This is a genomic window from Mesorhizobium sp. M8A.F.Ca.ET.165.01.1.1, assembly GCF_004792065.1.
GTDB lineage: Bacteria > Pseudomonadota > Alphaproteobacteria > Rhizobiales > Rhizobiaceae > Mesorhizobium.
Map to the genome: position 1 here is coordinate 280,547 of NZ_SRTH01000005.1, position 54,674 is coordinate 335,220.

Annotated in this window: 58 protein-coding genes (2 of these 58 running past the window's edge); 31 read left to right on the forward strand and 27 right to left on the reverse strand. The window is 65.0% G+C overall.

Translation table 11 applies throughout. The features are described 5' to 3' along the window. A protein-coding gene (locus EN808_RS17235) for a helix-turn-helix transcriptional regulator (protein ID WP_167531332.1) crosses the window boundary here: on the reverse strand, positions 1 to 306 show its beginning. It extends 390 nt beyond the left edge of the window; only the first 306 of its 696 coding nucleotides appear in the window; the start codon lies at positions 304 to 306; its stop codon lies beyond the left edge, outside the window. Positions 307 to 880: 574 nt separating this feature from the next. On the opposite strand from EN808_RS17235, the gene EN808_RS17245 reads away from it, so the two are divergent. Then, on the forward strand, positions 881 to 1,507 hold the full coding sequence (locus EN808_RS17245) for a GcrA family cell cycle regulator (RefSeq protein WP_135865900.1): 627 nt from the start codon (positions 881 to 883) through the stop codon (positions 1,505 to 1,507). Between the two features lie 218 nt (positions 1,508 to 1,725). Here the strand turns inward: EN808_RS17245 and EN808_RS17250 are convergent, their stop codons facing one another. Then, on the reverse strand, positions 1,726 to 2,088 hold the full coding sequence (locus EN808_RS17250) for a DUF982 domain-containing protein (protein ID WP_127280334.1): 363 nt from the start codon (positions 2,086 to 2,088) through the stop codon (positions 1,726 to 1,728). 36 nt (positions 2,089 to 2,124) lie between these two features. After that, positions 2,125 to 2,406 (reverse strand): DUF982 domain-containing protein, encoded by a 282-nt coding sequence (locus EN808_RS17255; RefSeq protein ID WP_135865905.1) that lies wholly within the window; start codon positions 2,404 to 2,406, stop codon positions 2,125 to 2,127. Positions 2,407 to 2,498: 92 nt separating this feature from the next. On the opposite strand from EN808_RS17255, the gene EN808_RS17260 reads away from it, so the two are divergent. From EN808_RS17260 to EN808_RS17275, 3 genes are all read left to right on the forward strand, one after another. Beyond that, positions 2,499 to 3,161: a DUF1376 domain-containing protein gene (locus tag EN808_RS17260; protein ID WP_135916473.1), complete on the forward strand. Its 663-nt coding sequence runs from the start codon at positions 2,499 to 2,501 to the stop codon at positions 3,159 to 3,161. Then, positions 3,082 to 3,387 (forward strand): hypothetical protein, encoded by a 306-nt coding sequence (locus tag EN808_RS17265; RefSeq protein ID WP_135916474.1) that lies wholly within the window; start codon positions 3,082 to 3,084, stop codon positions 3,385 to 3,387. Before EN808_RS17260 ends, EN808_RS17265 begins: the two co-directional genes overlap by 80 nt. 241 nt (positions 3,388 to 3,628) lie before the next feature. Beyond that, entirely contained in the window at positions 3,629 to 4,222 is a 594-nt protein-coding gene (locus EN808_RS17275; RefSeq protein WP_135865909.1) for a DUF6456 domain-containing protein, read from the forward strand. Between the two features lie 82 nt (positions 4,223 to 4,304). On the opposite strand, the gene EN808_RS17280 is transcribed toward EN808_RS17275, so the two are convergent. Next, positions 4,305 to 4,625: a hypothetical protein gene (locus EN808_RS17280; RefSeq protein WP_127280328.1), complete on the reverse strand. Its 321-nt coding sequence runs from the start codon at positions 4,623 to 4,625 to the stop codon at positions 4,305 to 4,307. 213 nt (positions 4,626 to 4,838) lie between these two features. Here EN808_RS17280 and EN808_RS17285 point away from each other — a divergent pair, with 213 nt between their 5' ends. Continuing rightward, on the forward strand, positions 4,839 to 5,699 hold the full coding sequence (locus tag EN808_RS17285) for an NmrA family NAD(P)-binding protein (RefSeq protein WP_135882599.1): 861 nt from the start codon (positions 4,839 to 4,841) through the stop codon (positions 5,697 to 5,699). Between the two features lie 90 nt (positions 5,700 to 5,789). Here the strand turns inward: EN808_RS17285 and EN808_RS17290 are convergent, their stop codons facing one another. The 4 genes from EN808_RS17290 to EN808_RS17305 all read right to left on the reverse strand — a co-directional run bounded on the left by EN808_RS17290 (position 5,790) and on the right by EN808_RS17305 (position 9,562). Further along, positions 5,790 to 7,817 carry an acyltransferase family protein gene (locus EN808_RS17290; RefSeq protein ID WP_135916475.1) on the reverse strand — a complete coding sequence of 676 codons (2,028 nt, stop codon included), beginning with the start codon at positions 7,815 to 7,817 and terminating at the stop codon, positions 5,790 to 5,792. 342 nt (positions 7,818 to 8,159) lie between these two features. Then, on the reverse strand, positions 8,160 to 8,462 hold the full coding sequence (locus EN808_RS17295) for a hypothetical protein (protein WP_135916476.1): 303 nt from the start codon (positions 8,460 to 8,462) through the stop codon (positions 8,160 to 8,162). An 85-nt stretch (positions 8,463 to 8,547) separates the two neighbouring features. After that, positions 8,548 to 8,913, reverse strand: coding sequence for a hypothetical protein (locus EN808_RS17300; protein ID WP_135916477.1), 366 nt, complete (start codon positions 8,911 to 8,913; stop codon positions 8,548 to 8,550). Between the two features lie 61 nt (positions 8,914 to 8,974). Next, entirely contained in the window at positions 8,975 to 9,562 is a 588-nt protein-coding gene (locus EN808_RS17305; RefSeq protein WP_135916478.1) for a TetR/AcrR family transcriptional regulator, read from the reverse strand. 152 nt (positions 9,563 to 9,714) lie between these two features. On the opposite strand from EN808_RS17305, the gene EN808_RS17310 reads away from it, so the two are divergent. Further along, complete coding sequence (locus EN808_RS17310; RefSeq protein WP_135916479.1) at positions 9,715 to 10,716, forward strand: NADP-dependent oxidoreductase; 1,002 nt, start codon at positions 9,715 to 9,717, stop codon at positions 10,714 to 10,716. A gap of 46 nt (positions 10,717 to 10,762) precedes the next feature. Here the strand turns inward: EN808_RS17310 and EN808_RS17315 are convergent, their stop codons facing one another. The 8 genes from EN808_RS17315 to EN808_RS17345 all read right to left on the reverse strand — a co-directional run bounded on the left by EN808_RS17315 (position 10,763) and on the right by EN808_RS17345 (position 17,934). Continuing rightward, a complete protein-coding gene (locus tag EN808_RS17315; RefSeq protein WP_135916480.1) occupies positions 10,763 to 11,428 on the reverse strand; it encodes a GntR family transcriptional regulator in 666 nt (221 codons plus the stop codon). Between the two features lie 48 nt (positions 11,429 to 11,476). After that, complete coding sequence (locus EN808_RS17320) at positions 11,477 to 12,220, reverse strand: helix-turn-helix transcriptional regulator (RefSeq protein ID WP_135916481.1); 744 nt, start codon at positions 12,218 to 12,220, stop codon at positions 11,477 to 11,479. Between the two features lie 371 nt (positions 12,221 to 12,591). Continuing rightward, a complete protein-coding gene (locus EN808_RS36345) occupies positions 12,592 to 12,681 on the reverse strand; it encodes a putative RiPP precursor (RefSeq protein ID WP_189343711.1) in 90 nt (29 codons plus the stop codon). Positions 12,682 to 12,998: 317 nt separating this feature from the next. Continuing rightward, complete coding sequence (locus EN808_RS17325; protein ID WP_135916482.1) at positions 12,999 to 14,030, reverse strand: hydroxyacid dehydrogenase; 1,032 nt, start codon at positions 14,028 to 14,030, stop codon at positions 12,999 to 13,001. 389 nt (positions 14,031 to 14,419) lie between these two features. After that, on the reverse strand, positions 14,420 to 14,614 hold the full coding sequence (locus tag EN808_RS17330; RefSeq protein ID WP_127870228.1) for a hypothetical protein: 195 nt from the start codon (positions 14,612 to 14,614) through the stop codon (positions 14,420 to 14,422). 66 nt (positions 14,615 to 14,680) lie between these two features. After that, entirely contained in the window at positions 14,681 to 14,884 is a 204-nt protein-coding gene (locus EN808_RS17335) for a hypothetical protein (RefSeq protein ID WP_127870229.1), read from the reverse strand. A 218-nt stretch (positions 14,885 to 15,102) separates the two neighbouring features. Further along, positions 15,103 to 16,311, reverse strand: coding sequence for an NAD(P)/FAD-dependent oxidoreductase (locus tag EN808_RS17340; protein WP_189343712.1), 1,209 nt, complete (start codon positions 16,309 to 16,311; stop codon positions 15,103 to 15,105). Between the two features lie 99 nt (positions 16,312 to 16,410). Continuing rightward, positions 16,411 to 17,934: a formyl transferase gene (locus EN808_RS17345; RefSeq protein WP_135916483.1), complete on the reverse strand. Its 1,524-nt coding sequence runs from the start codon at positions 17,932 to 17,934 to the stop codon at positions 16,411 to 16,413. A gap of 333 nt (positions 17,935 to 18,267) precedes the next feature. Here EN808_RS17345 and EN808_RS17350 point away from each other — a divergent pair, with 333 nt between their 5' ends. Next, a complete protein-coding gene (locus EN808_RS17350) occupies positions 18,268 to 20,352 on the forward strand; it encodes a Wzz/FepE/Etk N-terminal domain-containing protein (protein ID WP_189524130.1) in 2,085 nt (694 codons plus the stop codon). Position 20,353: 1 nt separating this feature from the next. Then, positions 20,354 to 21,694 carry a VpsF family polysaccharide biosynthesis protein gene (locus EN808_RS17355; protein WP_135916485.1) on the forward strand — a complete coding sequence of 447 codons (1,341 nt, stop codon included), beginning with the start codon at positions 20,354 to 20,356 and terminating at the stop codon, positions 21,692 to 21,694. Positions 21,695 to 21,897: 203 nt separating this feature from the next. Here the strand turns inward: EN808_RS17355 and EN808_RS17365 are convergent, their stop codons facing one another. Both EN808_RS17365 and EN808_RS17370 read right to left on the reverse strand, forming a co-directional pair. Further along, entirely contained in the window at positions 21,898 to 23,166 is a 1,269-nt protein-coding gene (locus EN808_RS17365; protein ID WP_135916486.1) for a cellulase family glycosylhydrolase, read from the reverse strand. Next, positions 23,163 to 24,332 carry a DUF1972 domain-containing protein gene (locus tag EN808_RS17370; protein ID WP_135916487.1) on the reverse strand — a complete coding sequence of 390 codons (1,170 nt, stop codon included), beginning with the start codon at positions 24,330 to 24,332 and terminating at the stop codon, positions 23,163 to 23,165. The genes EN808_RS17365 and EN808_RS17370 overlap by 4 nt, the downstream gene beginning before the upstream one ends. A gap of 430 nt (positions 24,333 to 24,762) precedes the next feature. On the opposite strand from EN808_RS17370, the gene EN808_RS17375 reads away from it, so the two are divergent. The 12 genes from EN808_RS17375 (at position 24,763) to EN808_RS17435 (ending at position 38,678) form a co-directional block, all read left to right on the forward strand. Further along, positions 24,763 to 25,932 (forward strand): glycosyltransferase family 4 protein, encoded by a 1,170-nt coding sequence (locus EN808_RS17375; protein ID WP_135916538.1) that lies wholly within the window; start codon positions 24,763 to 24,765, stop codon positions 25,930 to 25,932. After that, a complete protein-coding gene (locus tag EN808_RS17380) occupies positions 25,929 to 27,230 on the forward strand; it encodes a hypothetical protein (protein WP_189524131.1) in 1,302 nt (433 codons plus the stop codon). Before EN808_RS17375 ends, EN808_RS17380 begins: the two co-directional genes overlap by 4 nt. Before the next feature lie 9 nt (positions 27,231 to 27,239). Next, the gene (locus tag EN808_RS17385) at positions 27,240 to 28,460 is read left to right on the forward strand and encodes a GNAT family N-acetyltransferase (protein ID WP_127870235.1); all 1,221 of its coding nucleotides are present in this window, start codon (positions 27,240 to 27,242) and stop codon (positions 28,458 to 28,460) included. Between the two features lie 34 nt (positions 28,461 to 28,494). Continuing rightward, on the forward strand, positions 28,495 to 29,718 hold the full coding sequence (locus EN808_RS17390; protein WP_135916488.1) for a GNAT family N-acetyltransferase: 1,224 nt from the start codon (positions 28,495 to 28,497) through the stop codon (positions 29,716 to 29,718). 109 nt (positions 29,719 to 29,827) lie between these two features. After that, positions 29,828 to 30,052: a hypothetical protein gene (locus EN808_RS17395; RefSeq protein WP_127278490.1), complete on the forward strand. Its 225-nt coding sequence runs from the start codon at positions 29,828 to 29,830 to the stop codon at positions 30,050 to 30,052. A 41-nt stretch (positions 30,053 to 30,093) separates the two neighbouring features. Beyond that, the gene (gene ligD / locus EN808_RS17400) at positions 30,094 to 32,592 is read left to right on the forward strand and encodes a DNA ligase D (RefSeq protein ID WP_135916489.1); all 2,499 of its coding nucleotides are present in this window, start codon (positions 30,094 to 30,096) and stop codon (positions 32,590 to 32,592) included. Between the two features lie 157 nt (positions 32,593 to 32,749). Beyond that, a complete protein-coding gene (locus tag EN808_RS17405; protein ID WP_135882624.1) occupies positions 32,750 to 33,037 on the forward strand; it encodes a GIY-YIG nuclease family protein in 288 nt (95 codons plus the stop codon). A 354-nt stretch (positions 33,038 to 33,391) separates the two neighbouring features. After that, a complete protein-coding gene (locus EN808_RS17410) occupies positions 33,392 to 34,300 on the forward strand; it encodes a Ku protein (protein ID WP_135916490.1) in 909 nt (302 codons plus the stop codon). Beyond that, positions 34,297 to 35,415, forward strand: a complete 1,119-nt coding sequence (locus EN808_RS17415; protein ID WP_135916491.1) for a tetratricopeptide repeat protein — start codon at positions 34,297 to 34,299, stop codon at positions 35,413 to 35,415. The genes EN808_RS17410 and EN808_RS17415 overlap by 4 nt, the downstream gene beginning before the upstream one ends. Positions 35,416 to 35,738: 323 nt before the next feature. Further along, positions 35,739 to 36,392: an alpha/beta family hydrolase gene (locus EN808_RS17425; RefSeq protein ID WP_135916539.1), complete on the forward strand. Its 654-nt coding sequence runs from the start codon at positions 35,739 to 35,741 to the stop codon at positions 36,390 to 36,392. A 173-nt stretch (positions 36,393 to 36,565) separates the two neighbouring features. Further along, on the forward strand, positions 36,566 to 37,336 hold the full coding sequence (locus EN808_RS17430; protein ID WP_135916493.1) for an exodeoxyribonuclease III: 771 nt from the start codon (positions 36,566 to 36,568) through the stop codon (positions 37,334 to 37,336). Positions 37,337 to 37,484: 148 nt separating this feature from the next. After that, positions 37,485 to 38,678: a hypothetical protein gene (locus tag EN808_RS17435; protein ID WP_135916494.1), complete on the forward strand. Its 1,194-nt coding sequence runs from the start codon at positions 37,485 to 37,487 to the stop codon at positions 38,676 to 38,678. On the opposite strand, the gene EN808_RS36350 is transcribed toward EN808_RS17435, so the two are convergent. Further along, on the reverse strand, positions 38,679 to 38,780 hold the full coding sequence (locus EN808_RS36350) for a putative RiPP precursor (protein ID WP_189521988.1): 102 nt from the start codon (positions 38,778 to 38,780) through the stop codon (positions 38,679 to 38,681). 318 nt (positions 38,781 to 39,098) lie between these two features. On the opposite strand from EN808_RS36350, the gene EN808_RS17440 reads away from it, so the two are divergent. After that, complete coding sequence (locus EN808_RS17440; protein WP_135916495.1) at positions 39,099 to 40,616, forward strand: WD40 repeat domain-containing protein; 1,518 nt, start codon at positions 39,099 to 39,101, stop codon at positions 40,614 to 40,616. Positions 40,617 to 41,321: 705 nt separating this feature from the next. Here the strand turns inward: EN808_RS17440 and EN808_RS17445 are convergent. Continuing rightward, complete coding sequence (locus tag EN808_RS17445; RefSeq protein WP_127279486.1) at positions 41,322 to 42,062, reverse strand: sulfotransferase family protein; 741 nt, start codon at positions 42,060 to 42,062, stop codon at positions 41,322 to 41,324. A 212-nt stretch (positions 42,063 to 42,274) separates the two neighbouring features. On the opposite strand from EN808_RS17445, the gene EN808_RS17450 reads away from it, so the two are divergent. Continuing rightward, complete coding sequence (locus tag EN808_RS17450; RefSeq protein ID WP_135916496.1) at positions 42,275 to 42,520, forward strand: exopolysaccharide production repressor protein; 246 nt, start codon at positions 42,275 to 42,277, stop codon at positions 42,518 to 42,520. A gap of 553 nt (positions 42,521 to 43,073) precedes the next feature. Beyond that, positions 43,074 to 43,373, forward strand: coding sequence for a DUF1236 domain-containing protein (locus tag EN808_RS17455; protein ID WP_135916497.1), 300 nt, complete (start codon positions 43,074 to 43,076; stop codon positions 43,371 to 43,373). Between the two features lie 76 nt (positions 43,374 to 43,449). Here the strand turns inward: EN808_RS17455 and yghU are convergent, their stop codons facing one another. Beyond that, positions 43,450 to 44,316, reverse strand: a complete 867-nt coding sequence (yghU, locus tag EN808_RS17460) for a glutathione-dependent disulfide-bond oxidoreductase (protein ID WP_127870246.1) — start codon at positions 44,314 to 44,316, stop codon at positions 43,450 to 43,452. A gap of 344 nt (positions 44,317 to 44,660) precedes the next feature. Between yghU and EN808_RS17465 the strand changes: the two genes are divergently transcribed. Beyond that, positions 44,661 to 45,566 (forward strand): S1C family serine protease, encoded by a 906-nt coding sequence (locus EN808_RS17465; RefSeq protein ID WP_135916498.1) that lies wholly within the window; start codon positions 44,661 to 44,663, stop codon positions 45,564 to 45,566. A gap of 22 nt (positions 45,567 to 45,588) precedes the next feature. Next, a complete protein-coding gene (locus tag EN808_RS17470; RefSeq protein ID WP_135916499.1) occupies positions 45,589 to 46,557 on the forward strand; it encodes a LysR family transcriptional regulator in 969 nt (322 codons plus the stop codon). Positions 46,558 to 46,574: 17 nt separating this feature from the next. On the opposite strand, the gene EN808_RS17475 is transcribed toward EN808_RS17470, so the two are convergent. Together EN808_RS17475 and EN808_RS17480 are read right to left on the reverse strand one after the other, a co-directional pair. Further along, positions 46,575 to 47,303, reverse strand: coding sequence for an SDR family oxidoreductase (locus EN808_RS17475; RefSeq protein WP_127870248.1), 729 nt, complete (start codon positions 47,301 to 47,303; stop codon positions 46,575 to 46,577). 131 nt (positions 47,304 to 47,434) lie between these two features. Then, the gene (locus tag EN808_RS17480; protein WP_127870249.1) at positions 47,435 to 47,890 is read right to left on the reverse strand and encodes a MarR family winged helix-turn-helix transcriptional regulator; all 456 of its coding nucleotides are present in this window, start codon (positions 47,888 to 47,890) and stop codon (positions 47,435 to 47,437) included. 65 nt (positions 47,891 to 47,955) lie between these two features. Here EN808_RS17480 and EN808_RS17485 point away from each other — a divergent pair, with 65 nt between their 5' ends. After that, on the forward strand, positions 47,956 to 48,429 hold the full coding sequence (locus EN808_RS17485) for a cupin domain-containing protein (RefSeq protein WP_127870250.1): 474 nt from the start codon (positions 47,956 to 47,958) through the stop codon (positions 48,427 to 48,429). Between the two features lie 33 nt (positions 48,430 to 48,462). On the opposite strand, the gene EN808_RS17490 is transcribed toward EN808_RS17485, so the two are convergent. After that, the gene (locus tag EN808_RS17490) at positions 48,463 to 48,807 is read right to left on the reverse strand and encodes a VOC family protein (RefSeq protein WP_127277675.1); all 345 of its coding nucleotides are present in this window, start codon (positions 48,805 to 48,807) and stop codon (positions 48,463 to 48,465) included. Between the two features lie 196 nt (positions 48,808 to 49,003). Between EN808_RS17490 and EN808_RS17495 the strand changes: the two genes are divergently transcribed. Further along, on the forward strand, positions 49,004 to 49,603 hold the full coding sequence (locus EN808_RS17495; RefSeq protein ID WP_135865969.1) for a YdeI family protein: 600 nt from the start codon (positions 49,004 to 49,006) through the stop codon (positions 49,601 to 49,603). On the opposite strand, the gene EN808_RS17500 is transcribed toward EN808_RS17495, so the two are convergent. Then, on the reverse strand, positions 49,582 to 50,553 hold the full coding sequence (locus EN808_RS17500; RefSeq protein WP_135916500.1) for a LysR family transcriptional regulator: 972 nt from the start codon (positions 50,551 to 50,553) through the stop codon (positions 49,582 to 49,584). The genes EN808_RS17495 and EN808_RS17500 overlap by 22 nt on opposite strands. Before the next feature lie 127 nt (positions 50,554 to 50,680). Here EN808_RS17500 and EN808_RS17505 point away from each other — a divergent pair, with 127 nt between their 5' ends. From EN808_RS17505 to EN808_RS17520, 4 genes are all read left to right on the forward strand, one after another. Then, on the forward strand, positions 50,681 to 51,160 hold the full coding sequence (locus EN808_RS17505; protein ID WP_127277672.1) for a carboxymuconolactone decarboxylase family protein: 480 nt from the start codon (positions 50,681 to 50,683) through the stop codon (positions 51,158 to 51,160). A 66-nt stretch (positions 51,161 to 51,226) separates the two neighbouring features. Continuing rightward, entirely contained in the window at positions 51,227 to 52,003 is a 777-nt protein-coding gene (locus EN808_RS17510) for an SDR family oxidoreductase (RefSeq protein WP_135916501.1), read from the forward strand. Between the two features lie 37 nt (positions 52,004 to 52,040). Next, positions 52,041 to 52,469, forward strand: a complete 429-nt coding sequence (locus EN808_RS17515; protein ID WP_127277671.1) for a cupin domain-containing protein — start codon at positions 52,041 to 52,043, stop codon at positions 52,467 to 52,469. 68 nt (positions 52,470 to 52,537) lie between these two features. Then, on the forward strand, positions 52,538 to 53,539 hold the full coding sequence (locus EN808_RS17520; protein ID WP_135916502.1) for a mechanosensitive ion channel family protein: 1,002 nt from the start codon (positions 52,538 to 52,540) through the stop codon (positions 53,537 to 53,539). 3 nt (positions 53,540 to 53,542) lie between these two features. Here the strand turns inward: EN808_RS17520 and EN808_RS17525 are convergent, their stop codons facing one another. Both EN808_RS17525 and EN808_RS17530 read right to left on the reverse strand, forming a co-directional pair. Further along, positions 53,543 to 54,031 carry an Rrf2 family transcriptional regulator gene (locus EN808_RS17525; protein ID WP_127870255.1) on the reverse strand — a complete coding sequence of 163 codons (489 nt, stop codon included), beginning with the start codon at positions 54,029 to 54,031 and terminating at the stop codon, positions 53,543 to 53,545. Positions 54,032 to 54,204: 173 nt separating this feature from the next. After that, positions 54,205 to 54,674, reverse strand: the 3' portion of a protein-coding gene (locus EN808_RS17530; protein WP_135916503.1) for a glutathione S-transferase family protein. It continues 160 nt past the right edge of the window; only the last 470 of its 630 coding nucleotides appear in the window; its start codon lies beyond the right edge, outside the window; the stop codon is at positions 54,205 to 54,207.

Sequence of the window (54,674 nt, forward strand, 5' to 3'; positions counted from 1 at the left end):
CGGAATATCCATCGCTCCGGCCGGCAGGGGGCCGGCATCGGTGACGATCTCGGCGTCCGCCACCGGGCCGGCATCGTCGAGGAAGACGACCTGCCCTTGGCCCAGCGCCACGGGGTCGACACGCAGGAAGGCGGCGGTCTTCAACAGGTTCTCGGTCTTGGGCAGGTTGCGCCCGGTTTCCCAGTTGCCGACGGCGGCGACATCGGTGTCGTTGTGCTCGGCGATGTGGCGCATGACCAGGCCGCGCTGCTTGCGTGCCTGGCGGATCGCGGCTCCGACCCTGATCGACAATTGCGTTTTCACCATGGCCTCATGTGACCGACAAGTCCTGCTTTCGTCCATGAAAGAATGGCTTGCATCGATTTTTGAGTTATGCTTATATCGCCTCATGCAAAAACTCAACCCCCTCAGAGTCGACAGCGCCTCCAGCCCGGCCTTGCCGGGCTGCCCTTTCCCTTCCGACCCGGCCTCCTCCTCCCCGGCCGGGTCGAAGCGCGAAGCCGATTGCCTTGACGCATCGGCCTCGCGTCCGGTCCGCCCGTCAGCGGCGGCCGGAACGGCCGGAGCCGCCGCTCCCCGCGGCTCCGGCCCCCCATTCGACGCGGCCGCCGGGTGTTTCCTGATCCGCACGCAGGACCGCACCGTCATCGCCGACGAGCCGACGACGGGCAGGGCGGTTTCCGCCCCCGACAGGGACACTGCGCGTCCGCGGCTTGACGCGCCCGTCGACCGGCCGGGCTGAAAGCAGCCCTTCCACAAGCAATCCCCGCGGCCGACAGGCCGGACCACGGCCGGCAGTCCCATCGCGGCTGTGGGCAAACCCGACGCTTGCCTGACGGCGCCGTTCGCGGCGGCCGCTGGCCGCGCAATGGAGACCGACATGGCAAGCTATAGCGACAGCGAATTGCAGGCGATTGCCGGCTGGCTGAGGGACGGGCTTTCGGCCTCGAGGATTGCGGCGGCGTTCAGCGTACAGCGCGGCGCGCGCGTATCGCGCAACGCCATTATCGGCATCGTCCACCGCAACGCCATGCTTGGCGCGATCGGCTTTGCTAATGGCAAGGGCCTGGCGGCGCGCACGGCGATGGCCAAGGCGGCGAGCCGCGCCGCCAAGGCGGAAACCAGCCGTGCCGGTGCCACCCCGCAGCCGGCCAAACCCGCCATGCGGCCGAAGCGGGCTCCTTCGCCCGTCCGGCCGAGGCTTTTCCAGCGCGAGGCGGGCGTGCTGATCGCCGATGGGCAAACCTACCGTTTCAAGGTACCCGCGCCGCCACGCGGTGCCATCGGCCGGCAGCCGCATGGCGTGGCCATGCGCTTCATCGACTGCCTGTTCAACCGCTGCCGCGCGCCGCTCGACCTGACGCTGGAGGACGATCCTCGAAATGATGCGCCCGGCGGGCGGCCTGGCCAGGAGATGCTGTGCTGCGGCATGCGCACCAGGGCGATGAAAAGCTACTGCACCTACCATCAGGCACGCTTCCAGCGTCGTGTTTGCGAGGCCGGCTGAAGGGTTGATCCCTTCTCCCCGGTCACGGGGAGAAGGTGCGAGCAGGCGGATGAGGGCAGCGGCGACATAACGCAATTTGGAGCTTCAGCGGACGCCAAACTGTGGAAACGCTGGCTCTGCCCGTCATTGCCCTACAGGGCATGCTCCCCGTTCATGGGGAGAAGGACGCTCCGCGAAATATTGGGAGAATTGCCTTGAACAACTATCGCGCGGCACCGCTATTTCGGCACCTGGCGGCCCTGTTTGGGCTGGCGGCTCTGTACGGTGCGCGGCTCCAGCACCATCCCTGGGCCGCCTCCGGCAACCAGTATGCCGGTAACGCGGGCAAAGCCGGTGAACACTTTGATCGCGTCGGATTGCGAGATCTGCGCCGCGATGGCCGCGCTGCAGGCGTTGAGCGCGCTGCGGTAGACATGGCCCCGCCGCTCGATCGGCCAGCGCTGCAGGAAATCGGCGGCGTCGCTGACGGTCTCGATCTCCTCGACATGTCCGTCCAGGGACACTTTGAGCGGCACTCCGGTTTTCATCGTACCCACGGCGTTCACCTTCGGTCCAGGCGCGGCTTTCAAGCCGACGCTCATAAACGCACAAGGCTGGCAGGCGGTTGCATCGCCGTCTCAGGGGCTCGCAGCGGCGTCGAGCCATTCATGCGCGCGGCTTCTTGGCTTGGCCACCAATATGCCCTGTTGCCTGGCCGCCTCGCGGAAGGCTTCGAAGGCGGGGCGCGGACAGCAAGTGCCCTCGACAGCGAGCCTGACAAGCCGTGCCGCCTCGAGATAGGCCGGCGCGGTCTTGTCGGGCCATTGGTGACGAAGCGCGGTCGCCGCGTCGGCCACCGAGCCGACCAGCATGGTCTTGTTGTCGCAGAAACGCAGGGTCACCGGCATGAAGGCCGTCATCGGCAGTCCTCTCCTTGGTTTGGACGCGTCACAACGTCCGGACCGGGGGCTGGTTCCATTAGCGCGGCTGGAAGCACGGCATGGAGCGCGGCATGAGCGAACGGCCTTTCATGCAGCTCTACGTCTCCGATTTCGTCGGCGACACGTTGCAGCTCTCGACCGAGCAGATCGGCGCCTACATGCTGCTTCTCATGGCAATGTGGAATGCCGGCGGGAGCTTGCCCGACGATGACGCCAGGCTGGCGCGCGTGGCGCGCCTGCCTTTGAAACGATGGCGGGCGATCAGCGCCGAGCTGCTGGCCTTCTTCGAGCGCGAGGGTGGGGAGATCGGCCACGGGAGGCTGACGAAGGAGCTGCGCAAGGCGCGGCTGAAGAGCGAGGCGAGGGCGGCCGCCGGCGCGCGCGGCGGAGCCGCCACCGCCTTGAAAACAAAGGCGCATGCCAGGGCAAATGCCGATGTTTTGGCGCGGCATTCTCCAGAGTCCAGAAACCAGATGGAAAAAGCTTCCGCTTTTTCAGCGCGCGGGGCGCGCGAAGGACCGGAGATTTCGATTGGGGGCCGTGAGGCGGCTTCGGGATCGCGCGGCCCGGGCCAGCGCAAAAAACCGCGGGGCTGGATCAGGCCGAAAACCCACAGCGACGCCGCCAATGCCATCATCGAGGAGATCCGCGGATATGACCACGGCCGAACTGCAACAGGCGACGAAGGCGCTGGCGGCACTGTTCTCCTGCTTCCCGCAATCCGCCCTGACTGACGTCGAGATGCAGCTGCGCGGCTATCTCGGCGCCGTCAGGGATGCCGAGCTGGGCGACCTGCAGGCCGCCATCCAGCGCTTCGTGCGCGGCGAGGTGAGGAGCGGCAACGCGCAGTTCTGTCCTTCGAGCGCGCAGCTCTGCATCGAAGTGCGCGAGCGCAAGGTGATGCGGGAGCTGCTGGCGCGGCGGGGTGGGCAAGCGCCGGCAAAACAGTTGACGGGATGATCATATCCGACAGGTCCGAGGGACAGCGCCCCCCGCTGGCCCGCCGGCCATCTCCCCCTCTTGGGGGAGATCGGATGTCGCTACTGCTTTCGCCGATCTCCGGCGTAGCAGGAAAAGCGGTACCGACGACGCAGCCAATCTCCCCCCAAGAGGGGGAGATGCCCGGCAGGGCAGAGGGGGGCGCGAAGGATCGCGACCTCTCTTGGAAAACACACCCCGACCCCCAAAAAGGAGCCACCGCATGCCGAAGAAAACCAAAGCCGCCAAACCGCAGGCGCCGAAGCTGCCGAAGGGCGAGGCCGAGCAGGTGCGCATCCGCCGCGAGGTCGGTCATGATTTCGCGCTAAGGGACGATGCCTTCGGTCGCAAGCGGCTGACGTCAGGCACGGCGGAGGCGCGTCGCGTCTACGAGGTGTCGAATGACGGCCACACGTCCACCGGCGGCATCGTGCGGGTGCGCAATGTCGATCCGCTTCTCGGCATCACCTCGCTGTCGCGCCAGCAGCGCGAGGCCGGCCTGCGCTACCGCGAGCATTTCCGGTGCAGCCAGCAGGCCGATATCAAGCCGATGCGCTGGACGGAGCGCGTTGACGGCGGCCGCGCTGGCGGCGGCATCGCCGACAGCGTGCTCAACGCCGGCCGCGCGCACGCCGCCGCGACACGGGCGCTCGGCCATTGGGACGTGGCGGCAATCGTGCAAAAGGTCGTGTGCCTGGAACAGCCGGTGAAGACCGTGGCCGAGCAGGATGGCGACGGACGCGATGTGGTGACGAAGCTCTTGAAGGTGGGGCTGGATCTGCTGGCCGTGCACTATGGAATGATGATGGGGCGCTAGCACCGCCCGGCCAGCGATGCGTACCGGCAAATTCGCAATGTTTATCCGGCCGGTCAGATGCCGGCCGGATCAGTTTGAACGGTCAATAGCGGCAGACGCGCACTCGCTCGATCACGCGGTGGTGATGCCGCCAATGCTTCACCAACTCGGTTTGGCAACGATGATGGTACATGCCGTAGTAGCGCGGCCGATAGCCGTCGTTATACATGCTGTAACGGTAGTGGTTGCGGCCGTAATACGGGCCATAGTCGGAGTAGTCGCGATAGTAGCGATGTCTGGGAACGTAGTAATCGTCATCATAGCCGTTCCCGATGCCGAGCGTGATGCTGGAGGCATTGGCGGGAGCGATTACCGCCACCGCCGAAGCGACTGCTATCACCGATGCAAGCAAGAGTTTTTTCATGACAACCTCCTCTGTAAGGTGTGTCTAATAAACGCCGGGGACGCGACCCTGTTCCCATAAATCGGTGGATCGATGGGTTCGCACCCTATGTCGTGGCGGCGGAAGCACCTCTCGCGGAGCTTGGCCGCACCTGTCAGCATGGTGAGGCACATTTTGAACCTCGGCCGCCACTATCCATTTCCCCTATATGCAACCAGGAAGGGAGATTGGACCATGAATATCATTCTTGGCGGTACCGGGCGTGTCGGCTCGGCGACGGCAGCGACGCTCCTGCGGCTGGGCGAACCGGTCACGGTGGTGACGCGCGACGAGGCCAAGGCGGCGGCTTTGGCCGCGCAAGGCGCCGAGGTGGCAGTGGCCGACGTGCTTGATGTCGAGGCGCTGCGTGGCGTGTTCAGGCGCGGCACAAGGGCATTCCTGCTCAATCCGCCTGCCGATCCTTCGACCGACACGGATGCCCAGGAGCGCAGGACGGTGGCGGCGATCGCCGCGGCGCTGGAAGGTTCGGGGCTGGAGAAGGTCGTGGCGGAATCGACCTATGGCGCACGGGCCGGCGAACGCACCGGCGACCTGACCATCCTGCATGGGCTGGAAGAAAAGCTGCATCGTCAGCCCATCGCGGCCAGCATTATCCGCGCCGCCTATTACATGAGCAACTGGGATGCCTCGCTGGAGACCGCCAGGCGTGACGGCGTGGTCAACACGCTTCTCCCGGCGGATTTCGAACTGCCGATGGTGGCGCCACGCGACCTCGGCGAAGCGGCGGCGCGCTTGTTGATGGAGCCGCTGGAAAAAAACGGCCTACATCATGTCGAAGGACCGTCGCGTTACACGGCCAAGGATGTCGCCGCGGCCTTTGGCGAGGCGCTCGGCAGGCAGGTCAGCGTGGTCTCGGCGCCACGCGAGCGTTGGGTGGACGCGTTCGAGGACATGGGGTTTTCGCCTGAAGCCGCGCAGTCCTATGCGCGCATGACGGAGGTAACGGTCGACGACACCTATGATCCGCCGACCAGGCCGGAGCGCGGGAAGGTGACGCTGGAGCGATATGTGGCTGATTTGGTGGGGGCTGGCTGATTTGGCACGGGCCGGTTGAATGAGCAAAGGACAAACGCCGCGCCTGCCGGCACCTCCTCCCCGTGAACGGGGAGAAGGGAGCCAAGTCCATCAAAACAGCGCCTTTTCCAGCGGTCCTTCCAGCGTTTCGGCAAACGCCGTCGCCAGATGATGGCGGTCGCGGAAGGCGAGCTTGCCGCCGATGAACACGTGGCATTCGGTCGGGCCGCAGAAGCGGTCGGTCAGGTCGACATAGAGCGTGTCTGGCACGCTTTTCACCACGGCCCGCTCGGCGGCCGCGACGTCGTCATTGGCGGCCTGCGCCCTCGGCGTGTCGCACAGCGACGGCGCCTCGCGCCACCACAGCGCGCGGGCAACGCAGGCGTCCGCGAAGCTGCCGCCGATCGGCGTGTCGCGGATGACGGCGGTTTCGACACCAGCCTTGCTGAAGGCCTGCAGCGTGGAGCGCAGGCCGGCCTGCCAGCGCGCGGTCTCGGCCTTGCGGCTGGCGGCGGACATGTCGCGCGTCAGATTGCCGATCGAGAATTCCGAGATCACCACCAGGCGCGGCTTGCGGCGGATGATGGCCGCTATCGCCTGTTCGCGCCAGGCGTCGCATTCGGTGTAGTCGCGCTTGAGCACGGCGTTGAAGGTCGACAGCCGCGAGGCGCGGCACGAGGATTTGAGGTAGGTGACCACTTTGGTGTCGTTGCGTTTTGCCGCCGCGACCAGCGGCGTCGACCAGTGGTCGGCATGCGAATCGCCGAACAGCACGATGGTGTGGGCGGCGTCGGCCGAGCCGAAGGTGCAAGGTTTCGGTTTCACCGTGTGGAAGTCGAGCAGGCAGTTCTTGTCGACGGCGCGCGCGATGGAAGGCTGTTCGGCCGCCTCCTCGATGCCGCGCTGGGTGGGGTCGATGTTGCGCGTCGCCAGATGCGCGTTGGCGTAGGCCGCCGCCACGCCGGCGGCGGTCAGCACAAGGGCCGGGGCGAGGGCAAGCCCTGGAAAAAGCCGAAGCGGTTTTGCGCCCGCGCCGGCGTTGAACCGAAAGGCGCGTGCGGCGGCCGCCAGCCAGTCGCCGCGCCGCGCCGGGTTCTCGATCAGCCGGTAGGTAGCCGCCGACAGCGCCAGCGCCAGCACGGCGCAGCCGAGGCGCTGCGCCACGCCGAGGTCCGGCTCCAGCATGCCGGCATAGACGATGATGGGCCAGTGCCAGAGATAGAGCGAATAGGAGAGTGTGCCGACCCATTGCAGGGGCGCCAGCGAGAGCATGGCGGCGGGCGCCAGGGCCTGCCAGCGGGTGACGCCCGGAGCGTCGCCCTGCTCGCCGGCACCGCTCAGGAGCACCAGCACGGTGCCGGCCACCGGCAGCAGCGCGTACCAGCCGGGGAAGGGCAGGTCTTCGCTCAAGGCGAGATAGGCGACGGCGATCAGTGCCAGGCCCAGCCACCCCTGTGCCGCCCGCAGCCAGGACTGATGCCGCCACAAAGCGGGTGAGGCGAACGTCGCCAGGCCGCCGGCGGCGAATTCCCAGGCGCGCAGCGGCGAGAAGTAGAAGGCCCAGGCCGGCGAGAGGCTGGTGAGCCACAGGCAGGTCGCGAAGGAGCCGAGGCCGACGATGCCGATCACGGCCACCACCATGCGCCGGCCCGGATGCAGCCAGGCGGCAAAGACAAGCAGTGCCGGCCAGACGAGGTAGAACTGCTCCTCCACCGACAGCGACCAGAAGTGGATGAAGGGGTTGCTCAAGGCATCGGCGGCGAAATAGTCGAACGACCAGCGCAGCAGCCACAGATTGATGGTGTAGGCCGCCGCATACATGGCGCCGCGCGAATAGAGCGCCTGTTCCTGCGGCGCCAGGATGAAGGCGCCGGCGGCGAGCGTGGCCAGGATGACGAAGATGGCGGCCGGCAGCAGGCGCCGGGCGCGCCTGGCATAAAAGCGCCACAGGTCGAGCCGGCCGGTCTCCGTGATCTCCTGCATCAGATGCGTTGATATCAGCCAGCCGGAAATGACGAAGAAGATGTCGACGCCGGCAAAGCCGCCGGGCAGCGCCGTGAGGCCGAAATGATAGGCGACGACGCCGCCGACCGCCAGCGCGCGCAAGCCCTGTATATCAGGCCGAAACGATGCCGCCACGAGGCCTCCTTGGTGCAAGCCCAGCCCCCCAAGGTCCAGCTCTTGCCAATCTCGGCCGGACGGGCCGCTATCGCAATGCAACAAATCTTTCGCAGTGCAACATGGCCAGAACAAGGAGAGGCGATTTTGCCGCTTCATGGAAGCAGGGCGACCGTGTCGATCGACGGGAACAAACTCGCGGCGTCCGGCTGAACGCAGGCGGAACCGATCGCAACGGCTCGCCTTCGACGACGTTAGCATCATTCGGTGGGGCGAGCCCGGCGAGGGGCGGCAAGGCAAAGCGGCGGCATTCACAAAAAACAGCCCCGCGAGCGGGGCTGTCTCCAGGGCCGCGGCACGTTGTCAGCTGCCGCCGTTCAATTTCACGCTGCTGCAGAATTCCGGATGCGTGTTGGTCGGGCTGGCGTTCTTGACCTCGTCGGCGCAGGCGGTCTTCATAGCCATCTGGTCTTCGGGCGTCAGCGCCTTCCAGGCTGTGACGAAGGCGTCCTTGCCAACCATCGTCTTCATGCCGGAATCCGTGTAGAACGGCTTCATCTTGGCAGGATCATCAAGAGCGGACGTTCCCTTGTTGGATCCTGCGAGAGCCGAACCGGTGGCCATTGAAAGCGCCATTGCGCCAAGACAGATCATCTTGATGTTCATGATTGGGTCCTTCCCTGTTGCTTTGTGACCGTCGAAGCAACGATCAAGCTTTCAACGAAAAACTTTGCCTGGAAGTTCCGGATTTTCAGGCAAAAATTCCCCAAACTGGTAAAAATATATTCAGGAACATCTTGAACGCCTTGCGAAATTCCAAGGTAATCCAGCGCAGCTCCGGAAATTTGCTTGAATCGGCCAAATTTCTCCCGCCGCCATCGCGGCGTGCCTCTGGAGTTGGCCAGGCCTGCCGTCGCTTGGACAAACTTCGCGATTGGTGGATGGTTCCGGAGGCCCCGGACATGGCCGTTCGGCGGCGCAAAAAAACCCCGCCGGCGAGCCGGCGGGGCATTGAGTGGAGGGTCTTGTCATCGCCCGCGAGGCGATCGCGCAGCAACGAGGACGGCCGCCGGAAAGTTTCAGCGTTCCATGCCTGTTTTTGCAGCCATGGTTGCATTGGCCTCGGCCGGCTCCGGCCCGGCAGCCCTGGCCCAGCGGGAGGTCTGCCGTCCAATCCTCTACGGCGCGGCGTCGCCTCCGTGCGGCTGCGCCAGCGAACGGGCCGCATCCGCCCCGGCCGCCAGGATGCGATCCGACAACTCCGCGCCCTCCACCGCGCGGGCCAGTTGAAGCGCGCCGATGAGCGTCGCGAAGATGCCGAATGCCACAGCCTCCGGATCGCTTGCATGCGGCGGGAGAGCGGCCGACACCTGCCGCACCAAAGTCATCAGGCGTTCGGTGTAGAGCTGTCGCGTTTCCGGCTGCTCCCGCGCGATTTCCGGCAACAGGGCGGCGGAAGCGCAGCCCGTGCCCGGATTGTCGCGGTGCTGCGCCGACAGATAGGCATCTATGGCCGTCTCCAGGCCGCCGGAGGCCAACACCCCGGCGATCTGGCCTGACTGGCCCTCCAGCGCCGCCGCCACGCATTCGCGAACAAGTGCCGCCTTGGAGGGAAAGTGGGGATAGAAGGCGCCGTTGGTCAGCCCGGCGTCGCTCATGATGCTTGCCAGTCCGGAGGCGGCGATGCCGTCGCTCCGGAACCGTTGCGTGGCGACCTCCATGATCCGGCCGCGCGATGCGTCCTTGCGGCCCTTTTCGTAACGCATGTCTTTCCTTTCCATGCTCTATTGCATTATGAGCATAATCTGATATTACGAACATAATTCAATCGACGGAAGAAAGCTAGCCCTGACGGGTTCTGGAGCATCAAAATGAAAACGCATTCCGGCAAGACCGCAATCGCGAGAGAGCCAGTACGATGAAAGCCTTTGTCGTCGACAAATATCAGAAGAAGGGCGCGCTGCGGCTCGCCGACATGCCGGAACCCGAACTGCGGGACAATGATGTGCTGGTCGAGGTCCACGCCGCCGGCGTGAACCTTCTGGATTCCAAGCTCCGGGACGGGGAGTTCAAACTCATAGTGCCTTATCGGCCGCCCTTCATCCTGGGCCACGACGTGGCCGGTATCGTGGTGCGGGCCGGATCGAAGGTCCGCAAGTTCAAAGCGGGCGACGAAGTCTATGCACGGCCGCGCGATGGCCGGATCGGGACATTCGCCGAATTCATCGCCGTGGAGGAGGCCGACGCGGCCCTGAAGCCGAAAAACCTCAGCATGGAGGAGGCCGCCTCCATTCCGCTGGTCGGCCTGACCGCCTGGCAGGTGCTGGTCGAAAGGGCAGGGCTGAGGAAAGGCCAGAAGGTCTTCATCCAGGCTGGCTCCGGCGGGGTTGGCACGTTTGCCATCCAACTGGCGAAGCACCTCGGCGCGACGGTTGCGACAACGGCGGGCGCGGCGAGCACGGACCTGGTGAAAAGGCTCGGCGCCGATGTCGTCGTCGACTACCGGAAGGACGATTTCGAGAAGGTCCTGGAGGGCTATGACGTGGTCGTGAACAGCCAGGATGCCAAGACGCTCGAGAAATCGCTGCGCGTGTTGAAGCCGGGCGGGAAGCTGATTTCCATCTCCGGTCCGCCGGATCCCGGGTTCGCCAGGAAGCAAGGCCTGAGCGTCGTGCTGAAGCTGGTGGTGTGGTTGCTCAGCCTCGGCATACGCCGCAGGGCCAAACGCGCCGGTGTCGACTATTCCTTCCTGTTCATGTGGGCGCAGGGCGACCAGCTGAGCCGGATCACGTCGCTCATCGAAACCGGCATCATACGCCCGGTCATGGACCGGACCTTTGCGTTCGAACAGACCAACGAGGCCTTGGCCTATGTCGAAACGGGACGTGCCAAGGGCAAGGTGGTCGTGAAGGTCCGGTAGGACGGCCGGGAGCCGCACGACCCAATTCGCTGCGATGCCCGGTTCGCTAGAGCGCCGGCCCGGTCTCGATCTCCTGGAGGTAGAACGCCTTGCTCGGCTGCAGGTGGTCGACGCAGAGCTGCGCCAAGACCCAATTGTGGCTGCGTTTCAGCGCCTCGATCATCATCAGATGGTGCTGGCGCGAGATGTCGAGCTTGTCCCGGTCGGCCAGGGAATTCGCCCGCACCGGCAGGCTGAGGCGCATATAGTGCTCGATCGACGACACCAGATAGGCATTGCCGCAGGCCGAGAACATGGTGAGATGGAAACGGTCATTGGCCTCGTGGATGCCCCTGAGGTAGCCGGCGTCGACATGGCCGCTGTAGACGTGGTGGATCTCGGTCAATTCCGCGATCAGAGCGTCGCTCGCCGGCAGGCGGATCATCAGCGCGGCCTGGCGCTGCAGCATCTCGCGTACCTCGTAGATCTGGCGCACTTCCTCGGGCGCGAGCCGGCGCACCATGGCGCCCTTGTTGCGCTCGCGCGTGGCGACGCCGAGCCTTTCCAGCTGGTAGAGGGCCTGGCGGATGGTGTGGCGCGAGACCGGGAAACGGGCGAGCAGCACGTCCTCGACCAGGCGCGTGCCGGGCGCCAGCCGGCCGAAGATGATGTCTTCCTCCAGCGCGTGGACGATATCGGCTTCCTTGCCGCCATAGTCGACCGTGTTGAGCATCGCGACTCTCTCGTTGGCCCGGCCAAATCATCATTGGCCGTGACCACTCTAGCCTTCGCGCGCGAGGCTGGCCACAAGCGGGTCGAGGCGCGGGTCGTCGAGGCTGACGACGCCGGACATCCGCATCGCCTGCCGCAGGCTGATCTTGCCAACTTCCTGGCGCATGATGACGGGCAGACAGGCCGGCCCCGCTCCCGTCAGGACGAAGGCCCGGCCGACCAGGACCGGTTCGGAGAAGGGCGCCCATTGCACGGCCATGATCGACGGCTCGCCGGTCTGGCGGCGGTTGATGGCGGCGAAATAGATCCAGTTCAGGCGTGAGATCGCCACGCCATAGTGCCAGCCGAGCGCGCGCGCGCCGCCCTGGCGATTGCCCTCGGCCCACCGGGTCACGCGCCGGAACGTCACCAACTCCGCCTCGCGCCGCACGAAGGTGACCGACCGCATCAACAGATCCGGGCGCTCGGGAACCGCGAAGTAGGTGAAATAGGTGCCGCCGGCGATGGCGGGGCAGGGGCCGCGCACCATGTTGGCGTAAAGCGTTTCATGTATCGGCGACAGACTGACAAATCGCTGCGCCTCGGCTTCCGGCGCGCGGTACAATTCATCCTCGTCGATGCGGAAATAATCGCAGATCAGCCTCGCCGTGGCCCTGTTGGGCAAGCTCTTGCCTTGCAGGTAGCGCTCGAACTGCGAGCGGTTCATGTTCAATCCGCGGCAGACGGCACTCACCGACGCGTGGCCGCTGACCAGCCGTTTGAGATTCGCGGCAAGATTCCTGCGAATTGGCACGACACCGTCCCCCCGAAGACGTCCGGACCATTATTCAAGCAATTGCTGATATTGCGCCAATCTCGCACAACATCGCTCGGGCGCGAAAGGGGACCTTCGGCCAATATCGCTGCAAAAATCGCTGCTTGCGGGCCGACATGGAAAGGCCCGCCACCGACGCGACTCGTGACGGGCCTTCTGGAGTACGCCGGGCTTCTTACCGCCCGGCCATTTGCAAAACCTGCCGGCGGCGCGATCGTTCCATCACAACAGGAGGCCCGGCAACTCAGCCTGGCAACTCAGGGGAAACGGCTCTCGCCTTGCGGATCGTCGAAGTCGTCTCGCGCCAGGACGCGAGACCTCGCATATCCCTCAGGTTTCAGGCCTTCGATTCAGATACAAATCGAGGTGCAGATACCCGCGGTAACCGCCGACAGTTTCTCGCGCTTCAAGAGCGTCGGCTTGGCGTAGGTTTTCTTCATGGCCCTATCCCCTCGATTCAAGCGGCCTTGCACGGCGAAAGACAGGAAACCGCCGTGACCGTGGACAGTCTCTGGCGCTTCAGAAGTGTCGGCTTGGCATAGCTTTTCTTCATTTTCGTTCCCTTTGCCTAGGCTTGCCCGTCGAATCTGACGCAAAAGGAAGGGCGAAGTCAAAACGTTTCACCTCCAGGGAGCATGCATCGTCGATGTTTTAGCTCTTGCTGATGCCAAAATCACGCATAACAGACGCGAAAGCCGACAATCCCGGCGATTGTCTCGTGCCTGGCTGCCGGTCCCGGCATGGGGATAGGCCGGGACTAGTTCCTGTCGGACGGCTTCGAGCGCATCCTCGACACCGTCTCGCGCTCGGCGCGTTTGGAGCGCAGCGGCGGCAGGCCGCGGTCGATCAGGTCCATGTCTTCCAGCACCATGTCGCCCATGCGCTTGAAGGCGATGTCGAGGGCGCCGGCGCGGTGGGCGGAGCGCAGGAAGCCAGGGAGCGTGCGCACCGGATGGTCGCCCGCCAGCGGCTCTTCGGGAAAGACGTCGCTGGCGGCAAGGATGTGGCCGCTCTTCACCGCAGCCATCAAGGCGGGGAAATCGACGACGCCGGCACGGCTGAGCAGGATGAAGGCGGCGCCCTTGCGCATCCTGGCGAAAGCATCGGCGCCGAGAAATCCCTGGTTTTCGGAGGTCACCGAGGCAACGACGAAGACGAAGTCGCTTTGCGACAGCACCTCGTCCAGCGCAACCGGCTCGACGCCATTTTCCCTCAGGATCGATGGCGGCAGCCAGGGGTCGAACACCTTGGTGCGGGTGCGGAAGCCCGACAGCAGGCGGTTGAGCGCGCGGCCGAGGTCGCCGAAGCCGATGATGCCGACATCGGCGCCCGAAAGCAGCCGCGCGGTCCGGTTGCCGTCGCCGCCCCACAGCTCCTGCCCCTGGCGGAAAGCGAGGTCGGCGTCGACGATGCCGCGGGCAAGGTTGAGCGCCATGGCCAGGCCCAGCTCCGCCACCGGCTCGGCGAAAACCAGGCCCGTCGTGACGACATGGATGCCGCGCGAAAACAGCGTTTCATAGGGCATGTTGTCGAGGAGATTGCTCTCGACGTTGAAGACACAGCGCAGCGCCCGCATCGCTTCAAGCGTCTGCGGCGAGATCGGCGGCTGGCCGACGATGTAGCGGGCCTCGGCCAGCACCCCCACCGGCAGTCGCGCCACGCCGTCCGGCGTCGTCTCGACGATGCGGTAATGCGCCCTGAGCCGCGCCAGCTGCGGCGGCGTGAAGATCAGCTCGAGCGTGCGCGGCTCGGGCGCGCTGATGACCAGCGGCAAGGCGGTGTCTGACATGGCAAGATCCTCCCGAAGCGGCTTGTGGCGCTTTCTCGGTCCTAAATCTATCCCGGACCAGCGGATTTAAAAGCACGGCAGACCGATTTACTCGGTGCAGGAACGTTTCGCTCAAAATCGCGACAGCCGTCCTGACGCAATTGACATTCGCGGCGAAGCCGGTCTTCTCTGCGCTATTCAACAAAGGGGCAATAGCAAATGAAGAAATATGAGAAGCCAACCTGGCAAAAGCGCGAACGGCTTTCGGCCGTCACCGCGCTCGCTGGATCTTCAAATTTGCCGCCGCCGCAATGACTGAAACCGCCGGGCGAGCCTGAAGGCATTCGCCTGCCGAAACAAAGGCGCGATCGGTCGATCGCGCCTTTTGCTTTTGCGGCGAGAACACGCCGTCACCTGCGCCGCTTTGGCGGTGCGGGCTTCTGTTGCTCCTCGCTTGGCTCGGCGGACAGCCGCTGCTTGCGAAGGCGGGCGGTCTTTGCGTCGCGGGCCTGCCGCTCGGCGTCGAGGATAATCCGCGACTCGCGATCCGCTCTCTCAAGCTTTTGCTTGTCGACCAATCGGGCCACTTCGTTCTCCGCCGGCATGTCACATTCCCTGAAACCAACCGTGTGCGGCAAGGTTCCAGCGGATGCCAGCCGCGCGCGATCGCGTCAGGATTTTGCCTGGCCTGACCGCTTGGCGCGATGACCGGCCTGCCAGCGGGTCAGTTCGCGCTCGGCCTCGGATATGGTCACGCTCATCAAGCCGTCGAATTCGGCCATGGCTTCCATGTGCCCATGATCAATGATGGATTTGCGAAGAATGCGCATCGCCAGAATAGCATCCTGCAACGCGCGGTCGATATTCTTGACCATGACAGGATCTCCTGCGGGCATAACCTGTCGGCGCGCCGCTGGTTCCGACTGAACGGCGTTGGATCTGCTTTTTTCAGCGCTATGTCGTTGTGCTGGAGAAGCGCTCCGGCGCTTTCCTTCTGCTTCCTCCTCTCGCGGGGAGGGAGGACGGAAGAGGCGCTGTCCCCCGGATAGCACCAGGGAAGTGCCTTCGATGGCGATGAAGGGTGGGAAGCCCCTCAGGCCAGCCCCGGCTCGCGCCGCAATCCCAAATGGCGCACCTTGCGGCCAATGATCATCAGCCGGCGTGCCGTGTTGTTGCGCAGGCGCCGCGCGCGCCATTCCAGTCCGGTTTCGGTGGTGATCTGCTTGGCGTAGACGCTCACACGCATGCCGGTCTCGTCGGAGGCCACCTTGACCGGGTCGTCATAGAAGGTGGCGATCTTGTCGGCCGCCATGCCTGGTGTTTCGAGCCAGGCGGGGATGTGGACCGAGGAGAGGCGCTCGACGTCGACCATGACCCGCCCGATGCCGACGCCGGGTGTCGGGCATGTCGTACAGAACGCGTCGCCAATGAAGACGACCCCATCGCGGCGATGGCCCTGCGTCGTGGTCAGATTGACCTGCCGGACCTCGACGGGACTCGCGACAGCGAAGTTGCCGCATTGCGCCGATATTTCGGGCATCAACTCACAAAGCATCTTCTGCGGATCGGACCGGAAATCCCTCGTCCATTGGTCGGCCACGGTGTGATAGACGAACATGTTGGCCCGCATCTTGTCGCCGAGCGGAAAAACGGTGAGATAGGCAACGCGGTCCGCCGCCCGCTTGCCGTAGCAGGTGACGGCCGGGAAGGCGCATTCGTCCCGCGGAATGGCGAGGTCGAAGCCCATCGAGAGCGAATGCGCCTTCGACAGCTCGACGCGCTCGACGCCGATGGCGCGCCGCACCGCTTCGCTGTAACCGGTGGCCACCACCAGCAGGCGGGAATTGATGACCCTGCCGTCGGCCAGCACCAGGCGCTGCCGGTCCGGCCCGGTCGAGACCTCGGCGACCTTGCCGACCGTGATCGGCACTTCGCGCGGCAGCGCGTCGCGCAGGCCGTTGATCATCGAGCCGTAGGAAAATGTGTATTCCCACTTCTGCTCGCGGGCGAACAGCTGGCCCAGGCGAAAGACGTGGACGTCGGTCACCGAGGTGACGTGGCGCATGACCGTCTCTTCGAGATCGAGCCTCGCGAAGAGCCGCATCTGATCCATGCCGATCTTCTCGGCCCTGAACTCGTCGTGATGGACGCGGTGCGGGTCGATCAGCGCTACCTTGCGCCCGGACTTTCCCAGAACCATTGCCAGGGTCGTGCCCGCCATTCCGGCGCCAACGATCGCCACGTCTACTTCGGCCGGGACAGCCTCGACGGTGGTCATCTCGCTGCCCTTCATGCTCGTCATCTTCTGTCTCCACAATCTGTGGTGGAATATATCTTCCGGACCCTGATCAACCTCAAGCAACCAGCGCGGGTGGCTGGTAGCAACAAACGTTTAGGTTAACTACGGCCGCCTCTTCTGTTTCCAGCGCGGCGCGATCGCCGAGCCATCGATGAATTCCAGGCCGCCCGCCTCGTTGAGCGTGTGCAGCTTGCGTCCACTCCATAGCGCGCCAGGAGTTAAGATGGTCTCGACAAGCTGGTCCATGCCGTTCAAATCAAGGTGAGTGACGCGTGCGATGCCAAGGGCGCCGCCGTAGCTCCTGCGGCAGTCCTGCACCGGGCGCAGCAACTGGCCATCGCGTTCCACCATGCGTCCGGCCGGCCGCGCCGAGGCGATGTCGATCAGCACCGGATTTTTGGGATGCGGCGTCCAGGGACCGCGAAAGTCCGGCGCCGACCACAGATGCAGTTCATCGGAGAATGCGCCGCCACCGTCCCTCGCGGTGCCTTCACCGTCCCGGACGGTGGCGAACAGCCACCACATGCCGCCATGCTCGACCAGGGTGGCGTCGCTGGCGACGATATCGGACAGCAGCGTCGCCTCCTTCACCCATCCACCGGGGAAGGCGGTGGCGCGGTAGAGATCGACCGTGCGGTTGGCGCAGCTTTCGGGCACCATCCAGACCTCGCCGTCACGCTCGAAGACGAAGGGGTAGGACAGGTGGTAGGGCAGGTCGAGCACCGGCTCCGGGCGGCCGATCGGCCCCGACGGGCCGAACGGCACCGCCGAGATGATGGCGCGGCCCAGACGGTGGATATAATCCTCGACGAACAGGGTTACCTGTCCCTGGTAAAGGATCGGGAACGGATCGGCGTAGAAGCGGCTGCCGTCGTCGGGCAGCTCTTGCCAGCCCGATGCCGGATGGGCGCGCAGATCGAACAGGTCCCGTCCGTCCGTCTCGCGCCAGCCGACCTTCCAGTGCGGGGCGTTGTAGCAGAGATGGTAGATCTTCTGGACGATGCGCCGCGCCAGCGCCTTGCCCGCCCTGACGCCGAGCTTGCCGGCCGAGGGCAGCGACGGCGCGGGCCTGTCGTCCGCCGGCTCGGGCAGGACGGGCAGGGCGCCGCGTGCAGCCCCCGTCACCGCCGCCAGGATCAGGCTCGCGGTGCGCGCCAGCATGTCCTGGAAGGCGGCAAGCGCGATGCCGCCATATTCGGTTCCGAGCCGCCCTTCGGCGACGACGGCGCCGTTCTCCTCGATGCGGGCCAGCGGCGTCCGGCCATCGAGGATCGACGCCAAAAGGGCGGCTTCGCCGGCGGCGCCGTCATAGGTCACACGCCAGACGCGCGTTGCCTCCTGCCGCGCGTCGCCGCACAGGTCGAGCACGAGGTCCGGCGCGGCGCGAGGCTGGGTGCGGTATGGTGCCAGCGCCGACAGCGGCAGGCGCTTGGCCAACCCGTCGGCGGGCAAGCCATGGATGACCGTTTCGAGCTGGAACAGCGCGGCTATGCTGCCTGGGACGCCGCTTCCGCGCGGGCGTGCGTCGACGCTGACCTCGACATTGGCGAGCGCCGCCAGGCGCTGCAGCAGCAGCAGGTGAAAAGCACGGAGGCAGTCGCTGTCCAGGCGCAGGCTCACCTGCATGTCGCACCCCTAGAGTTCTGATGGTCGGTAAACTGGCCGGTGTTCGATTTTCGGGCTCGAGAGATGGGCAACGGTCGGACTGGAGACAGGTGGCGCTCCATTTCCATTCGTTTCCCGCTCGCTTGCGCCCTGTCAACACGGCCCGTGTCTTTGCTACGCAAACTCCGTGCCAGAAATCAGAAGAGCTCCCAACATAATTAACAGTGTTTTAACAGTTGGAGTAATAGCTAGGCTGAAGCCGCAATTTAATCTTTTGGGGCACACGGAGTGTTGTCGGAGCGACCTTTGCAATCATCCCTGCTCTCGTTGCCGCAACAACACGCTCCGGAGGTGATGCAATATGCGCCGGAGCCACCACCGGCCGCGTCCTATCCATCCTCGAGCGTCGAGCTGGGTGACCTGAAGCGCATATTGGTGCGCCGCCGCTTCCTGATCCTCGCCACCGCCGCGCTGCTGACCCTTGGGGCGCTGCTCTACGGACTGTTCACGCCGGCGCTCTACAGCTCGGTGGCGGAAATCATCGTCGATCCGCAAGACCTGCAGGTGGTCACCAACGACGTCAATCCGAGCCGGGTTCCGCCCGATGGCGGCATCACCATGGTGGAAAGCCAGGTTGCCGTCGTCCAGTCGAGCGGCGTGCTGCTCAGGGCTATTGCGGCAACCAACCTGACCGAGGATCCCGAATTCAACGGGCAGGGCGGATTGCTGAGCCATTTGCTCGGCGGCGTGCTGGGTTCGGGGTCGGCCGAGACCGACAAGACGGGCAAGACACTCGATGCGCTGCGCCGGCGGCTGGGGGTCAAGCGGGCCGACAAGGTGCTGGTCCTCGACGTGATCGTCACCGCCAAGAGCGCCGACAAGGCGGCGAAGCTCGCCAATGCCATCGCGCAGGCCTACCTCGCCGACCAGGCGAGCGCGCGCGCCAAGATGGCCACGGATGCTTCCGACTCCATCACCGCGCGGCTGGAAGAGCAGCGCAAGCGCGTCCAGCGGGCCGAGAATGCGGTCGAGGCCTACAAGTCCGCCAACAACATGGTGATGGCCGCGGGCAATCTGGTCAGCGACCAGGAACTGACCGAGATCAACACGCAGCTCGCGGCCGCGCAAAGCCGCACCGCGACGCTGAAGGCGCAGGTCGACCAGTTGCGCCGGTCGGGCGGCGCACCGGACGCGACCTCGGAGGCGATGCGCTCGGCGGTGATTTCGAGCCTGCGGGCGCAGGAGGCGACGCTTGTCGACCAGGTCTCGCAGCTCGGCACGGAACTCGGGCCGCGCCATCCCTCGATGATGGCGGCCCAGCAGCAGCTACGCGACACGCGCCAGCTCATCGCGCGCGAACTCGGCCGCATCGTCGCCGCCGCCGAAACCGACTATGAGCGGGCGCTGGCCAACCAGCAGGCACTGGAGGCCAAGGTCGCGGGCATGAAGAGCAAGTCGCTCGACACCGACCAGGCCTCGGTCAAGCTGCGCGAATTGCAGCGCGATCTCGAGGCGGTGCGCTCGGTCTACGCAACCTATCTGCAACGGGCGCAGGAAACGCGCGAGCAGGTCAATGTCGACAGCACCAATGCGCGCATCATCTCCGACGCCATGCCGGCGCTGAAGAAGAGCTGGCCGCCGCTGTTGCTGCTGGTATTCGGCGCGTTCTTCGGCGGTCTGGGGCTGGGTACCGGCCTGGCGCTGATCGCGGAATATTCATCGCCGACGGTGCTTTCCAGCGCGCAGATGCAATCGGCCATCGACGCGCCCGTGGTGGGCGTGCTGCCGGCAAAATCGGCGCGCCGCCGCTGGTGGCCTTTCGGCGGCGCCACCACGCCGGCCGGACAGAAGATGGACGCCGTCGCCGGGCTGGCGCTGAGACGCCTGTTCTCTTCCAGCCGGCGCCCGCCGGACTGGCCGCTGGTGCCGTCCGTCCTGCTGACGTCGGCGCCTGAGGACGCCGCGCAGCGGGGCCGGGTGGCGCGCCTGCTGGCCAGCGCGGCGGCCGCCAGGGGCAGCCGCGTCCTGTTCATCGACACCAACAATGCCGGCGGCGGCCAGAAGGAGCCGCAGCCCGGCCTGCTCGACGTGCTGCGCGGCGAATATGCCTTCGAGGCGCTGAGCCAATACGCGCCCGGCAGCAACGTCGCGGTGCTGGGCAAGGGCCGGCCAAAGGCTGCCTTCTCCGAGGCGCAGGGCGTCTATTTCACGCAGCACATGCTGGCCCAGGCGAGCCGCAATTTCGAACTCGTCATCGTCGACGGCGGCGCGCTGGCCGACAATCTCAACGCCTCGCCGCTGGTTGCGATGGTCGACGAGATCGTGCTTGTCGCCACGCTCAACGCGACGCCGATGCGCGATGTCACGGCGGCCTCGCAAGCCATTTCCGTCATGGGGCGGTTGCCGACCGGCGCCTTGCTGGTCGACGAGGCGGCCTGACATGGCTGCCATCCGGGGTGCCGCCCGGTCCGCCACCCCAGCCGGCTGGGCCGGCCAGGGTCAAGTCGCGGCCGCGCCCCGTGCCGGCAATTCCCTCGACTGGGTGACCGGCTACGGCCTAGTCGCGGTTGTCGCGTTGCTATTCAGCATCTCGGGCGGCATGCTGTGGCTGGTGGGCTACAATTACGACGGCCTGACCGGCAATCCGGCGACCAAGATCCATCCCTCGACCTATCTGCTCGTGCTGATGTTTGCCTGGCGCGCCTGCACCTTCGGCAACCCGGTCGGCTACACGCTGGCCATAGCCGACAGGCGGCCGGCGAGCGCGCTGCTGGCCGTCATGTCGATCATGCTGCTGGTCGTCGTCATCGTCAGGCAGCGCCCCGGCATGGCCGGCATGATCGACACTTTCGTGGCGCCGGCGCTGCTGGTGATGATGCTGGCCGAGGACGACGAAAGGACGTTCGCCCGGATGCGGACCGTCGTCCACGCGGTCATGACCGTGAACGCGCTGCTGGCGCTGTTCGAGTTCGCCACCAAGACGCTGGTCTTTCCCTACCGGCTCGACGGCGAGGTGTTCATGAACGACCTGCGCTCGACGGCGCTTCAAGGCCATCCGCTGTCCAACGCCACGATCACCGCGATCTACGTGCTGGCGCTGCTTTCGGGCTCGCGATCGCTGTCCATGCCGATGCGGCTCGGGCTGGTCGGCCTGCAATGCGCGGCGCTGGTCGTGTTCGGCGGGCGCTCGGCGATGGTGACGACGATCGCGCTCGGCGGCATCTACCTGCTTTTCAGCGGCGTCGCCTATCTGCGGCGAGGACGCATCAGCCTGCCGGGTGCCGCCCTCGCGGTCGTGCTCTCCTCGCTGCTGCCGGTCGTGCTCGCCATGCTGTTCTCCTACGGCTTCTTCGACGCGCTGCTGGAACGCTTCGTTTCGGACAGCGGCAGCGCCAATGCCCGCGTCGAAATGTTCGAGCTGTTCAAGCATTTCGAACTGCGCGACCTGATCGTGGGACCCGATATCGATCTCATCGAAAGCCTGCGCCGCATCAACGGCCTCGAACAGGGCATCGAGAACCCGATCATCCGCCTGGTGCTCTATCAGGGCGCCTTCTTCACCTTGCTGTTGTTTCTCGGCTTCGTACTGTTCATGCACGAAGTGGCGCGCCGCTGCCATCCCGGCATCTGGCTGACGATGCTGGGCTGGCTGATCCTGCTCAACACCTCCGAAAGCCTGGCGTCCAAGACGACGCTGATGACCAAGTTCGTGGTGATCGCGCTGGTGCTGTACCGGCCGGTGCGGGTGGCGGGGCGAGGAGTACAACGGTTGCAAGGGTAGCGCTCTACGGCGCCCCCCTCTGCCCTGCCGGGCATCTCCCCCACGAGGGGGGAGATTGGCGGCTTCTGCGCTGGCTCTCTCTTGCAGCATAGGCGATTGGCGAAGGCGGACGTGCCTCCGATCTCCCCCCTCGTGGGGGAGATGTCCGGAAGGACAGAGGGGGGCGTGAAGGAACTCGACGATTGCCCGTGTGGGACGGCAACCTACCCCGCCATCCTCAACCCCAGCGCCTCGACCATCGCCGGGTCGAGTGCGCGCGTCGTGTCGTCCATCATGCCCATGCCGTCGAAGAGGTCCCAGAAGGCCCAGGGGAAGCCTGATGCCTCGGCGCTCTGCCTGACATCGGCGATGTAGCGGGCACGGTCGGGGTTGGGGGCGGCGACGTAGCGGGCGTCGGTGCGCAGCGCGCCGAATTCGCCCATGATGACTCGGCCAGGCGCGATGCCGTGGCTGTCGGCCCAGTCGCGCGCCTGACCGATATATCTGTCGACGAACCAGCGGTCGGGCCTGGCGTCGAAATAGACCTTGAGCACGCGCTCGGTTTCGGCATAGGCGGCCTGCTTGTCCGCTTCGGAGGTCTCGATGTCATCAGCCATGCGCGCCCTGACGGAGGCCAGCGTCTGTTCGAGCGAACCGGCGGAAGCCGGCCATGGCACGTTGTTCAGCGCGCGGTAGACGGGCTCGCGCATCCAGGGCGCGCCCTGGTGGCTGAACAGATAGGGTTCGTAGAAGTGGAAGGTGAACAGGATCGGCTCGAAGGCCGCCAGCGGCTCCGGGTCGAGCGCGGCGAGCCCGCTCACCATCGAGCCGCAGCCACCGGTGACGACCAGCGGCAAGGTCGACGACGATGCCCTGGCAGCCGTCAAAAGGGCCGCCTGGACGTTTGACCAGACGTTGGAGGAGCAGGATTGCGGCGGCTCGTTGACCGGTTCCAGCGCCACCTTACCCTGTGCGAAGCGCCGCAGCCCGCCGGCAAGTGTGCCGATCAGCACGCGGTAGGCTTCGAATTCGGGCGCGGCGGTGCTGGAGACCATGCGGTCGGGATTCCAGTAATGGGTGGCGCCGTTGGCCTGCACGTTGACGATGATGCCGAGGTCGGCATCGAGGGCGGCCGCGACGGCATCGTCCAGCATCGCCAGCAATTTCGCGCGCGTGGCGGCGTCGGCGGCGAGGAAGGGGCCGGGATCGACCGGCAGGCGGATGAAATCGAGCCCGGTCCGGCGCAGCCGGCGAAGGTCGTCCGGTGTCGGCACCGGCCGCTGCGACTGGAAGGGCGGCCAGGCATAGTTGGTGCGCGGCGCGGGAAACTCGCGCGTCAGCGCGAACCAGGGCCAGGCATTGACGCCGCGGCGAAAGCGCCATTCGCCAGTGGCGGCCAAAGCGGGTGGTGCGGAAGAAAGCGCCGCCGTGGCGGGCACCAGCGCCGTCGACAGCGCGGTCCTCAGCAGCCGCCGTCGCGACCAACCCGTCATACGGCGCCGGGCGAGGGGCGATCGACCGGCACGGCGCCGGCGGCGGTCACGCCCAGAAGCCGGTAGGCTTCGGTTTCATAGGCAAGCAGGACATCGTCCCAGCGGAAGACTTCGTTGGCGCGAGCCCTGGCGGCCGCGCCGCAGGTCCTGACCAGGGCGTCATCCTCCATCGCCTGCCGCATCCGCTCGGCGCAGCTGCGCGCATCGGTGAAATAGATGGCGGCCGCGCCCGCGGTCCATCTGTTGTAGGGGTTGTCGTGGGCGATCACCATGTTGCCGGCGGCCAGCGCCTCGACCAGCGACGGGTTGGTGCCGCCGACGGTGTGGCCATGCAGATAGGCGCGCGCGTGAAAACGCAGCGCCTTCACCGCCGCCTGGTCGTAAATGGCGCCGGGCAGCACGACCGAGGCGTTGGCTGCGTTGCGGACGGCGACATGATAGGGAATTTCAGGGGAGAGCGTGCCCAGAACCACCAGCTTCATGTCGCGCTTCTGGCTGCAGAAGGCCTCGACGATGGGCAGGATGTTGTTGTCGGGCTCGATGCGCGCGATCGAGATAAGGTATTTGCCGGGTTCGAGGCCGAGCGCGCGCACCGGCGCCTCCGGCGCCGCTGTCACCGGGTCGGCGCCATAGGTGATGGTGGCTATGGCGTTGCGCGGCCGGCGCGTTGCCAGGTGATCCGCGATCACCGGATGGTCGGCGACCAGACGGTGCGAGGCCCAGGCGCCGATCCACTCGTTGAGCCAGAACCATGTGCGTGCCGCCACACCCCATTTGGGCCGTCGCCACTCGATGCCGTCCATGTTGGTGATGATCTTGCGCCGCATCAGCCTCAGCCAGGTCAGGAAGACAGCGCCATTATAGCCGAGCACCAGGCAGACGCCGGGCCGGCGGGCGGCGTCGAGCACGCATTGCCAGTCGAACTCCAGCGTCGCGCGCGGGCCTTTCGAGGCGACCTGGACATGGATCAGATCGATGCCTTTCCAGGTGTCGACGCGCACCCTCCGGTCGACCCGCTCGACCTCCTCCTGGCAGTAGACGCCGACCTTCCAGCCGCGCCCGGCAAGAAACAGCGCCAGCTTCTCGGCGAAGGTCTCAAAGCCGCCATGGGCCGCGGGAATGCCGCGCGTCCCAAGGATGAGGATGGTGGGCGTCTCCGGTCTCATGGCTACTGGCGCTTTCAATCCGCTCGATTCCGCAATGCGAGGCTGTTCCAATCCCGAAACCGCTGCCTGGCGATATCCATACCAGAGTCGGGGTTCGCTCATTATCGCACCGGGGTTGTAAAATATTTCTTCAGGCCGCCGGGGTTGTTTCACTATCGGTCAACCTTCCATGCGTATGTATCGAAACGAGGCATTGCCGGGACCTGGCGGCCGCAAGACGGTCAAACCAAGCCCGGCACGATCCTTGCTCGTGGACTTCTGCGCGCCAGAATCGGCGGAGGGCGTGCAGCATTGGAGTGGTGATCCGGATCACATCCGTTTCATGGCAACCAGTGGAGTCCAAAGGGGTGTTGGACTTGAAGTTTCCTGTCGCTGATGCCGTCAGGCGGCGGAATCGTACACCACCCCTGACAGAAAGATGCATGTGAAGATGCGGATTGCCTGCATCCATCAGGGCTATGAACTCTATGGCTCCGACCGCAGCTTCGCGGAGAGCGTGGCCGCGCTGCGCGCCGCGTTTCCGTCAGCCGACATCGAAGTGGTCCTGCCGCGCGGCGGACCGATCGTGCAGATCCTCGAACCGCATGCGACCCGGATCGTCTTCGAGCCGCTCTGGGTGCTGAGGCGCCAGGCCATTGCGCGCCTTGCCACCATCGAGATGGCGCGGCTGCCGGTCGCGGTGCTGAGGGCCTGGCGGCGGCTCAGGGATTGCGACCTCACCTATGTCAACACCTCGATCGTGGCCGACTATGCGCTGGCCGCCCGCCTTCTGCCCGATAAGGCCGTGCTGCACATCCATGAAATTCCCGAAGGCGCCATGCGCAGGATCCTTGTCGGCCTGATGCACTGGAGCCGTGCCGATCTCATCTTCAACTCGCGCGCCACCCGCGCCGCGTTCGGCGAGCCCCGATCCGCGCGCTCCCATGTGGTCTATAACGGCGTTGCCGGCCCGCCGGCGGCCGAAGCGATGACCTATGACGGCAAGCGTCCGCTCAAGGTGCTGCTGCTTGGCCGCATCAACAGGATCAAGGGCCAGGAAGTGCTTCTGGAGGCGATCGCCTCGCTGCCGACGGACCTCAAGTCGAGGGTCGAGGTGCGGCTGGTCGGCGGCGCCTTCGAAAGCGTCGAACGCGAGCGCGCGCTGGCCGAACTGGTCGACGGCATGGGGCTCAGCGGACGCGTCAGTGTCCTTCCTTTCATCCCCGATCCGTCCGAGCACTATCGCTGGGCCGATATCGTCACCGTGCCGTCGCGGCGTCCCGAATCGCTCGGCCGCGTTGCCATCGAAGCGATGGCCTATGGCCGGCCGCCACTGGTGTCGGCGATCGGCGGGCTGGTCGAGGTGGTCGCCGACGGCGAGACCGGCTGGCACGTTCCGCCTGGCGATGCCGCCGCGCTGGCCGGCAAACTCGAGGAAATCATCCTGCGGCCCGAGGCCTGGCGCTCGTTTGTCGCCGCCGGGCGGGCGCGCTACGAGGCAGTCTTCAGCGAGCCGGTCGCGGCGGCGGCGATCGCGGCCATAGCCACGGACAAGCTGAAGGCAACCATCGCCAAGCCGAGCCGGCCGGCAACCGCGCGCCAGGCGGAGACACGGCCGTGAAACTGCCTGGCCATCTGGTGCGGCGCCTGGTGCTGATGATCGGCGGCGAGGCGATGCAGAGCGGCTTCCACTTCGCCCTCAACATCGCGCTGCTGCACATGCTGTCGGCGCAAGGCTACGGTCTGTTCGCCATCGGCATGGTGATGGGCGGCGTCGGCCTGTCCTACATCAGGTCGCTCACCGCCGTTCCTGCCTCGATCTGGATGGGCAAGAGCACCAACAGCGCCGGCGTCAACGCCTATGACGTGGCCTTCGGGACGGCGGCGCTGGTCGTCGCGCTGCTGATGGCCGTCGGCACGGCGGTGGTGATGCGTCTTTTGGGCGACCCCAGCGGAATTGCCGCCGGCTGCTTCGTCGGTGCATGGTCGCTGCGCAGCCACATGCGCACGGCCTTCTTCGCGCGCCGCCAGCAGGTGATCGTCTCCATCAGCGATGCCGCCTTCACCATCGCCGGCACCGTCATGGCCGGCCTGGCGATCTGGATGGCCGGGGACATGCTGCAGACCGTGTTCTACGCGCTCGCGGCGGCCAATCTGTTCGGCATCTTCGTCCTGGTCCGGCTGGCGCGCCGCACGATGCGCATCAGCTTCCGCATGCCGACGCGGCGGCGCTATGCAAGGCTCTGGGCCCAGCTCTGCTGGTCGGCATTCAGCGCCACCACCACCAACATCCAGGGCCAATGCCTGGCGCTGCTGGTCGCCGGCATTGCCGGGCCGGCCGCCTACGCGCCGCTGGCGGCGGTGATCGTGCTGTTCGCGCCGCTGCGCATCAGCAGCCTTGCCTTCGTGAACATGACGCAGCCGGAACTCGCCAAGCTGATGCGCAACAACGAGACGCGCCGTGTCTGGGCGCAGGCAAAGCTGTGGGCCCTCGTCATGGGGCTCGGCGCGGTGGCCTATGGATGCGCCATCCTGTTCGTCCTGCCGATGATAAAATCGCAGGCTCTCCAGAATGCGTCGGTGGAGTTCATCGGGCTTTTCGTGATCGCGAATTTCATTCCCATCATGCTCTACATCATGCCCCGCATCGTGCTGGAGATCATGGGCGACTTCCGCATCGTCGCGTTCATCACCCTGGGCGGGGCCATCGTCGGGCTGGCGTTGATCGCGATCCTGCTGGCGGTCGCGTCTCCGCCCTGGTCGCTGGCTGGTTCCGCGCTCTCCGAGATCTTCGTGCTCGTGGCATCGTGGTATTTCGTGCATCACCGCATGTGGAACATCGAACATCCGGACCAGCAGCGCGACAGCCGGCTGGGTTCGTGGCGGCGGGCGGTTTCGTTCGCCGCGGTAAGACGGTAGGAGAGGGACGTGTCAGGCCAGGCATTGCAAGTTGCCGCGGTGACCGACCTGCCCGGCGGGCAGGTTCCGCACCCCGCCGCCATCGCCGCCAACGACGCCTATACGGCGAAACTGCACACCAGCCTCGAGACGGTCAGGCCGCTCTGGCTGCGCCTGCAGGCGCAGGGCGTGTGCACCGGCCACCAGAATTTCGCCTGGGCCGAAGGGATCGTCGCGCGGCTGCTGCCGGAAAGCGCTGAACTCCTCATCGTCGAGGTGGGCGACGCCGCGACGGGCGAACCCAGAATGCTTGTGCCGCTGATGCGGCGCAGGGCGTTCCACCATTGGGTGGTGGAATGGTTGAGCTGTGGCGTCTGCGACTATGCGGCGCCGCTGCTGGCCGATGCCAGCCCGTGGAGCAGGCAATCCGCGCAGGCCGCGTGGGCGGCGGTGCGCTCGGCGCTGCCGCCGTCGGACCGTGTCCACATCGTGGGAATTCCGCGACAGATCCACGGCGTCGCCAATCCGCTGGCCCTGCTCCCGGCCACGCGCGATTCCATGCAGACCACGTTCGGCCTCGCCATCGACGGCGACCCGCAAACAGTCCTCAAGCGTCTTTGCAGGCCGTCCTTCGTCAAGGAATTCGGCAAGGACTGGCGTCGCCTCGAACGGCTTGGCGGGGTGGAGCTGGTCGAGGCCGGCGCGCCGGCCGAGCTCGAGCGCATCTTCGGTGAACTGGTGCGGATGCGGCTCGACCGCTTTCGCGAGCTTGGCCGCTTCGATTTGCTGACGCAGGAGAAGATCGTCGATTTCTACCGGAACGCGGCCGTTCAGGGCCTGTTGGACGGTTCCGTGCGGCTTTTCGGGCTGCTCGTCGGCGAGGCTCTGATCGCGGTTCAATATCTCCTGGTTCATCAAGGGACTGTTCATGCTCTGCTGATAGCAATGGACCAGGGCGTCGTGCCCAATGTCTCGCCGGGGCTTGCAATCATGGGCAGGTTGATCGGCTGGGCGCGCGAACAGGGCTTTGGGTATTTCGACCTCTCCGTCGGCAACCAGAGCTACAAGGAACATATGGGCGCCAAGGGTTCGGTATTGGTCGAACTCCGCCATGGGTTCACGATGCGGGGCAGTGTGGCCAATGCCGCCATCGAGTTCCGCAGGCGGGCCGAGGCGTTCGTGCGCTCCAACCCAAGGCTGCTCAAAGCGGTCCAGGGAACGATGCGGGGTTTGCGGCGCTTGCGTGGTTGATGCCGGGGCGGGCCAGAACGGATAGGAGAAGCATGTGGCAAGCCTGGCAGTGCAGCCGGCCGCGGCGGCGGATGCACCGGTACAACCAGTTTCTCCGATCAGAGCCGGCATTGACGTCGGCGCCCACTATACGGCGCGCCTGCACACCAGCTTCGACACCATAAGGCAGCTCTGGCAGCGCCTCGAGGAAACTGGCCTGTGCACCGGTCACCAGGGCCTTGCCTGGGTGGAAGGGATCGCCAGCCGGCTGATGCCCAAAAGTGCCGATCTGCTCGTCGTCGAAGTCAACGACGCCGCCACGGGCGCGCCTGTCATGCTGCTGCCGCTGATGCGGCGCCGGGCGCTCGGCCACCATGTGATCGAATGGCTGAGCTGCGGCGTGTGCGATTATTCGGCGCCGCTGCTGGCCGATGCCAGGCTTTGGACCACGCAAAGCGCCGACGCCGCCTGGGCCGCGGTCCGCGTCGTGCTGCCGCCGGCCGACCGCATCCACGTGGCGGGAATCCCGCGACAGATCCACGGCGTCGCCAACCCGCTGGCGCTGCTTTCGGCGGCGCGCGACTCCATCCAGATCGCCTCGGGCCTGGTCCTGGATGGCGAGCCGGAAACGCTGATCAAGCGTATCTGCAAACAGTCCTTTACAAAGCATTTCTACAAGCACTGCCGCCGCTTCGAACAGCTCGGCCGCCTTGCCCTGGTCGAAGCCGAGACGCCTGACATGATCGAGGAGCAGTTCGGCACGCTGGTGGAGCTCAGGCTCAACCGCTTTCGCGAGCTCGGCCGCTTCGACCTCCTGACGCAGGCGCCGATCGTCGAGTTCTACCGCAATGCCGCCCTGCAGGGGCTTTCCGACGGCTCGGTGCGGCTGTTCGGGCTGCGCGTCGGTCAAGCCTATCTCGCCGTGATCTACGTGCTGGTCATGAAGGGCACCTTGCACGCTCTGCTGCTCGGGATCGACCAGGAGGCGGTGCCCAACGTCTCGCCGGGCCTGACCACGATCGGCAAGCTGATGATATGGGGGCGGGGGCAAGGGCTCGGCTATTTCGACCTTTCGGTCGGCAGCCAGGGATACAAGCAGCATATCGGCGCGGCGAGCTCGGTGCTGGCCGAATTGTGCGAGCCGATGACGCTGAAGGGCAGGGGCTCGACCGCCTATATCAGGCTGCGCGGCAAGACCGAGCTTTTCGTGCGCTCCAAGCCGCGGCTTTACAAGGCCGTGCAGGGTGTGATGCGCCGTTTGCGGCGGTTGAAGACCTGAAGGGCGCCCGCGAAATTGACAGGGCCGCGCGTCTCCGCCATCCTTGGGGCCAGTCGCCGGGCGGCCAAGAGCGGCCGGGTTCCGTGTCAGGCGACCGAGGGCGAAGCGCATGTCCACTGCCGTGAACAGCCAGAACTCCAAGCGCGCCGCGGTGCGCAAGGCACTCGACCGCCACAAGGTCTACATCACTGCGCAGAGTTTCTCGGGCGGCACCTACAGTGCGCGCGTGCTGGTCGACGGCGAGGCCTATTGGGTCGACGAATTCCGCTTGAGCCAGTTGCAGCAGGGGCTGTCGCCGGCCGAGCTTGAGCTGACGCCGGCGATTGACGATTGAGACTCTTGTTTGCTGTTGCCACGCGCTTCGATCTCTGACCGATGGCCAGCCCTCCCAAACTCAAGACCTACCGCGCCAAGCGCGAATTCTCCAAGACGCCCGAACCCGCCGGCGGCCTGATCGTCGGCGACGGCAACCGCTTCGTCGTCCACAAGCACCACGCCACGGCGGATCATTACGATCTGCGCCTGCAGGTCGGCGATGTCCTGAAAAGCTGGGCGGTGCCGCGTGGGCCTTCGCTCAACCCGGCCGACAAAAGACTGGCGGTGGAGACCGAGGACCATCCGCTCGAATATATCGATTTCGAGGGCGTCATCCCCGAGGGCGAATATGGCGGCGGGCCGATGATCGTCTGGGATACCGGCAGCTGGGCGCCGATGGACGATGTCGACAAAAGCCTGCGCACCGGCGCCTTCAAGTTCCGGCTGGCCGGCGAAAAGCTCAATGGCGGCTGGATGCTGACCCGGCTGAAGCCCAAGCCCGGCGAGGACGAGAACAAGAAGAACTGGCTCTTGTTCAAGGAGCGCGACCTCGCCGCCGACACGGCGTTGGACATTCTCGAAGCGCGGCCGGACAGCGTCAAATCCGGATTGCGCATCGAGGAGCTGGTGGCACCGCCGAAGCCGGTCGCCAAGTCCGCGCCAAAGCCTGGTTCGCTGAAGCCGGGCGAGCTGCCCGGCGCGGCCAAGGCGCCGGCGCTCAGCCGTATCGAGCCGCAACTGGCGACCCAGGTGCCGAAGCCGCCGGGCGGCGAAAGCCCTGCCGAGAATACGAACGAGCTGTGGCTGCACGAGATCAAATTCGACGGCTACCGCACCATGGCGCATGTCGCCAATGGGGAGGTGCGGTTGATCACCCGTGGCGGCATCGACTGGACGAAGCGCTATGGCGACCTGGCCGGTGCGTTCGCCAAGCTGCCGTGCCGCGAGGCGATCATCGACGGCGAGATCGTCGTGCTCGACGCCAAGGGCATTTCCCGCTTCGCGCTGCTGCAGGACGCGCTGGCAAGTGGCGCCGGCAGCAAGCTGCATTTCTATGCCTTCGATCTGCTGCATCTCGACGGCTGGGACCTGATGAAGGTGCCGCTCATCCGGCGCAAGGCGCTGCTGGCCGAACTGCTTGGCGGGCTCGGCGCCAATTCCGCCATCCAGTTTTCCGACCATGTCGAGGGTTCGGGGCAGGGGCTTTTTGATCAAGCTTCGGATATGGGGCTGGAAGGCGTCGTCTCGAAACGGGCGACCGCCATCTACCAGAGCGGCCGCACCAAGAGCTGGACCAAGACCAAGGCGCTGAAGAGCGAAGACTTCGTCATTGCCGGCTACACCGTCTCCGACGCGGCGGAAGGGCTGGCAGCTCTTGGCATGGCCGAATGGGAGGATGGCGAACTGCACTATCGCGGCAAGGTCGGCACCGGCTTCGACCGCGCGACGGCCGCCGATCTCCTGGCGCGGCTGGAGCCGCTGACATCAGGCGCCTCGGTGCCCGAAGGGGTGCCGCGCGAAATCATGCGCGAGATGCACTGGGTGAAACCGTTGTTCTCGGCGCGCGTCCACTATGCCAACCGCACGGCGGACAATGCGCTGCGCCATGGCGTGTTTCGCGGCCTCAGGGATGTCGGCCTGTCGACGCCGGTGTCGACCAAGCGCAAGCGCCTGATCTCGGAGGCCGATCTGGCGACCATCTGGGTGACCAATCCGACGCGGCGTCTGTTCGGCAAGACCGGCCCGACCAAGCTCGACATCGCCGTCTATTACGCGCTGGTCGGCGATTTCATGCTGCCGCACATCCTTGGCCGCCCGGTGTCGCTGGTGCGCTGCCCGACCGGCCTGCCGAAGGACTGCTTCTTCCAGCGCCACGCCTTCACCGGCATGCCGCCTTCGGTGGTGACGTTCCAGGCGACCAATTCCGAGGGAGAGACCAAGTCCTATCTCTCGGTCGAGGGCGCGAAAGGCTATCTGGCGCTGGCGCAGTTCGGTGTCGTCGAATTCCACACCTGGGGCACACACCGCACCAGCCTCGACAAGCCCGACCAGATCGTCTTCGACCTCGATCCGGGCGAGGGGATTTCCTGGCGCGAGGTGGTCGAAGCCGCCGTCCACATCAAGGGCGAGCTGGAGGGGCTGGGGCTGGTGCCGTTTGCCAAGACTTCCGGCGGCAGCGGCATCCACATCACCGTGCCGGTGACGGGCAAGCAGAACTGGAAGAAGCTGCACCAGGCTACCAGCGCCATATCAACGCACCTGGCGGCGACCGCGCCCGACACCTTCACCACCACCATGGGCAAGGAAAACCGCAAGCGGCGCATCTTCATCGACTATCACCGCAACGCCCGCGGCCACACCTCGGCGGCGCCATACTCGCTGCGCGCGCGCACCAACCTGCCGGCCTCGACACCGGTGAGCTGGAGCGACCTCGAGGCGATCGATGCGCCGCAGGATTTGAATTATGCCTCGCTGCCTGGGTTGCTGGAGACGTCGGGCGATCCGTGGGCGGATATCGATGAGTTTGCCCGGGATTTGCCGGTGTTCGGCCATGTGTAAGCCGGAAGCGTCGGCGCAATCCCTACACTTCGTCATCCTAGGGCGAAGCAAGGAGCGAAGCGACGCGCGCAGACCCTAGGATCCATGCCGTGACATCAGTCATAAGATACAACCGTTCGGAGTGTTCATTGGCAATATCGCAAGGTGATATCGCAGTATGACCGGCTACGTCTATATGACCGCGAGCCAGAAAGGCGGCACCATCTACATAGGGGTTACCAACGACTTGGGCCGCCGAATGCCTGAGCACAAGGAAGGCAAAGGCTCACGTTTCACAAGCCGATACGGCGTGCAACGACGAGTCTGGTACGAGGAGCACTTCGACATTACTGATGCCATCCAACGCGAGAAATCGTTGAAGCGCTGGCCACGCCAATGGAAGGTTGAATTGATCGAGAAGGCCAATCCGGAATGGTTCGAGCTATTTCGCGGGACGGGTTGGTGAGTATTCTGCGCCGTTGCGAAGCTCAAGCGTCGCGGCATGGATCCTAGGGTCTTCGCGACGTCGCTTCGCGACTGCTCCGCCCTAGGATGACGAAGCACCAAGTCCTCTCAGTTCCATCTCCATCGACGCTTCCGACAATTTGAATTATTCTCTTCCCTTGACCCAAAACCCGCCGGAAGGTTTCGTCAGGGATTTGTCGGTATTGTGCGGGGTCGGTGTAGGATTTCCTCGGCGTCGATCGTCCTTCGGACGAAAAGCGCTGCAGAGAGCATGATCCCGAAAAGCGGAAACCGGTTTTCGGATAAGATCATGCTCAAGCTAAAATGTCAGCGCATGGCCGCGTAGGAGTTCATCATGGCGCCCAGGGCAAGTTGGAAAGGTTACCTCAAGCTCAGTCTCGTCAGCTGTCCGGTGCGGCTATATCCCGCCACCAGCGCCAGCGAACGCATCTCGTTCAACCAGCTGCACAAGAAGACCCACAACCGCATCAACATGAAGCCGGTCGATCCCGAACTGGGGCTCGTCGAGCGCGCGGATCTGGTCAAGGGCTACGAGTACGAGGACAAGCAGTACATCATCATCGATGACACCGACCTCGACGCGGTGCGCATCGAATCCAACCATACGATGAACATCGAGGCCTTCGTCGACGAGGACGAGGTCGACGTCATCTACCAGGACGCGCCCTATTACATGGCGCCGGACGGGGCCATGGCGGAAGAGACCTTCGCGGTGCTGCGCGAGGCCATGCGCAAATCCGGCAAGCTCGCCATCGCCCGGCTGGTGCTGTCCAGCCGCGAGCGCGTGGTGACGATCGGCGCGCGCGAGAACGGCATGTTCGTGTGCACGTTGAGGAACCCGAACGAAGTGCGCGGCACGGCTGAATATTTCGGCAACATTCCGGCCGGCAAGCCTGATCCGGAAATGCTGCAGCTTGCCGAAGCGCTGATCAAGCAGAAGGAAACCACCTTCGATCCGAAGAATTACGAGGACCGCTACGAGGTCGCGCTGATGGCGATGATCCGCGAGAAGCTGAAGGGCCACAAGCCGATCATCGCGGCGGCACCGGAGCGCGGCAATGTCATCAACCTGATGGATGCGCTGAAGGCCAGCCTGTCGCAGTCGAAGCCGCCGGCCAAGTCGAAGAGCAAGGCCGACGAGGTCGCCAAGCCCGCCGCCAAGAAGGCGGCCGCAGGCGGCGCTGCTCCTGAAAATCCGCTCAAGGCCAACCTGCTCAAGGCGGTCGGCAAGAGCAAGAAATGACGGCACCGGCCGTTGCGGGCGCTGTCTTCGGTACGATCGGCGCGCTGGCAGCGTTTCCGCTCCGGCTCGCCGCGCGCGAGGTGGAGCGCCAGCACGGCCAACTCAGGCGCGGCGTCACCCGGCGTACCACGCATGTCGTGTTCGGACGGGCCTTGTTGGCCAAGGCAGGGCTGACGAAAAACGGCGATGCCGAGGTTGAGCGCCGCGTCGTCGCCGAGCGCGCGGCCGGGCGCATGCTTCTCAGCGAGAACGGTTTCCTGCGACTGCTCGGGCTGATGAAGGCGCCCGAGGCGTCTTCGCTGTCGCGCCAATCGCTGATCGACCAGTCGAGGCTGTCCGGCGCCGATCTCGACCGGCTCGGCCTGTTCGATGCCTTCGAGCATGATGGCGAGCCCTATTCCTTCCGGGATCTGATCCTGGCGCGCAAATATGCCGGGCTGATCGCCGGCGGCGCCACATGGGGCGCGATCGCGCGCTCGGTGCATCGGTCCGGTCCGGTCGCTTCGCTCACCGCCAAGTCGCTCAATGTCGGCTCGGCATTTGGCCGGCCCGACGCCATCTACCTCGAAGGCGGCCAGAGCGAGCTCGACGGGCAGTTGCTGTTCGATCTGGGTGCCGCCACACAAGGCGACGACACGCTGGAAGACCTGTTCGCCGAGGCGGAAGCGGCGGAGGAGGACGGCGACCACGACGGCGCCGCCGCACTCTACCAGCGCTGCCTTGCCATCGATCCAACCGACGCCATCGCCGCCTTCAACCGCGCCAATTGTTTGCGCGGGTCCGGGCGCGCGGCTGAAGCCGCGCACGATTATGCCAGGGCGATAAAACTCGACCCGGCCTTCGTCGAAGCCTGGTTCAACCTCGCCGGCCTGATGAGCGAACAGGGCCGCGACGCCTCGGCGCGACGGCACCTGCAGAAAGCGATCGCGCTCGACAGGACTTATGCCGACCCGGTGTTCAATTTGGCGCGGCTGGAGTTTGATGCCGGCAATCTGCTGGAGGCGCGGCGGCTCTGGGTACGGTATCTCGAACTCGACGCGGCGTCCGAATGGGCTGGGGTGGCGGCCAGGGGCGTGCAATTCGTGGATATGCAATTGGCGCAGTCGGCGGGGTGAGGGTTGGTCATGCCTGCGCTTGAACGCCCCCCCTCTGTCCTGCCGGACATCTCCCCCTCAAGGGGGGAGATCGGCTGTCGCGGGCGCTTTCGCCAATCATCAACCGTGGAGAGTTGGCGCGATGGCGAAGCTGCCTTTCCTTCTCCCCTTGTGGGAGAAGGTGGCCTCGCGAAGCGAGGTCGGATGAGGGGTGCTCCAGGGAACGCCAACGTCTCACTCCGCTGGAGCACCCCTCAACCGTCTCGGCGCTGCGCGCCGATCCACCTTCTCCCACAAGGGGAGAAGGGGTCACCGACGCTGAGCCGCCACCGGAGTTCTATTCCATGACCACCTTCCTGTTCGACGGCCACGACACCGCCCCCGTCACCATCCTGCTCGCGCATGGCGCGGGCGCTTCCATGGACTCTCCCTCGATGACCGCCACCGCCAAGGCGCTGGCCGCCGTGGGCTTCCAGGTCGCGCGCTTCGAGTTCCACTACATGGCGGCGCGCCGCTACGGCCAGCGCAAGCCGCCGCCGCGCGCCGAGGCGGTGAACCCGGAATACATCAAGGCGATTGCTGACCTCCGGGCGAACGGCGTGACCGGGAAGCTCATCATCGGCGGCAAGTCGATGGGCGGGCGCATCGCCTCGATGGTCGCCGACGAGATGTTTTCCAAGGGCGAGATATCGGGACTGGTCTGCCTCGGCTATCCCTTCCATCCGCCCGGCAAGCCCGAGCAATTGCGGACAAAACATCTCGCCGGGCTGAAGACGCCGACGCTGATATTTCAGGGCACGCGCGACGAATTCGGCACCCGGGACGAGGTGGCCGGTTATGGCCTTTCCGATGCCATCGAAGTGATCTGGCTGGAGGATGGCGACCATGATCTCAAGCCGCGCAAAAGCGTGTCGGGTTTCTCGACGGGCGATCATTTGAAGACGCTTGCCGAGAGGGTGAAGGCGTGGGTGGCGCGGCCCTCGGTTTCGTCATCCTAGGGCGAAGCAAGGAGCGAAGCGACGCGTGCAGACCCTAGGATCCATGCCGTGACTTTCGAGAGCCGCCACGGAGCAGAACTCCGGCCCGTCGCATTCTACGCCAGACGTCACGGCATGGATCCTCGGGTCAAGCCCGAGGATGACGAAGTGCGGGGCGCCAGCGGCGTCCACCAATGAAGATCGCCTCGTTCAACATCAACAACATCAACAGCCGGCTGGACAACCTCCTGGCCTGGCTCGCCAGCGCAAAACCCGATGTCGTGTGCCTTCAGGAATTGAAGGCGCGCGACACGCAGTTTCCGCTGACAAGCCTCGCCAATGCCGGCTACGGCGCGGTGTGGAAGGGCGAGCCGACCTGGAACGGCGTCGCGATCCTGGCGCGCGGTGCCGAACCGGTGCTGACCCGCGACGCGTTGCCGGGCGACGATGCCGACCGCCAGAGCCGCTACATCGAGGCGGCGGTCGACGGTATCGTCATCGCCTGCCTCTATGCGCCGAACGGCAATCCGCAACCGGGGCCGAAATTCGCCTACAAGCTCGCCTGGCACGCGCGGCTGGGGGCGCATGCGGCACAACTCTTCGACACCGGCCTGCCGGTGGTGCTGGCCGGCGACTACAACATCGTGCCCGAGCCGCGCGACATCTACGCCACACGCTCCTATGACGACAACGCGCTGGTCCAGCCGGAAAGCCGCGCGGCCTTCGCCGCGCTGCTCGACCAAGGCTGGACCGATGCGTTGCGCAAGAAATATCCGAAGGAGACGCTCTACACCTTCTGGGACTACCGCCGGAACCGCTGGCCGCGCGACGCCGGCCTGCGGCTCGATCATATCCTGTTGTCGAAGACGCTCGTGCGCCGGCTGAAGGGGGCGGGCATAGACCGCGACGTGCGCGGGCAGGACGGCGCCAGCGACCATGCGCCGGTCTGGGTGGAATTGGGGTGAGGGATCTCGCGCCCGCTCATCATCAGCGGCGCATGCAGCCCTTTTCCGCAGGTCATTTCTCGCGCTAAGCTGGCAGCGCAGCGAGGGGGCCGGCTGATGCATTGCATTCGTGAAGACGGCGAGCGGCCATCATCGAAGCCCGTCCGCCATGAGTGACCTCAGCCTCATCGGAATCCTTCTCGCAGCGCTCGCGATCATTGCCGCCGCCGTCGCCGTCATCCGGCTGTTGCGCAAAGCGCGTGTCCGCCGCCGCGCGCTGCGCCGGGCCAATCCTGCCAACGACTACGCCATTCGCACCGACTGGAGCCGCAGCACCGGGACGGTCAACTACTCGTCCTTCGTCTATTTCGATGTCGACCGCGACGGCCGCTACGGCGTGGCCGACCGGCCGATGGCCGGCATCATGGTGCGGCTGTTCGACGGACAAGGCGGCTTCGTCGCGTCATCGAGGACCAACAATGCCGGTTATGCCAATTTCACCATGTCGACGTCGGCGGTGAAGGCTGCACTCCGCTTGCCCGGCGCCTACCGGTTCTCGGTTTCGCTGCCGCCGGGCTGGCGCTCGCCCAGCGCCAACGAGACGCAGTCGATGGAGTTCCATTTGGCGCCCGGCTCGCCCACCGGGCTGGTGTCGCGGGACCTGCCACGGCCGGTCGGGCTGGCGCCGGTGCGCAGCCTGGCCGGCAGGATGGCGGCGGGCGGCAGCGCGACGCTGTCGGTGATGGCGAACGGGCAGGTGCTGGAGTGCCGGACGCTGGCCCCGGCCTCGGCCTTTCGCTTCGAGCTTGCCGAAGAAGCCGACACCGTGGTGATCAGCGGCGGCGGGCTCGACCGCCGGCTGGCGCTGTCACCTTATCCGGCCGATCTCGGCCTGCTTTTACCCCGAGCCCTGGCCGACGGGGCGGCGCTGCGCACGATCGGCTTCGACGACGTCACCCAGCGCGGCTTCCGCAAGATCCCGTGCGGCCATGCGGGGCTGGAGTGGCGCAACCTGAACGCCATGGCGAAGGATCACACCAAGGATAGCGAGGGCTATGTCAACGGCAATGTCTCTGGCGACCACGTGGCCTATACGAGCAGCGGCTATCCGGCCGAGTTCAGCCGTGAGACGCCATTCGCCTTCCACTCCGTGCTGCTCAGCGTTGCGTGGCTGAAGGCGGAAGGGGAAACGGCGCTGATCGAAAGCTGGCGGGGTGAGCAGTTGGTCGCCAGCGATGAAGTGGTGCTGTCGGCGCTGACACCGCTCCACTACGCGCCGATGCTCGGGGAAGTCACCCGTGTCCGCCTTTCGGCAAAACACTCCTGGCAAATGGTGGTGGACGACCTCGTGCTGGCCGGCTGATTACTTCGTGATGGAGATCACGATCGGGCCGTTGACCGAGGCTGTGATCGATTTCAGATTGCCCTTCCGGATCAGAATGGGCCGTTCATAAATCTTCTTCATGATGCAAGCTCTCCACTATATCCCGGGCGGAGTGTGTCATAACTCCGCCTGCTGTCAATATTTCGCCCGGGATAGCTTAGTCCATATCGGCGGCGACCGTGGTAAATTGGACACTAGCCTTTATCGGCGTCGTTTGATCGAACCGGAGACCGTGGCTGCGGCGGCGCGATCGACCTCAAGCTGATTTCTCGAGCAGGGCCGCCGCGGATATTCTTCATGCCGCAGTGTCTGCGTCCGTCTTCCGCGAGCACGGGCGGCATTTTGCGATGTGCCCATGACGCTGATAGTCTGGTCCAAGGGCCGGCGAGGGGAAGCGCGATGAACAGGTTGGCTGACAGGGTGCTGGGGCTCGTCCTGGCCGTGGTCGCGGTTGCCTGTCTGGCCGGGGTCTATCCGCTGATCGATACCCTTGCCGGGCACGGCTTTGCCGGGTTGGACGCGGCCGCGCCGCGTCTGGCGGCCTATTCGGTGGCCGCACTTGCCTGTTTCATCGGTGCGCTGCTGTTCCTGACGGGCCAGTTGCCCGGCCGGCCCGTGCATGCGGCCGGAGTGCCGCTGTTCGGCAGGGATGTCGAGGTGGAGCCGGCGGGCCGTCCGGGCCTGCGCCGGGCCTTCCTAGTGCTGCCGGTGGTTGTCGTGCTGGCGCTGCTCGGCGACAAGTTCGGCTCGTGGCGGCCGCATGAGGGTGGCCAGGACGTCGCCAGCGCGCCGCCCGTGGTTCCCGCGCCAAAGCCCGCGCCGCCAGCGCCGGCCCCGCCGCCAGCCCCCCCGGCTGCGGCAAACCCACCAACCGTATCGGTGCAACCAGCTCCGCCCGTGGTCGTGCCGCCTGTTTCGCCGGCGCCGGTCGTGCCGGCGCCGCCTGAGGTCGCGCTCATTCCGCCGGCCACGGTGGCGCCGCCGCCGCCGGCGCCAGCGCCGCTGCCCACACTGCCCGAAGGCCATCGTGATGCCGTCGTCTGGCTGGCCGTAGCGCCGGACGGGCGTTCGATCATGAGCGCCAGCACCGACCGCACGATCAAGCTCTGGGATATCGGCGGCAAGCACCTGATCCGCAATCTCGGCGTGCACAAGGACATGGCGCGCACCGCGCTCTACATGCCCGACGGCATCAGCGCCCTGACGGCCGGGGACGACGGCGAGATCGTTCAGCGAAAACTCGCCGACGGCGCGGTGCTGCACGTCTTCCAATCCGGCCAGAACGGCGGCGTCAACAAGCTGGCGATCAGCCCGGACGGCAAGCACGCCGTCAGCGGGCACGACACCGGCAACGTCATCATCTGGGACCTCGTCAACGGGTCGGTGCAACATGTGCTGACCGGCCATGACTGGTCGATCAGCGCGGTCGTAGTCTCGCCCGATGGCAGGCAGGCCCTGTCGGGCAGCATCGACGGGACGCTGAAACTCTGGGACATCGAAAGCGGCAAGCAGCTGCGCAGCTGGCACGGCCATGAGCAAGGCACTTATGGCGCCGTGTTCACAGCCGACGGGCATCACCTGATCACCGGCAGCGGCGACCTGACGATCAAGGTTTGGGATCTCGACAGCGGCCGCGAGGTGAAGCGCTTCGAGGGCCACGAGGGTACGGTCTACGCACTGGCGTTGTCAGGGGACGGCAAGCGCCTCCTGTCGGGCTCGCTCGACGGCACCGCAAGGCTGTGGGACATCAAGAGCGGCAACCAGATCGCCATGTTCGACAGCCAGACCGGGCCGATCTACGCGGTGGCCTTCGCCGCCGACGGCACGGTGCTGACCGGCGGCTACGACCGCACAATCAGGGATTGGCCGGCCACCGGGGGCGACGGCGTCGTGCTGTTTGCGGGTGCGCCGGAGTGAGTGGAGATGTTGCGCCCACGCAATCGGAATGCTGAATGCGCCGAGCGCCTGGCCGACACGGACGGGGGGGCGCATTGTTGGGGTGTGCTCGGCGCCCGCGCCAGCCAGGGCGGCTCGTACCGCCGCAATAACATCATCGCACATTGCATGACGGCTGAAACTTCCGCGAAAGCGGAATAGGCAAAGGTTGCAAGGTCCGGCATCCTGACCGGGCATGGTCGGCCAACCACCCGACGGGCGTCGACGAGAGAACAACCTCTTCGCCTTTGCAGCATTGGCCCGGCAAGCCGAGAGCGGACGGTTTATCGCCGGAGCAAGGTGCTGACGCCTCTGAAGTGACGGCCACGGCGTGTTACCGCGCCGTGAATCGAACCGTGCGGTCTTCCTTGTAGGACCAAGGTCTTGGGTGGTACGCGCAAAGGTCCGGGGGGCCTTGTTCGGTTCCGGCAATGTCCATTGGACGTTCCGCTGTTTTATCCAATTGATATATAATGATCCTGTCTCGACGTCAGCTCGAGAAGGGGCAAAAGCCTGTTCCGACAGCCATCGACCGGCGACCGCCCGCCAGGAAAGGCAAGCGCAAAATTGCCGCGAGAGCCGTTGGCAATCAGTGCCGGACCGAAAGCCGGCGGTCGTTGAGGTCGTTTGTTTAGGCAGCGAAAAACTCGACCTGCTCGATGCAGGCAGGCGCGCCTGGGCTTGCCGTTACCCCAGCCACCACCACAATGCCGCGATCACCGCCGTGATGGCGGCTACCGTCAGTCCCAGCATGATGTAGGAGCCCTTGATGATGTCGCGAATTATCTTCTTGATCGTTTCGCGGTCGTTCAGGTTGGGGAAGGGTTCGTTCGGCTGAGCCACGTCGAGGAAATGGCAGAGCGGGCCCCAGCCTTCGCTGACCTTGAACACCAGCAGCTTTTCCGGCGGCACGGCCGCCTTAACCTCGTCGACATAGGCGTTGTAGCGGGCCACCGCCTTGTCGCGGTCGCCCATGACGCCGGCCAGCGTGCGGCCCCAGATGAGCTTGCGCGACATGTCGCCGAACTTGCGGCCGAACGGGGTGAGCCATTCCAGGATCTTGAACTGCCACAGGTTCTCGGTGAAGTAGATCGTGTCGATCGTGCTTTCGTACCATGCCTCGGCGCCGCGTGGGTGCAATGTCAGCAGCACCTTGGCGTCGGGGTAGGCCACCATCAGTTCGCGCCACACGCAGCAGCCGGGATTGTCGACCGTGGCGGTGTAGTTGGCGAACACCTTGTCCCAATCCTGCTGCGAACCGGGCGGGCTGTTGGCCACCTTGCGCCAGAAATCGAGATGGCCGGTGTTGGCCTTGTTCATGATCACTTCCTGCATGTGGTAGCAGGGCAGGCCAAGCTTGTTCAGCGCGGCAAAGGTCGACCATGTGCCGGTGCGGCCGAAACCGGCCCCGATCAATTTGAGCGTCATTCCCCATCCCCACCGGACTTCTTTTCCCGATTACCCCGGTCCGTGAGCATCAAACTGCTCCTGTCAGCGCTGGCGCGCAACAAATTTCTAGGTGGATCCCATCAGGACACCACATACTTGCGTAGTTGCTAAAATAATGAAAGCCTGTGCGCGGGTGCGGAGATGTGGCAGGGAGTCGCCGGTCTGGGACGGTTCGGCGATCTTGAAGGGCGATGTATTTTGGGCCATTTCTCGTCGGCATGTCGGCGACCACGACGCTTGTCGCGGTCTGGACCTATATGGCTACCGGCTCCTTCTGGGAGGCGCTTGCCTGGACAGTGATGGTTCTGGTTGTCCTGCAGGTCGGCTACTTCGTGCTCGTCCTGGGGCTTATCTACAGGCGCGCACAGGACGCCGTGACAAGCCAGGATGGAGTCAGCCAGGTGCCGCCGCTACATCGGGACGGCGTTCGGTTCTAACGAAGAGGCCTGGCTCCGCCCAGGACGACGCTCCCCGCAGCGCATTCCTTCGCCAGGAGGATATCTGGAGGCTTTGCTGACCGGTTTGTCGAGCGTTGTCCACCCCTGCCAAATCGCGGCGGCCAAGGTGGAACGAAGCTGCGATGCGTGCGTTTTCCTGCCGTGGCCGGCGAGGCGCCACCTCCGCCGGTCGGTTGAAGGCCCGCTCTGCTCCCGGCAGGGTGGGCCTTTTTTGGAAGGCGAGGTAAAGCAGGGGAACGGCACCCCTCGCCAGACGTTAGCTGTTACCAAGGTGGGACGCGGGGCGAATAACCCGATCAAGACGTGGCAGGGTGCTTGCCTTGCAAAGCGTTATTTCCTGCCATTCCAGAAACTCGAAGAATTTTTTGGGAATGCGAAGCATATCCGCGTTGATAGTTTCGCTTAAATATCCAACAAATTGTGGCATATTGTTGGTCGAATGCCACATTCATTTCACATATAGGGATGGAACCTCCGAGTTGCGTGAGAGTTTTTGCTTGAGGCGGAGCAATTACGAATCATGGAGGTTGTCATGAAACATTATCTTACGAGTGCCGCGGCTGCCATCGTCCTGCTGGGCGGCGTCGGCGCGGCTTTGGCGGACACCATCGTGGTCCAGCCGGAACAGGAAACGGTCGTTCGCGAATACATCAAGAAGGAGCCGCTGGCGTCGGTGAACCTTCTGGGCGTCGAACTCAAGCTCGGCTCGTCCGTGCCGGACAAGGTCGAACTGCGTGAAGTTCCCAACGTCAAGTACCGCGTCGCGGTGATCAACGATGAGACCGTGCTGGTGGACCCCGACACCCGTCAGATCGTTGAAGTTCTTCACTGATCCGTCTCAAGTAAAAAGCCCATCACCGATTCAACTCGATGATGGGCTTTTTTACGTCGGGCAAGCTACCCTGAATCTACTCGGCGGCCAGCTTGTCCTGCGTCCTGGTGTCGAAGTCGCTGGCATCATGGCGTTCGTGCAACTGCATGGCCGGTTCGCCGAAGGCGCGATTGACCATGCGGCCGCGCTTTACCGCGGGGCGTTCATCGATCGCTTTCGCCCAGCGCTGCACGTTCTTGTAGTCCTGCACCGACAGGAACTCCCCGGAATCATTATACATCCTGCCGAGCGCCAGCCCACCATACCAGGGCCAGACCGCCATGTCGGCGATGGTGTAATCCTTGCCGCCGAGATATTCGGTCTCGGCCAGCCGGCGATCGAGAACGTCCATCTGACGCTTCACCTCCATCGAGAAACGGTCGATGGCATATTCGAACTTTTCCGGCGCATAGGCATAGAAATGGCCGAACCCGCCACCGAGATAGGGGGCCGAGCCCATCTGCCAGAACAACCAGGACAGGACTTCGGCGCGGGCCGGCTGTTCGGCCGGCAGGAACGCGCCGAACTTTTCGGCGAGATAGACCAGGATCGAACCGGATTCGAAGACGCGCACCGGCGTCTTGCCGCTGTGGTCCATCAGCGCGGGAATCTTGGAATTGGGATTGACCTCGACAAAGCCGCTGCCGAACTGGTCGCCATCGTTGATGCGGATCAGCCATGCGTCGTATTCGGCGCCCTTGTGGCCAAGCGCAAGGAGCTCTTCCAGCATCACCGTCACCTTGACGCCGTTCGGCGTCGCCAGCGAATAAAGCTGCAGCGGATGCTTGCCGACGGGCAAATCCTTGTCATGCGTCGGACCGGCGATCGGGCGGTTGATGCTGGCAAAGGTGCCACCATTGGCTTTGTTCCAGGTCCAAACTTTCGGCGGGGTGTATTCGGTCATGTCGGCTCTCGTATCGTGGGAAGGATGGGCAGGTCACCCCATAGCTAGGGCTGCGGAGAAGGAAGTTCAACTTGTGTTGAACTATTGTCAATGTCAGCACGGACGTCGAATCTTCCTTCTCCCCTTGTGGGAGAAGGTGGCCTCGCGAAGCGAGGTCGGATGAGGGGTGCTCCAGGGAAAGCCAACGTCTCACTCCGCTGGAACACCCCTCATCCGTCTCGGCGCTGCGCGCCGATCCACCTTCTCCCACAAGGGGAGAAGGAAAGCGCCACCCCTTGCGCCTTCCTCTCAGCGGCATACCTATAGAAGAAGCCGTCAGGCATTCGCATCGCAGGACAAAATCTATGACCATCAATCCCAATCCGCGCTCCGTCGTTGCCGTGCGGGCGACCGTTCCCGACGATGCCTTCACCGCCGGGGCGCTGGGCACGCTCAGGGAAGGCAGCGGCGTCGTCATCAGGGATGACGGTCTGGTGCTGACCATCGGCTATCTCATCACCGAGGCCGAGGAGGTCTGGCTGACCGCGCATGACGGCCGCGTCATCCCCGCGCACGCGCTGGCCTACGACCAGGAATCGGGCTTCGGCCTCGTCCAGGCGCTGGCGCCGACCGGTCTGCCGGCCGTGGCGCTGGGCGATGCCGGCAAGGCCAGGATCGGCGACGCTGTGGTGCTTGCCGACGGCATCGGCCGGGCGGTCGAGGCCAAGATCGTCACCAAGCAGGAATTCGCGGGCTATTGGGAGTATCTGCTCGACGAGGCGATCTTCATCGCGCCGGCGCATCCGTCCTGGGGCGGCGCGCCCTTGTTCGGCGCCGATGGCGCGCTGCTCGGCATCGGCTCGCTGCGCCTGCAGATGAGCCGCGCCGGCGAGGTTGCCGATATCAACATGGTGGTGCCGATCGACCTCTTGCCGCCGATCCTCGACGATCTGCTGACGCGGGGCCAGGTGGCCAAGCCGCCGCGCCCGTGGCTCGGCGCGCTGTCGGCTGAAAGCGACGGCAAGGTGGTGGTGATGAGCGTGACCGATGGTGGCCCGGCGGCCAAGGCCGGCCTGCGCGAAGGCGACGTCATCTCCGAGGTGCGCGACGGCGCCGTCGACGGGCTCGCCGATTTCTATCGCAAGCTGTGGGAAAGCGGCTCGGCGGGCGCCGAAATTCCGATGCGGGTGGTGCGCGACGGCCGCGAAACCTGGCTGCGCGTCAAGTCCGCCGACCGCGGCAGTTTCCTGAAGAAACCGCAGCTGCAGTAGATCGGACGATTTCGGCCAGACGATGCATCCAAGACTGCTCAGGACCTTCCTCGCGGTGGCGCGCAGCCGCAACATCACGCGCGCCGCCGAGGCGGTTCATCTCGCCCAATCGAGTGTCAGCGACCAGATCCAGTCGCTGGAGGCCGAACTTGGCACTGCCTTGTTCACGCGCCCGAAATCAGGCCTGGAACTGACGCCGGCGGGGCTGGCGCTGAAGCCCATCGCCGAAGAATTGCTGCGGCTCGACGGTGAGGCACGGGCAGCAGTTCAGGCGGCATCTGGGCAGACAAGGGGCGTGCTGACCGTCGGCGCGCTCGAGACGATCGCCTCGGCCCGGCTGGCGCCCTGGCTGCCGGGATTCCAGGCCAGTCATCCCGATATCACCGTGCGGATGAAGGTGGCCGACAGCGGCACGCTGCTGCGCCAGCTGGAGGAGGGCGACATCGATGTCGCGTTCTGTTTCGATCGCCGCGACCTTTCGAACGGCGGCGCCGATCAACGCTTCGTCAGGCGCACGATAGCGGCCGAACCGCTGGCGCTTGTCGCCGCACCGGGGCAGAGCATGGTTCCGCGCGACCTGGCTGCCCTGGCGGCCAAGCGTTTCGTGGCAACGGAGCCTGGATGCATCTATCGACACATGTTCGATATCGCCTTTGCCGAAGCGGGCATCGGCGCGCCGGAACTCGCCGCCGAAGTCGGCAGCATCGGCGCCATTGCGCGGCTGGTGGCTGCCGGCTCGGGGCTGGGCCTCGTTCCACGTCTCGCGGTCAGCGACGCGCTGGTGCGCGGTGATCTCACCGAACTGACATGGCCCGGTGAGATGCGGACGGCGCCGCTGACGATGATCTGGCGGCGCCGGCGCGTCCAACCGCCGGCGCTCCGGCAACTGCTTGCCGCCGCGCGCGAAACGCTGGTGCCCGAACGCTTGCTGGCTGGTTCAGGTCTTGAATCGGAGAGCCGCCCCAAGGTCTTGTTTCCAAACAATTGCTGAAGGGGCGGCGCTACCGTCTAGGCAAGGCGATGTCCGCCTTCGACATGCAGTGTCGTTCCCGTCGTAAAGCCATTGCCCATCAGAAAGAAAACCGCGTCGGCGATATCGTCGGGATGGCCGATCCTGCCGACCGGCAGCCGCTCGGCCATCGCCGCAAGCGTCTCTGCCTTCCTGTCGCCCGCAACTTGCCCCCAGATCTCGGTGTCGACCCAGCCGGGCGAGACGGCGTTGACGCGGATCGGCGCGAGTTCCACCGCCAACGCCCGCACCAGCCCTTCGAGCGCGGCATTGACGGCGGCGACGACCGAGCCGCGCGGGGCCGGCCGGTAGGCTGCGATGCCGGAAACGAAGCTCATCGAGCCGCTCACCGCAAGCCGCGGCGCACCATGCTTGGCGAGCAGCAGCGGGCCGAAGAGCTTGCTGTCGACCACGCGTTGCGCAGCGTTCAGGTCAAGCTCCGGCAGTAGCCTATAGGCGCCTTCGATGTCGGCGGCGGTGCTGACGATATGGTCGAGGCCGCCGATCCCGGCAAACAACGCCGCGACCTGGTCTTCTCGCGTGATGTCGACAGCGGCAATGTGGAGGCCTGCGGGATTGCCCAGCGCCTCACGGGCCTGCCGCAGCCTGTCCTCGCGGCGCCCGGCGATGATGACTTCAGCGCCAGCCTCGACGCAACGCCTGGCCAGGGCCAGGCCCATGCCGGAGCCGCCGCCGGCGATCAGGATTTTCTGGTTCGAAAGACGCATTTCGCTCTGCCTTTGCTGGATTGGGACAAGGGCAGGGGATTGGCAGGTCGATGCGGAAAGCGGAAACGGAAGAAACCGATGGTGCCATCGGAGGCGCCGATGATGCGCGCTGCGCACGAGCACCGTCTCGTTCAACGCGCCAGCGGGCTGTCCCAGACGACGAACAGCAGTGCTTTCAGTTGGGCAAAGCGCTCCGGCCCAAGTTCGGTACGCCACTCCTCTTCGATGTCGCGCAATATGTCGACCATTTTCCAGAAAGCGGCGTGGCCGCGCTCGGTGGACCGCACCACGCGCGCGCTGCCTTCGCCGTCGGAGCGAAGGAGATAGCCATAGCCTTCCAGACTGCTGAGCAACTGGTTGATGGCCTGCTTGCTCATGCCGGCGCGCTCGGCGATCGTGCCGGGCCGCGCGCCGTCCGGGCCGGGAAACTGCAGCACCGCCATATGCGGCAAGCGCAATTCCTCGAAACCGGCGGCGTTGAGCTCCTTGATCAGCCGGCGTTGGATCGCCTGGGCAGGCACGCGCAGCAGGGCGCCGATCAAAAGGTCCTCGGTCTTGGTCTGCAGGACTTCGGTGGAGGTGGTCATTGACGATCCGGTAAATTGAGTTTACTCATATCTAGTAAATGTAATTTACCGGAGGGGCTTGCGCAATGTCAGCCATGAATCTTCAGGTCAACCCAGCCGACGAAATCATCGGCACCAAGGGATTGTCGGTCCGCTTCCTCGTGTCCGGCGAGAGTTCTAACGGCAGCGTCGCCGCCTTCGAGCTGATGGTGCCTGGCGCACAGCGCCTGCCCGCGCCGGCGCACAGCCATGATCACTACGAAGAGACGATCTATGGCATTGACGGGGTGCTGACGTGGACCGTGGACGGCAGGCCGATCGAGGTTGGGCCGGGGGAGGCGCTGTGCATCCCACGCGGCGCCGTTCACCGCTTCGACAACAACGGCACCAAGGATGCGAAGGCGTTGTGCGTCATCACGCCGGCGGCGATTGGTCCGGACTATTTTCGCGAAGCCTTCGGCCTGCTCAATGCCGCCGCTGGTGGCCCCCCGGACAAGGCCAAGATGATGGAGATCATGCGTCGCCACGGGCTGACGCCGGCGGCACCGACACCGGCGTAGAGCACGAGCGTAGCTCCTGGGGCCGCGCCGGCTCTATTCCCGCTCGGCACTCGCGAACACCACGAGATTCCCGTCGGGATCGCGCATGCGCATGATCCAGAAATGGTCGGCCTCCTCGATTGGGCCGGGCTCAAGCCCATTATCCACCAGTCTCTGTCGCTCCGGCGCCAGAGGCAGCACGCCGAGCGTCAGCGTCGAGGTGCCGGCTTTCTGCTTGTCCTCGAACAACTGTACTTCGGCACTGTCGGTGAACTGCCATTCGGCCAGCCCCGGCATCGGCCGGCGCAGCGGCGGCTTGCCGAAGAGTTTTTCGTACCAGCCGATGCTGGCTTCGAGGTCGGAGCAGCTGACATGGGCGAAAATGGTTTCGATTGCCATCAGGAAACCTCCATCGGACCGTGCACTCTTGCCGCAACGCGGCACTGGATGGCACGTTCCGCTGTTTCCTGGCTGCGTGCTCCATTGCTGACGAAAGCTGACAGTGGGCCATGCGATAATGCCGGGAATCGCACGATGACGGAGGCAACATGATGTTGATGCAGGCGACAACAATTCTAAACGGGCAGACCCGCTGATGCCGCCGGTCAAGGTCGATCCCGACAAGGTCAGGGAATTCCCCGACGCGGACAGTTTTTACGCCTGGCTCGGCCAGCACCATGCCACGGAAACCGAAGTGTGGATCAAGGTGCACAAGGTGGGGTCGGGACTGAAATCGATCACGCCGAAGGAAGCGATCGACGTCGTGCTGTGCTTCGGCTGGATCGACGCGGTGCGCAAGGGATTGGACGAGAATAGTTTCCTGCAGCGCTACACACCGCGCGGCAAAAAGAGCATCTGGAGCAAGATCAACGTCGACAATGTGGCGCGGCTGGTCGAGGAGGGCCGCATGACCGCGCATGGGCTGAGGGAGGTCGAGGCGGCCAAGGCCGACGGGCGCTGGGCGCGCGCCTATGGCAGCGGCAAGGAGATGAAAATCCCCGACGATCTGCAAGCGGCGATCGACGCCGAGCCGGCGGCGAAGGCGATGCTGGAAAAACTCAGCGCGCAGAACCGCTTCTCGCTTGCCTTCCGCACCCACAACATGAAGACCGAGGCTGGCCGCAAGAAGAAGATCGAGACCTTCGTGGCGATGCTGAAGCGCGGCGAGACGATCTATCCGCAAGGCAAGAAATAGGGGTCCTCGGGCGCGGGAATGCGGGTCGATGGCTCGGGCGGCAAGGGTGCCGACGATGCCATGAAGATATCGCCGCGGACGGCCTGGACAAGAAAGTCGAGGACTGTCGTCACACGCAACGGTATATTCCGGCGGGATGGGTAGACGACGTTGATCGGCAGGCGCGTCGGCGAAAAATCCGGCATCAGCTTGACCAGCCTGCCTGCTTCGATGTCCGCCCCGACCAGAATGTGGGAGAGCACCGCAAGCCCGGCTCCTCCCAGTGTCGCGCGATGAACGGCCATCGAATTGTTGGCGACAAGACGCGGCTCGATGCGCAGGACAACGTCGTCCGCTCCGCTGGAGAACGACCACGAACGGCCATCGCCGGCACGGCTGTAGCAAATGCAGGCGTGATCCCTGATGTCTTGCGGCGTTCGCGGCGAGCCGCGTCCCTCGAGATAGCTTGGCGAGGCCACCAGAAAGGCTGTTGTCCAGCCGATCCTGCGGCACACCAGGCTGCTGTCGCCGGCCGGCCCGAGGCGCACCTCGAGATCGATCGCGTTGGCGATGAGGTCCGAAGGCTCGTCCCGAAAGATCAGCTCGACATCCAGCGCCGGATGGCTCTCCAGCAGCCCCGCGAGGCGGTCGCCGATGAACAGGCCGAGCGGCGTGGGCAGGCTCAGCCGCACTTTTCCGGAGACTGTTGCCGTTTCGGCGCCGCTGGCCTGGCCGAGTGCCTCGACCGCTTCGAGGACGCGCAGCGCCATAGGCAACATCTGTTCACCCTCCGCCGTCAAGGCGAGCGCGCTCGTCGTGCGGTGCAGAAGGCGCGTCTTGAGATGCGCTTCCAGCGCCGAGACCTGCCGCGACACTGCCGGCTGCGTCAGATCGAGGTCGAGCGCAGCCGCCGAGAAGGATTTTGTCTGCGCCACCCGCAGGAACGTTCTCAACGCCGATACGACGTCCATCCTCGCCCTCATACTTTTCGACATAAGCCTTATGTCCGCATCCTAGGCGGATGGCGCTTTACTGTCCAGATATTACGGATATTTATTATCCTTAAGGACATAAGATATCCTCAAAAAAGGAGAGACCATGACACAGCGCCTCAACGCCGCCCAGCAATCGCCTGAACTGTTCAAGAAGCTCCTCGATTTCAGCATGGCCGAGGCACACAGCGCCATCGAGGAGAAGACCCGCGACCTCGTCCACATCAGGGCATCCCAGATCAATGGCTGCGCCTTCTGCCTCGACATGCATGTGAAGGAAGCCACGATCCACGGCGAGAGCGAGTTGCGCCTCCATCATCTCGCCGTCTGGCGGGAATCACCCCTTTTCGTTCCTCGTGAGCGGGCTGCCCTTGCCTGGACCGAAGCCGTCACCAAGCTCGCCGAAGGCGGTATTCCGGACGAACTCTATGAGCGCGTGCGCGGGCAGCTTTCGGAAAAGGAGATCTCCGACCTGACCTTCTCGGTCATGGCCATCAACGCCTGGAACCGTGTCAGCGTCGCCTTCAAGACCGTGCCAGGCTCCGCGGACAAGCTCTACGGCCTCGACAAGGCTGGCCTGAACTAAAACCCTTCCTTTCGGCTGACCATCAATCGACGCGGCGCGAGATCTCGGCCGCAAACGGAGACCATCATGAAAATCGTCATCATCGGAGGCACCGGCCTCATCGGTTCCAAGACCACTGACCGCTTGCGCAAGCAGGGCAGCGAGGTGATCGCCGCCGCGCCGAACACCGGCGTCAACACCATCACCGGCGAAGGCCTGCAGGAGGCACTCGAAGGCGCCGAAGTGGTGATCGACCTCGCCAACTCCCCGTCCTTCGAGGACAAGGCATCGATGGACTTCTTCACCACGTCAGGCCGCAACCTGCTCGCCGCCGGCAAGGCCGCGGGCGTCAGGCACCATATCGCGCTCTCGGTTGTCGGCACCGAACGCCTGCAGGACTGCGGCTATTTCCGCGCCAAGCTCGTCCAGGAAAATCTGATCAAGGCGTCCGGCATTCCCTACACCATCGTTCATTCGACGCAATTCATGGAGTTCCTGGCCGGCATCGCCAAGTCGGGCACGGTCGGCGAGGCCGTGCACCTGTCGCCGGCCTATGTACAGCCCATCGCGTCCGACGACGTCGCCGATGTGATGGCCGGGGTCGCGCTCGCCGCGCCGATCAACGGCATGATCGAGATCTCGGGGCCCGACCGTGTGCGGATGAGCGAACTCGTCGCCCGCTACCTCAAGGCTGTCGGCGATCCTCGCGAGGTCGTGGCCGATCCGGAGGCGCTCTACTTCGGCGCGAGGCTGAACGACACTTCGCTGGTCTCCGACGACAATCCGCGCCTTGGCCACATCACGTTCGAGCAGTGGTTCGCCACCTCGGCGCGGAAATCACCGCCGGCAAACGCAGCGGCCTAGGCCCGGGATACCGCTCAATGGAAAAAGGAGTTTTCAAATGATCAAGTCAATCGTCGCCGCCCTCGTCGTGACGGCAGCCCTGGCCGGCCCGGCCGGCGCCACGCAAGCCCCTCGCACTGGCGAGAAGGCGGCCAAGGTCACCCTTGTCTATGAGCATGAACTGCCGAATGTTCCGGGCAAGAGCATCAAGGGCATCCTCGTCGAATATGGTCCCGGCGGTTACTCGCCGGCGCATACCCATCCGAGTTCGGCCTTCATCTATGCGACGGTTCTGGAAGGTTCGATCCGCAGCCAGGTCAATGACGACCCGGCCAAGGTCTACAAGGCCGGCGAGAGCTTTTCGGAGATGCCGGGCGATCGCCACAGCGTGAGCGAGAACGGCAGCAAGACGAAACCCGCAAAGCTGCTGGCTGTCTTCGTGGTCGATACCGCGCAGAAGGAACTGACCTATCCGGTCAAGAAGTAGGCGCAAGCGGCCGGATGCCATTCCTGGCGGCCGGCCCTGCCAGCAAATTCAATCCTGTCGGAGGACCCATGTTCGGCGATCATCTGGCTCTGGTCCTGATCAACCTTCTGGGGCTCGTCGGCATTGCCGTGTGGTATTTCCAGGGCCGTGGGCGGCCCATGGCGCGCCTGATCGTCCAGATCCTGTTCTTCGCCGGCATGACGGCGGTGCTCGGCTTCAGCGATATCCTGCCGCATTGGATGGGCGAGGCGGATCTACAAGGCTCCGGCGCATATCTGGCGAAGTCGGCGCGCGTCCTCTGGTGGACGCATCTTGCCTGGACGCTTGTCGGCTTTGTGCGCCTTTACATCGTTCTGGAGCACCGACCGCAAGAGGCGCGCCTGCTCCAGGACCTTGTCGTCGCCGCCATCTATCTCGGCGTGGCGCTGTCGATAACAGGCTTCGTCTTTGGCGCTCCCATCGGAACGCTGGCGGCAACGTCGGGCGTGGTTGCGATCATTGTCGGGCTTGCGCTGCAGAATACGCTTGGCGACGTCTTCTCCGGTATTGCGCTGACGCTGGGCCGACCCTTCACGCTCGGCGACTGGATCATGCTGAGCGACGGCACGGAAGGACGTGTCGTCGAGACAACTTGGCGTTCCACGCATCTGCTTACGGGTGCGAACAATATCGTCGTCCTGCCAAACAGCGTGTTGGCGAAGCTGAGCATGACCAATCTCAGCCGTCCCGACGAGAGGCAGCAATTGACCCTGGCCGTGCGGCTTGCGGCCACGCACGCGCCGCACGTCATCGAAGAGGCCATGCATGCGGCTCTGCGGAACTGCCAACGGATCGTCAAGGAGCCGGCACCGCTTGTCGCGCTCAAGGAGATCGACGCGGCGGCCATCGGGATGGACCTGCTTTTTTGCGTCGCCGGTCCGGGCGACCGGTTGCTTGCGAGGAACGAGGTGATCGACCTTGTCCATCGTCATTGCGAGGCGAACGGCCTGTCGCTTGCGATGTCGCCCCAAAGCTACGCCATCATGCTGCCGGCGACGGCAGGCCAGCCGCTGGCGCGGATCATGCGTTAATGCTCACCCGGCGCGCTCCAGCACCCATTCGAAGCTGTTTTTCCAGAGCTCCGCCGGAATCTCCTGCGCCAGCGCTTCGGTGAGGTCGGAAAGCCTGACACCGCGCAATTTTGCCCGCCAGGCTTCGTCGGCTTCCCACATGATGCGCGACACCGCGCAAGGGCCGCTTTCACAATAGCCCTGAGGGCGGCACGGGTTGTTTGCACGGATGTTGCTGCACACAAACGTACGCGCCTTGCCCTCCACCGCCTCCACGATGTCCAGGAAGGTCAGTTCGGCCGGTGTCCGTGCCAGCCGGTATCCACCCGAAGGGCCGAGCGTCGTATGAACGAGGCCTGCCTGCGACAGGCTTTGCAACGCCTTGGAAAGATATTCCTTGGGAAGGCCGTGGAATTCGGCAAGCGCCTTTGTGGAGAGATAGCGTCCCTCGGGCAGACCGGCGAGAATGGCGCAGCAGTGCAGTGCCCATTCGACTTGGCTTTTCAGGATCATCCACGGGTTCCGGGTCGATGGCGACCAACTCTATTAAGGATATGAAATATCCCTATTCTGCCATGGTGTAAACAGACAGGTTCTGGTGGGAGGGTTCAGCCGTTGTCGTCCCAACGCGGCTTGTTGGCGTGATAGGCGCAACGGCGCTATCCCGGGGGCTGGAAGTACAGGGCCTAAGCGCCGGAATGCGGGTCGATGCCGTAGGGATGGGCGGGGTAGCCGGGTCCGATGGCATCGCGCACGCGATCGGCCCAGGCGGCGAACGCCGGATAGTCCGCGAGCGAAAAGCCGCAATCCTCGGCGCGATGGCTGTAGGCATAGACGGCGATGTCGGCGATGGTGAAGCCAGCGCCGGCGAGGAAAGGCGTCTCGCCAAGGCTGCGGTTCAGGGCGGCGAGCGTGCGGGCTCCGGCTTCGCGCTTGCCGGCAACCATGGCCTGGTTGCGATCGAGCCGTCCGGTCAAGCTCCAGAAGCGCAGCGAGCCGATGACCGGCTCGACATTGTACTGTTCGAAGAACAGCCACTGCATGACCTTGGCGCGCCGGTAGCGGTCGGCTGGCAGCAGGGGCGTACTTTCCGAGAGGTAGGTGAGGATCGCGTTGGATTCGGCGATGGCGCTGCCGTCTTCGAGTTGAAGGACCG

Excerpts from the sequence above, each read along its gene's own strand:
- EN808_RS17260 (WP_135916473.1), top strand. The coding sequence starts at position 2,499 with ATGAGCGAACGGCCTTTCATGCAGCTCTACGTCTCCGATTTCGTCGGC.
- EN808_RS17410 (WP_135916490.1), top strand. The coding sequence starts at position 33,392 with ATGGCGCCCAGGGCAAGTTGGAAAGGTTACCTCAAGCTCAGTCTCGTC.
- EN808_RS17450 (WP_135916496.1), top strand. The coding sequence starts at position 42,275 with ATGTATTTTGGGCCATTTCTCGTCGGCATGTCGGCGACCACGACGCTT.
- EN808_RS17300 (WP_135916477.1), bottom strand. The coding sequence starts at position 8,913 with ATGCAACCATGGCTGCAAAAACAGGCATGGAACGCTGAAACTTTCCGG.
- EN808_RS17415 (WP_135916491.1), top strand. The coding sequence starts at position 34,297 with ATGACGGCACCGGCCGTTGCGGGCGCTGTCTTCGGTACGATCGGCGCG.
- EN808_RS17490 (WP_127277675.1), bottom strand. The coding sequence starts at position 48,807 with ATGGCAATCGAAACCATTTTCGCCCATGTCAGCTGCTCCGACCTCGAA.
- EN808_RS17455 (WP_135916497.1), top strand. The coding sequence starts at position 43,074 with ATGAAACATTATCTTACGAGTGCCGCGGCTGCCATCGTCCTGCTGGGC.
- EN808_RS17375 (WP_135916538.1), top strand. The coding sequence starts at position 24,763 with ATGCGGATTGCCTGCATCCATCAGGGCTATGAACTCTATGGCTCCGAC.
- ligD (WP_135916489.1), top strand. The coding sequence starts at position 30,094 with ATGGCCAGCCCTCCCAAACTCAAGACCTACCGCGCCAAGCGCGAATTC.
- EN808_RS17430 (WP_135916493.1), top strand. The coding sequence starts at position 36,566 with ATGAAGATCGCCTCGTTCAACATCAACAACATCAACAGCCGGCTGGAC.
- EN808_RS17395 (WP_127278490.1), top strand. The coding sequence starts at position 29,828 with ATGTCCACTGCCGTGAACAGCCAGAACTCCAAGCGCGCCGCGGTGCGC.
- EN808_RS17425 (WP_135916539.1), top strand. The coding sequence starts at position 35,739 with ATGACCACCTTCCTGTTCGACGGCCACGACACCGCCCCCGTCACCATC.
- EN808_RS17500 (WP_135916500.1), bottom strand. The coding sequence starts at position 50,553 with ATGGACGTCGTATCGGCGTTGAGAACGTTCCTGCGGGTGGCGCAGACA.
- yghU (WP_127870246.1), bottom strand. The coding sequence starts at position 44,316 with ATGACCGAATACACCCCGCCGAAAGTTTGGACCTGGAACAAAGCCAAT.
- EN808_RS17345 (WP_135916483.1), bottom strand. The coding sequence starts at position 17,934 with ATGCAGGTGAGCCTGCGCCTGGACAGCGACTGCCTCCGTGCTTTTCAC.
- EN808_RS17350 (WP_189524130.1), top strand. The coding sequence starts at position 18,268 with ATGCAATATGCGCCGGAGCCACCACCGGCCGCGTCCTATCCATCCTCG.
- EN808_RS17485 (WP_127870250.1), top strand. The coding sequence starts at position 47,956 with ATGTCAGCCATGAATCTTCAGGTCAACCCAGCCGACGAAATCATCGGC.
- EN808_RS17480 (WP_127870249.1), bottom strand. The coding sequence starts at position 47,890 with ATGACCACCTCCACCGAAGTCCTGCAGACCAAGACCGAGGACCTTTTG.
- EN808_RS36345 (WP_189343711.1), bottom strand. The coding sequence starts at position 12,681 with ATGAAGAAAACCTACGCCAAGCCGACGCTCTTGAAGCGCGAGAAACTG.
- EN808_RS17475 (WP_127870248.1), bottom strand. The coding sequence starts at position 47,303 with ATGCGTCTTTCGAACCAGAAAATCCTGATCGCCGGCGGCGGCTCCGGC.
- EN808_RS17435 (WP_135916494.1), top strand. The coding sequence starts at position 37,485 with ATGAGTGACCTCAGCCTCATCGGAATCCTTCTCGCAGCGCTCGCGATC.
- EN808_RS17325 (WP_135916482.1), bottom strand. The coding sequence starts at position 14,030 with ATGTCAGACACCGCCTTGCCGCTGGTCATCAGCGCGCCCGAGCCGCGC.
- EN808_RS17525 (WP_127870255.1), bottom strand. The coding sequence starts at position 54,031 with ATGATCCTGAAAAGCCAAGTCGAATGGGCACTGCACTGCTGCGCCATT.
- EN808_RS17515 (WP_127277671.1), top strand. The coding sequence starts at position 52,041 with ATGATCAAGTCAATCGTCGCCGCCCTCGTCGTGACGGCAGCCCTGGCC.
- EN808_RS17520 (WP_135916502.1), top strand. The coding sequence starts at position 52,538 with ATGTTCGGCGATCATCTGGCTCTGGTCCTGATCAACCTTCTGGGGCTC.
- EN808_RS17470 (WP_135916499.1), top strand. The coding sequence starts at position 45,589 with ATGCATCCAAGACTGCTCAGGACCTTCCTCGCGGTGGCGCGCAGCCGC.
- EN808_RS17315 (WP_135916480.1), bottom strand. The coding sequence starts at position 11,428 with ATGCTCAACACGGTCGACTATGGCGGCAAGGAAGCCGATATCGTCCAC.
- EN808_RS17355 (WP_135916485.1), top strand. The coding sequence starts at position 20,354 with ATGGCTGCCATCCGGGGTGCCGCCCGGTCCGCCACCCCAGCCGGCTGG.
- EN808_RS17305 (WP_135916478.1), bottom strand. The coding sequence starts at position 9,562 with ATGCGTTACGAAAAGGGCCGCAAGGACGCATCGCGCGGCCGGATCATG.
- EN808_RS17405 (WP_135882624.1), top strand. The coding sequence starts at position 32,750 with ATGACCGGCTACGTCTATATGACCGCGAGCCAGAAAGGCGGCACCATC.
- EN808_RS17510 (WP_135916501.1), top strand. The coding sequence starts at position 51,227 with ATGAAAATCGTCATCATCGGAGGCACCGGCCTCATCGGTTCCAAGACC.
- EN808_RS36350 (WP_189521988.1), bottom strand. The coding sequence starts at position 38,780 with ATGAAGAAGATTTATGAACGGCCCATTCTGATCCGGAAGGGCAATCTG.
- EN808_RS17365 (WP_135916486.1), bottom strand. The coding sequence starts at position 23,166 with ATGACGGGTTGGTCGCGACGGCGGCTGCTGAGGACCGCGCTGTCGACG.
- EN808_RS17465 (WP_135916498.1), top strand. The coding sequence starts at position 44,661 with ATGACCATCAATCCCAATCCGCGCTCCGTCGTTGCCGTGCGGGCGACC.
- EN808_RS17295 (WP_135916476.1), bottom strand. The coding sequence starts at position 8,462 with ATGAACATCAAGATGATCTGTCTTGGCGCAATGGCGCTTTCAATGGCC.
- EN808_RS17330 (WP_127870228.1), bottom strand. The coding sequence starts at position 14,614 with ATGCCGGCGGAGAACGAAGTGGCCCGATTGGTCGACAAGCAAAAGCTT.
- EN808_RS17445 (WP_127279486.1), bottom strand. The coding sequence starts at position 42,062 with ATGACGCTCAAATTGATCGGGGCCGGTTTCGGCCGCACCGGCACATGG.
- EN808_RS17285 (WP_135882599.1), top strand. The coding sequence starts at position 4,839 with ATGAATATCATTCTTGGCGGTACCGGGCGTGTCGGCTCGGCGACGGCA.
- EN808_RS17440 (WP_135916495.1), top strand. The coding sequence starts at position 39,099 with ATGAACAGGTTGGCTGACAGGGTGCTGGGGCTCGTCCTGGCCGTGGTC.
- EN808_RS17245 (WP_135865900.1), top strand. The coding sequence starts at position 881 with ATGGCAAGCTATAGCGACAGCGAATTGCAGGCGATTGCCGGCTGGCTG.
- EN808_RS17250 (WP_127280334.1), bottom strand. The coding sequence starts at position 2,088 with ATGAGCGTCGGCTTGAAAGCCGCGCCTGGACCGAAGGTGAACGCCGTG.
- EN808_RS17265 (WP_135916474.1), top strand. The coding sequence starts at position 3,082 with ATGACCACGGCCGAACTGCAACAGGCGACGAAGGCGCTGGCGGCACTG.
- EN808_RS17335 (WP_127870229.1), bottom strand. The coding sequence starts at position 14,884 with ATGGTCAAGAATATCGACCGCGCGTTGCAGGATGCTATTCTGGCGATG.
- EN808_RS17370 (WP_135916487.1), bottom strand. The coding sequence starts at position 24,332 with ATGAGACCGGAGACGCCCACCATCCTCATCCTTGGGACGCGCGGCATT.
- EN808_RS17505 (WP_127277672.1), top strand. The coding sequence starts at position 50,681 with ATGACACAGCGCCTCAACGCCGCCCAGCAATCGCCTGAACTGTTCAAG.
- EN808_RS17310 (WP_135916479.1), top strand. The coding sequence starts at position 9,715 with ATGAAAGCCTTTGTCGTCGACAAATATCAGAAGAAGGGCGCGCTGCGG.
- EN808_RS17340 (WP_189343712.1), bottom strand. The coding sequence starts at position 16,311 with ATGACGAGCATGAAGGGCAGCGAGATGACCACCGTCGAGGCTGTCCCG.
- EN808_RS17255 (WP_135865905.1), bottom strand. The coding sequence starts at position 2,406 with ATGACGGCCTTCATGCCGGTGACCCTGCGTTTCTGCGACAACAAGACC.
- EN808_RS17280 (WP_127280328.1), bottom strand. The coding sequence starts at position 4,625 with ATGAAAAAACTCTTGCTTGCATCGGTGATAGCAGTCGCTTCGGCGGTG.
- EN808_RS17275 (WP_135865909.1), top strand. The coding sequence starts at position 3,629 with ATGCCGAAGAAAACCAAAGCCGCCAAACCGCAGGCGCCGAAGCTGCCG.
- EN808_RS17495 (WP_135865969.1), top strand. The coding sequence starts at position 49,004 with ATGCCGCCGGTCAAGGTCGATCCCGACAAGGTCAGGGAATTCCCCGAC.